This window comes from Crossiella sp. CA198 (assembly GCF_052078295.1).
Classification (GTDB): Bacteria; Actinomycetota; Actinomycetes; order Mycobacteriales; family Pseudonocardiaceae; genus Crossiella.
The window spans coordinates 1-53,615 of sequence record NZ_JBQJIM010000026.1; the positions used below are offsets into that span (position 1 = coordinate 1).

The following is a 53,615-nucleotide window of genomic DNA, read 5'->3' on the forward strand; positions in this document are numbered from 1 at the left end:
TGGCCAGGGTCTTTGCCAGCGGGGTCAGGATGGTGAGCAGCAGCCACACGAGGATGGCGGGCGCGCTCATCTTGTTGAGCCGTAGCATTTGGAGTCTCCTGAGTGATCATGAATCGGTTGGGAGACCCGGACCGGCGGAGTGTCTTGGCGGATGTGCCGCCGGTCTGGGGCGGTCAGAAATTTCGGGTGATCCGGCCGGAGACGCTGCGGGTGTGGGCCTGCACCGGCACCCCGTCATCGGCGCTCAGGCGGATGCGCCCGCTGACCGTGTTGGCCTCCACCGTGGAAGCGGCGACCGAGTGGACGTCAACGCGGCCGGAGGTCGACTGCACTCGGGCCGCACCGGTCAGCGCGCCGATGCTGATGTCCCCGGAGATAGTCCGCAGGGTGGCATCGGCGGTGCAGCGTACGTCCAGGTCACCGGAGGTGCTGGTGAGCAGCGCCGTGCAGGCCAGAGCAGCGGTGATGTCTCCGGAGATGGTGCGGGCTTCCACAGTGCCGGCATCCTGTGCGATCAGGTCGCCGGAGGTGGAGCGGAAGGCCAGCCGGTCCAGCTCGCCGACCGTGGTCAGGCGGGCGGTGAAGGTGGCCACCGACACCGAGGAGCCCTCGGGCAGGCGGACGTCGGCGCGGATGCCTCCGCCGCTGTCCAGGCCGGTCACGCGGTGGCCGCTGACCATGCGGCCGTTGACGATGGTGACCCCGGTCGTGATGTCGCCGTTGCCGCCGATGATCGCGCCGATCACCGTGGTACCGGCGGGGATCCTGGTGGCGGTGGTGCGGACGTGGATGGCCGGTTCCGGCGGGGACGGCACGGTCACGGTCCAGTCCTGCCCGTACCCGGTGACGGTGGCGCGGGTGATCAGGTCGGCGGCGGTGATGTCGCCGGGGTTGATCGGGGTGAGGGTGATCTCGGCGTGCTCGCGGTCTTCCACGCTCACCCGGATGTCGCCGTGGTCCAGGTTGAGGTTCAGCCCGATGACGCCGGGGTGGGCGGCGGTGAAGGTCTTGCCGTTCATGCTGCGGCTCCGATCTCGTTGGTGGTGAAGCAGGTCCAGCACTTGCCGTAGGAGGTCGGGAGGCGGTAGCCCACGTCGCGTTGGCATTGCGGGCAGAAGCGCAGCGCGGCGTTGGCCTTCTCCAGGGCGAACTGTTTGCGGGCGGTGAACGGCCGGACCGGCTTGGCCTCGGTGATCAGCCACAGTGGACAGACCTCTTCGCGGCGGAAGGGCTTGCGGTGCCGGAAGACCAGCAGTGCCACCGGGTCGGCTCCGTCGGGGCGCAGGCCCACGGCGCGGAGCTGGTTGCGGGTGGCCAGGCCGGGCGGGACCGCGCCGGGGCGGCCACGGAAGCCGAAGACCAGCAGACCGTCCATGCGGCCACGGCAGAACGCGGTCTGGCCGTTCCAGGGAAGGACCGTCTCGTACAGCGGGCGCTGGCGGGCCATCACGCAGCCACCGCCTTGACCAGCATCCGAGCTGCGGCGCGGATCTGCTGCACCGACACCGTGGCGGTGCCGTTGCGGAAGGCGGTACCGGCGGCACGCACGAGCTGGTCAGCAGCCTGGGGGCTGAAGTGGCTCCACACCCGGATGACCGCGGGCTGCCCGGTGGGGGTGCGCGTGGCCCAGTCGATGTGGACCTGGACGTAGGTGCCGTGGTCGCGAAGTCGGACCGTGGTGTTGAGCCTGCTGGCCCACTCCGCGATCAGGCTCGGGTCGCTGTTCGGGTCCCGCATCTGCATCTCGACCCTCGCGCCGAAGGCGATGGTGTCGTTCACCACGATCCCGAACACCGGCGGTGCGTCGGGGTGTGCGGTGAGGAGCTGGGCGGTCAGGGTCAGCAGCTCGGTGAGCAGGGCGTTGCGCTCCATCACGCACCCCCGACCAGCGCGGTCAGCAGCGCGGCCACGAACAACCAGGCCAGGTGCGCGGCTTGGTCCAGGTGGGGTGCGCCGCCGTTGTCGTAGTAGCCCAACTTGCCGCGGATACCGGCCCGGTCCAGCCAGGCGGAAACGGCGCGCAGGGTGTACCGGCGGTCAATAACCAGGTGGGTGACCGCGCTGACCAGCTGGCCGAGCAGGAAGCCCAGCGGCGTGATGTCCAGGCCGAAGGCGGCCCAGACGATGCCGACGAACGCGGCGGTGGCCGCGGTGTAGCTGGCCACGTGCCGGGCGGCGGCCAGCCAGCCGTGGGCGCCGGGGCAGCCCTTGTTCTCGACCTGGTGGGTGGTCTGAAGCCAGTAGTCGCCGACGTGGTGGGCGGCCCACAGAGCGGGTGCGATGGTGGCGAAGGTCAGCGCGGCGGTGTTCATGACTGCTCCTTGCCTGCGAGACGGGTGAGGATTTCGGCGGCCAGCCCGGTGGTGACCGGGTGGCCGTCCTGGTCGAGCGGTCCGGGGTAGCCGGTGGCGCGCTGGTCGAAGAAGCGGGTGTCAGCGGGGGTCTCCGACCGGCCGTCGACACGGCGAGAGGGGATGTGGCGGGCCATCACGCGGCCTCCGCCTCGGTCCGGCCGGTCACGGGGCCGTGGACGCGCAGGACGCGGACGGTCGCGCCCAGACGGCGCTGAACCGTGCGGCGCTCCCGCTGCGCGAGTGCTGAGCCGTCCAGCAGCGCCGTGGTCGGCTCCGGCGAGGGTTCAGCGGCCAGGTCGGTCCAGACCTCGGCCAGCAGGGCGTTGATGGCGTCCGGGGTGAGGCCGTCGGGGTAGAAGTCGGTCACGCCGCACCTGCCTGGGACTCGGTCCAGGCCGCATCAGCGCGGAGGTTGGCGTTGAACCACTGCTCATAGGCGAGGTGGGCGCGCTGCTGCGCGGTCAGGAAGTCCGCGCGGGCGCTCTCCCACGCGCTGCGGTAGTCGACCCGGGTGGGGTGCTGACGGACCAGCATGGCCAGGCCCGCAGTCCGCTTGGCCTCGTAGCCTGCGGCCCGGAACGCTTCCCGGTGCACACCGGCGGCCTGTTCGGCGGCCTGGTGCAGCGCGTGCAGCCGCCGCTTGATGAATGTGCTGTTCACAGCAGAAACCTCCAGAAAACGCGGAAAGGATGAGGTGTGGGGCTCGTGGGCCTCCCGCGAATCGCGCACCACCCCCGGGAAACGGAAGGTGGTGCGCGACCGGCAAGCCACGAACACGGAATGGGACTTGACAGCTTCTGAGTGCTGGCCAGCGAAAACTGGTCAGCGCCCGTGGACACGCCAACCACCACCGGGTGGTGGCGGTGAGCTGGGAAAACGTGCCCTTGAGCAGGGGGCGGAGTGCGCGGACGGAATGGGCTGCTGACCCACCGTGTGTGGGTGTTGATAAACGCTCGCTCATCTGATGTGAGGTCTTCGCGCTTTCGCGGACACGCATTCCGGAGCCGTGTTGCGCTCCCTGCTTGTTTCCACTGTGTGGCCGCCGGAAAGGCAGCGTTATCTCACGTGGCGAGTACGCATGCAAGACACGAAGTCGTGCGCACTGGTCTCCGACCGCCTGACGCCGCGTGAGCGGCGGTACTGCTGCGTGAGGGGTGGCTCCTTGTCGTCTCGCCCTGTGTCCCCAGTCACGCAAGGGGGGTTGCTGAGACGAACGATAGGGGGGTTGCGTTGCGCATGTCAACCCCCCTTGCGAAGATGGTGGCAAGACCCCTTGCGGAAGGCTGTGGTGCTGGATGGATGACCGAGTGAAGGTGGTTCAGGTGCTCCCTGAGCCGCTGGACCGAGCCAAGCGGGCGAGCAGCCTGCACGCCGAGTTTCAGGTTGCGATCAACGAGCTGTCTCGCATCCGCCGGGAGGCGCTAGACGAGCTGGTCGGGCAGGGTCGAACCCACGCGCAGATTGCTGAAGACCTCGGTATGACTAGGGCGCGAATCGGGCAGTTGCTCTCGTCGGGCCCGAAGATTGAACGCGCCTTCCTTGGTTCGGGGCCTGTCACGGTTGCCCTCGGTGGCAAGGTTGAGGCAAACAAGGAAAAGCCCGGTTCAGTTATCGCGCAAGAAGACTTTCAGGCTTATGAAGCGTTTCAGCAGTTGGCCCAAAGCGTAAGTTTGACTACTCAGTATGAAGTCATTCAGCCGCCCGGTATGCTTGACCTTAACCGCGACAATCTGACTGTTATCTGCGGCCCGCGCATTTCTCCGCTTATTGCTCAAGTCTTGGCGTCGGACGACAACGTCAAGTTTGATCGAGATGATTCGGGATGGCACTTGCTTGACAGGGTGGCGAAAACTGAATTCAGGTCGCCAATGGACTCAGGTGAGCCCAGTGACTTTGCTTACCTTGGTCGCCTGCCCAGGCTTGACGGAAAAGGAAACTTCCTGTATATCGCGGGAATTCATGCGGTGGGCGCGGCCGGAGTGGTTCACTACCTCGACAAGCATTTGTCTGAGCTTTACAAGGAAGTAAAGACGGGCAGGTTCTCCACGATCATCCAGTGCTCATTTGATCCTGATACTCGGAAGATTAGAAGCTCAAAACGAGTGTCCCCACTGTATCGCGCGGAGGCTGCATCCTAGTGCGCACTGAGATTGCAAGTGTCCCTGGCGGCGGAAAGCCGAACGAAGATTGGGTTGGCGTCACCATGCGCGCGGCAGTCCTTCTTGACGGGCTGACCGCACCGGGTGAACTGGGAACCGGCTGCATTCATGGCGTCCCGTGGTATGTGGATCAGCTTGGTGCCGCAATTGTCAGTCGGATGTCCAACGAACGGGTCAGTCTCGCCGAAGTTCTGGGACAGGCAATCGGGCATGTTGCCGGGTTGCACGAGGCAACCTGCGATCTGAGCAGCTCTGGTACGCCATCGGCGACAGTGTCGGCGGTCAGGATCGTGGCTGGCCAGCTCGAATGGCTCGCCTTGGCCGACTCGGTAATCCTGATTGATACCGAAACCGGCATTCAGGCCATTACTGATGGCAGAGTTAATGATGCGGCCACAGAACAACGTGACGCTGCACTGAGTCTCCCGGTCGGATCTCCCGAGCAGAGTCATGAGGTTTCTAGGCTAGTCAGTGCTCAGCGCGAGGTGAGAAACAAGCCGGGAGGTTACTGGATAGCCTCCGCCGACTCAGAAGCTGCCAGGGAAGCCCTGGTTGGACAGGTGCCATTGTCGACAGTTCGGCGGATCGTGTTGCTGAGTGATGGGGCCGCCAGACCTGTTGAATTCGGGTTGTCATCCTGGGATGAGCTGCTGGCGACGCTTGTTGAAGTTGGGCCAGCAGGATTGATTGAACGTGTGCGAAATATTGAGAATCAAGACCCTCAAGGCAAGCGGTGGCCTCGCTACAAGGCTAGCGATGACGCAACAGTGGCATTTATCAGATTCGCCTAGGTGGCAACAATGGTAAAGTGTGGGGCCGCGATCCTCGTATAGTTGAGGGTCGCGGCTAGTCTGGGAGCTTCAATGATCGTCACCCGGAAACACATCAATCACGTCCACAACGCGATCATTCTCCAGTGCTGGCTGCATCCAGTAACCGCCGCATCCGCGAGTGCAGGGATGTGCGATCTCGCGAAAGATGCCGTCCGGACACGGCTGCATCCAGCGGAAAAAACCGGTGTCGTAACACAGGTTGCACTTTCGATCACGCGGGGACGTCGCCGAGTCCGCTGCACCGGGGACAGGGGCCACGCCGTTCGTCGTCATCGGGGTCAAGTCCCGACCCAAAGCAGTTGGGGCACTTGTCGGCTGGCGGTCCACCATCACTACGTCTCCTCGCGGACGCTGGTGTCATAGGTACCAGCGTGCGCGCATGGCCCCGGTCCGGCAAGCACCGGGTGCCCTCGTGCGTTACGGGGCAGCCGTCCGAGTGACACGGACCCCAACGCTGTTCCAGTAGCCCCCGGGGCGGTTCCGGGTGTGGTCGCGGCCGACGCGGTCGAGCACCGGCCTGGAGACGGAGCGCCGGCGGTCGAGGGGGTGCCCCCGTTTCCAGGGTCCGTAACTGCCGTAGATGCCGTAACCGCGCTGGTCAGACGGTTACGGATAGGGGGCTGGTTACGGCACACGTCCGTAACCAGCTACCCATCCCACGTTTGGGTGGTTACGGCAGTCATCCGTAACCGGGGGTCTTGCCGTAACCGTCTGACCTGCATGGTTACGGCTTCAACGGCAGTTACGGACCTCAGAGATGGGTGCCCCGGGGCGGTTCCGGGTGTGGTCGCGGCCGACGCGGTCGAGCACCGGCCTGGAGACGGAGCACCGGCGGTCGAGGGGGTGCCCCCGTTTCCAGGGTCCGTAACTGCCGTAGATGCCGTAACCGCGCTGGTCAGACGGTTACGGATAGGGGGCTGGTTACGGCACACGTCCGTAACCAGCTACCCATCCCACGTTTGGGTGGTTACGGCAGTCATCCGTAACCGGGGGTCTTGCCGTAACCGTCTGACCTGCATGGTTACGGCTTCAACGGCAGTTACGGACCTCAGAGATGGGTGCCCCGGGGCGGTTCCGGGTGTGGTCGCGGCCGACGCGGTCGAGCACCGGCCCGGAGACGGAGCACCGGCCCCCCCCGGGTACAGCCGCTCTCCGGCAAGGCAGGTAGCGGCGACTAAAGGTACTGTCGCCATGCAGCCGCAAGCCCGACCTGTGTCTTGGTCGGATAAGTGACGTACCCTTTCGTGGCCGATTCGCCGATTTTGAACGTAACGGGTTGTACGCCGTGACGTGCAAGCTCCCTTGAGAGTCGCCGAGAATCGAGTGAGGCACCCGGGGAAACTTCATTCTTCTCAAGTTCTCTCAGGATGTCCTTGGTGGCCATACGGTCGGTTTGAAACTTGTCGAACAAGCTCTTCAACTGGGAGAGGATCTGCGTGTCGCCGCGCTCCAGCTCTGCCGCACGCTGTTCAAGAGCCTTTGATGCTCGGTCGAGCGCGAAATTCCAAGCGTCCTCGCTGGCAGGCGGCGTATGCGTCTGCATGTTCCGTACGATCTGTGCCGCTTCTCGCCAGATGGCGATTGCTGCGTTCGTCATGACCCAACGTTACCGAGGTTACCGGGGTTACCGCAACCTAGGTGTGTCTGCTTTGGGGAGCCCTACGCCGCGACAGCGCCCTCCGGCTACGGCCGCTCACCGACGTGACACGCTGCCGAACCGCTAGGCTCTGTCCTCATGGCGAGTCCGGTAGAGATCGAACGCAAGGTCCGGCAGCTCGACAACGACGTGCAGTCGGTCTATGAGCTGCTGGCCACGATCGAGGCCACGCAGAAGCGGCAGGGCAACCGGCTGAACGAGATCGCGGCGACCCAGGCAGAGCACGGGGAGAAGCTGGACGCGATCCTGGAGCTGTTGCGCGGCAAGCAGCCTGAGTAGGCGCAGCGTCCGGGAGGTTTGCTCTCAACGCGTCCTGAGATGGCCGTAGGGGCGCTGAACGACGTCGGGTGGTGTGATAGGTACCGGCTGAGCGCTGGAACACCCTCAGCGTCTGTCCACAGTGGACGTGGCGTGGTCCGCCCATGGTCTCAGTTCTGGTCTCAGTTGCCCTCGATTCGGCACCGTCCGTCGCCGTTCGGCACCGTTCGTCCTCCCTGCGATTATCGCTCTGACCAGCATGGATGGACTCGACTGGTGGTTGTCGAACGGCCGTTCGCAGACCTCGAAAGCGTGTGAGGGTGCAAGCCCTCCGTGGGTTCAAATCCCACCGCCACCGCTCCGCGAGGGCCGGTTCCCCAGAGGGACCGGCCCTCGCTTTATGTCCGGGCTGCCGCATGCGGATGACCTGCGGCAATCGTTAGGCGAACGCCTACCAAAGTTCACCCGTTCAGGGAAAGATTCCTCCTCCCGACCCCGACCGGGAGGACAAGAGCTTCGGATGAGCTACCGCCGCCGAGTCTTATTTCCGCTGCTGGCCGCCTCGTGCGTGGCCGCGGCGCTGCCCGTGGGCGCCCTTGCCGCGCCCGCACCCGATGTGCTGATCGCCGAGGTCTACGGCGGGGGTGGCAACACCGGGGCCGTCCTGACCCACGACTTCATCGAGCTGGCCAACCCCGCCACCGCGCCGGTCGAGTTGACCGGCTGGAGCGTGCAGTACCTGACCGCCACGCCCTCGCCTGCCTCCCGCTGGCAGGCGACCCCGTTGACCGGGTCGATCGCCGCCGGCAAGCGATACCTGGTGGCCCAGGCCAAGGGCGCGGGCGGGACCACCGCGCTGCCCGCCGCCGATGCCACCGGCACCCTGGCGCTGGGCGGAGCCGCAGGCACGGTCGCGCTGGTGCGCGGCATCGAGGCGCTGACCTGCCTGACCGCGGCCGACTGCGCCGCGGACGCCCGGATCCGGGACCTGGTCGGCTACGGCAGCGCCGTGGTCAGGGAGAACAGCCCGGCCGCCGCCACCGCGAACGCCACCTCGGCCGCCAGGACCGCGCTGACCGACACCGACGACAACGCCGCGGACTTCGCCGTCGGCGAGCCGACGCCGGTCAACAGCAAGGGCGAGGGCCCTGGCGGTGGTGAGCCCGGTCCGCAGCCGCAGGCCGCGCGGATCCACCAGGTGCAGGGCAGCACCAGGGTCTCGCCGTTGCGGGACAAGCCGGTGCAGGTGCCGGGTGTGGTCACCGCGGTGCGCTCGTTCGGTTCCGCGCGTGGGTTCTGGGTGCAGGACCCGAGTCCGGACGGCGATCCGCGCACCAGCGAGGGCCTGTTCGTGCACAACGGCTCGATCACCCCGGTGCTGGCCGTCGGCGATGACGTGCTGGTCACCGGCACCGTCACCGAGTTCTACCCGACCGCGGGCGGCGAGGACCCGCGCAGCACGCCGAACCAGTCGGTCACCCAGCTCACCAAGGCCAGCTGGACCGTGCGCGGCAGCGGGAAACCGTTGCCGGAAGCCGAAATCCTCCGGCCGGACACCGTGCCCGCCGCGTTGACCGCCACCCCCGGTGGCAGCATCGAGGCACTGCCGCTGGAGCCGGCCAGGTACGCGCTGGACTTCCTGGAATCCCGCGAGGGCATGCGGCTGCGGGTGCAGGACGCCAGGGTGGTCGGCGCCACCGACGGCTTCAACGCGTTGTGGGTCACCAGCAAGCCCGCGCAGAACACCACCGTGCGCGGCGGCACCGTGTACCCCTCCTACACCGACGCCAACACCGGCCGGATCAAGGTCGAGTCGCTGCTGCCCTTCGCACAGCGGCCCTTCCCCAAGGCCAATGTGGGCGACCAGCTCAAGGGCGTCACCGAGGGACCGCTGGACTACAGCCGGTTCGGCGGTTACGTGCTGCAGGCCAGCGCACTCGGTGAGCACCTCGCCGGGAACCTGCCTCGCGAGGTGACCCGCAAGCAGCGCGAGCACGAGCTGGCGGTGGCCACCTACAACGTGGAGAACCTCTCGCCAGCCGACCCGCAGGCCAAGTTCGAGGCGCTGGCCAACGGCGTTGTCCGGCACCTGGCCAGCCCGGATGTCGTTGTGCTGGAAGAGATCCAGGACGACAACGGCCCGGCCAACGATGCCGTGGTCTCGGCCGAGGCCACGCTGAAGAAGTTCACCGAGGTGATCGCCGCGGCCGGTGGGCCGAAGTACGAGTGGCGGCAGATCAACCCCAATGACGACCAGGACGGCGGCCAGCCCGGTGGCAACATCCGGGTCGGCTTCCTGTTCAACCCGGCCCGGGTGTCCTTTGTGGACCGTCCGGGTGGGGACGCGAACACGCCGGTCAAGGTGGTCAAACAGCACGGCAGGGCGGCGCTGTCGATCTCGCCCGGCCGGATCGAACCGGCTGACGAGGCGTGGGCGAACAGCCGCAAGCCGCTGGCAGGCGAGTTCCGCTTCCCGGCCCGAGGACCGTTGGCGCGCACCGTGTTCGTGGTGGCCAACCACTTCGCCTCCAAGGGCGGGGACCAGCCGCTGCACGGCCGGATCCAGGAGCCGAACCGGAGTTCGGAGCAGCAGCGGGTCAAGCAGGCCGTGCTGCTGCGTGGTTTCGTCGACTCGCTGCGCGCGGTGGAGAAGGACGCCAACCTGGTCGTCGCGGGCGACCTCAACGACTTCCTGTTCTCCCCGACGCTGACCACCCTGCTCAACGGCCCGGCCCTGCACGCGCCCATGAACGACCTGCCGCCCGGCGAGCGCTACAGCTACGTCTTCGACGGCAACTCGCAGACGCTGGACCACATCCTGGTCAACCGCAAGCTGGACCGGCGGGCGGACTACGACGTGGTGCACATCAACGCCGAGTTCCACGAGCAGGCCAGCGACCACGATCCGCAGCTGGTCCGGTTCCGCCCGCGCACCGGCCTGCCACTGGTCGACGCGCTGGAGGACCTGATCGATTGTCTGCAACCGAAGAAGTGAGCGGGGAGGGAATCGGATGCGGGTGCGGGCTCAGCTCGGCGTCGCCGGACTGCTGGTCCTGCTGGGGGTGCTGGTCATCGCGGCGCCGCTGGACGGACCCATGGTGGTCGAGGGCACGCTGATCGAGTTCGGTCCGCACCGTCCCATCCCGACCATGATCGACCTGGCCGGGCTCGCGGTGTGCGCCGCGGGCCTGGCCTGGTTGCTGGTGCTGCTGATCCGCTACCTGCCCGCGATCCGTCGCTGCCTGGGTGAACGCACCGTGTTCAGCGCGGGTCTGGTCGCAGGCTTCGGCTTCGGCCTGCTGCTGTGCGCGACCGCGACCGGCCTGCCCGGCTGGTGGATCGTGGGCGGCGCCCTGGTCGGCACCGTGCTGGTGGTGCTCTCGATCAGTCTTGCGCTGCGGGCCCCGGACTGACCCCGGGCAGCCGGGTGTACTTGGTCAGCTCACTGCGCCCCTTGACCAGTTCCACCGGGTACCGGGCCGCGTTCACCGCGCCCTTCTCCCGCATCGCCGCCACCAGGTCCACCTCCAGCACGGTGGCCAGCCGCAGCAGGTAGGAGAGCACGTCGGCCATTTCGTGCCGGACCCGCTCGGCCTGCTCCTCCCGGCTCATCACCTGCCACGCCTCGTCCTCGGTGAGCCACTGGAAGATCTCCGCCAGCTCGCCCACCTCGCCGACCAGCGCCATGACCAGGTTCTTCGGTGTGTGGAACCGATCCCAGTCCCGCTCGGCCACGAACCGGGCCACCATCGCCTGCAACTCGCTGATCTCCACCGCCGGAGTCTAGAACCGGCCCGTCCGCGACCCGCTGACCTGCCGTTTTGGCTGGTCAAACCTGGCTGGAGTAAGGTTCTCGACGGAGGATTCGCATAGTGGCCTAGTGCGCACGATTGGAAATCGTGTTGGGATAAAACCCTCGGGGGTTCAAATCCCCCATCCTCCGCTCAGGTCAGCGGCCCCGGACGTCACGAACGTCCGGGGCCGCTGCCGTTGGCCGGTCGGGGCAGGACATCGGCCACTCGCCGACATGGGGAGAACACCCCATTGCCCTTACGCCCGATGGGGTGATCGACTGCATCCGTCCGGATGACTGGGGTCAGGCAGGAGGAGTGCCCGGGTTGCGCACCGAACAGGTTGAGGACTGGTTGTCCCGGCTGGCTTCGGCCGGGCCCGCGCCCGGTGGGGGTGCGGCGGCCGCGATGCACGCGGCGATGGCGGCGGCGCTGGTGGAGATGGTCTGCAACTTCACCGTGGGGCGACCGAACTACGCCGAACACGAGTCGCTGGTCCGGCGGGTGTGCGAGGAGGCGACGGAGCTGCGGCGGCAGGCGGTGGAGCTGGCCGACGCGGACGCGCGGGCCTTCACCTCGGTGACCGAGGCGTACAAGCTGCCCAAGGACTCCGAGCACGACCGGATGACGCGCAGCGCGGCCATCCAGGGCGCGCTGGTGATGGCCGCGGCGGTGCCGGTGCGCACCGCGGAGGTGGCCTCCCGGGTGCTGGAGCTGGTCGAGCGGATCATCGGGCGGTCCAACGCCACAGTGCTCTCCGACCTGGCCGTGTCCGCCTCCTCGGCGGGGGCGGCGCTGGCCTCGGCCTCGGTGCACGTGGAGGTCAACCGGGCCTCGATCAACTCACCCGAGGTGGCCGACCGGCTCGGGGACGCGGTGGCCAGGATCGAGAAGGCCATCGAGTCCGCGCACCGGATCTCCACCGACGTGCGGGTGCGGATCAGCCGGGCAACCCCAGTGGCTCGGTGATCCGCAGCGACCAGTCCAGCAACCGCGCCAGCTCCCCGGCCCGCGCCGGCGGCGCCCAGCCCCCCACCAGGGACAGGAACCCGGTCAGGTCGTGCTGTACCGCCCGCAGCATCGCGGGCAGCTCGGCCGCGGGCAGATCGATGCGGACCGGGACCGGGTCGCTGTCGCGGTGCACCTGGACCACGCCGTCGCGCAGCTCGGCCCAGGTCTCCGGCGAGTGCCCGAAGTGGTGGCGCCCGCCGCCGAGCACCTGGGCCCAGCCCGTCCAGTCCTCGAGTCCGCCGCAGCAGCCCGGCTCGATCACCGTGCCGGTGGCCGGATCGGTGACCAGCAGGCCACCGGGCACGATGATCAGGTCGGTGTCCAGCAACGCGGTCAGCGGATCGGTCTCGTCGTCGAGGTAGCCGCCCATCCGGGTGAGCACCTGGTCCAGCTCGGCCGGGGTCAGGCTGCCGGAGATCGGCAGGAAGCTCAGGTCGTCGAGTTCGATCACCGGCCGCAGCACCCGGCCAGTCTGCGCCGGTTCACTCCTTCGGGCACTCCAATTGCCGGTCCCCGACACCGGGGGGAAGCTGCGCGCATGGCGAACTGTGACGTGTGTGGCAACGACTACTGGATGTCCTTCGAGGTCCGCACGGTCGGCGGCGGCGTGCACACCTTCGACTCGTTCGAGTGCGCCATCCAGCGGCTGGCGCCCCACTGCGAGCACTGCGGCTGCCGGGTGATCGGGCACGGGGTGGAGGTCGAGGGCCGGTTCTTCTGCTGCGCGCACTGCGCCCGAAGTGGGGCTTCGGGCCTGGGCGCCCAGATTCGGGACACCGTGGGCGCGCGGCCCAACTGAACCCGCTACACTGAACGTGGACCTCATGCGGCGTCCATCCTGTGAACCTCCCCAGAGCCGGAAGGCAGCAAGGATAAGCGGGCTCTGGCGGGTGCGTGAGGTCCCCTTTTTGTCTGCTCGGCCTTTGGCCTTCGCGGTTTCCTTCCGCTCACCCGGGGGCCGAGCCCCCGGACCCCCACGGTGCGGTTGGTGCCGAACCAGCGTGGCCGTGGGGGTGCCGAACCAGCGTGGCCGCCGCGGTGGGGGTGTCGGTGGGGGCCGGTAAGGTCTCGACTCGTGGCACTCGCCCTTTACCGCAAGTACCGTCCGGCGACCTTCGCCGAGGTTGTCGGGCAGGAGCATGTCACCGAGCCGCTGCGCACCGCGCTGGCCGCCGGCCGGATCAACCACGCGTACCTGTTCTCCGGTCCGCGTGGCTGTGGCAAGACCTCCTCCGCCCGGATCCTGGCCCGCTCGCTGAACTGCGAGCGCGGGCCGACACCTGATCCGTGCGGGGTGTGCAACTCCTGCGTCAACCTCGCGCCGGAGGGGTCCGGCAGCGTGGACGTGGTCGAGCTGGACGCGGCCAGTCACGGTGGTGTGGACGACACCCGTGAGCTGCGCGACCGGGCCTTCTACGCGCCAGCCGAATCGCGCTACCGGGTGTTCATCATCGATGAGGCGCACATGGTCACCACGCAGGGCTTCAACGCCCTGCTGAAGATCGTGGAGGAGCCGCCGGAACACCTGATCTTCATCTTCGCCACCACCGAGCCGGAGAAGGTGCTCGGCACCATCCGCTCCCGCACGCACCACTACCCGTTCCGGCTGATCCCGCCGGGGGCGATGCGCGCGCTGATCGAGCGCAACTGCGTCGCCGAGGGCGTCTCGGTGGAGCCCGCGGTGTTCCCGCTGGTCATCAGGGCCGGTGGCGGGTCGGCTCGGGACACCCAGTCGGTGCTGGACCAGTTGCTGGCCGGGGCCGGGCCTGGTGGGGTCACCTACGACCGGGCGATCTCGCTGCTCGGGGTCACCGATGTGGCGCTGATCGACGACGCGGTGGACGCGCTGGCCGCCGGGGACGGGGCCGAGGTGTTCGGCGTCATCGACCGGCTGGTCGAGGCCGGGCACGATCCGCGCCGCTTCGCCGCCGACCTGCTGGACCGGCTGCGGGACCTGGTGCTGCTGGCCGCGGTGCCCGAGGCCGCCCAGCGCGGGCTGATCGACGTGCCCGAGGAACAGCTCACCCGGATGTCGGCGCAGGTCGAGCGGCTCGGGCCGGGCACATTGACCCGGTTCGCCGAGATCGTGCACACCGGGCTGACCGAGATGCGCGGGGCCACCGCACCCCGGCTGGTGCTGGAACTGCTCTGCGCGCGGATGCTGCTGCCCTCGGTCTCCGACACCGAATCCGCGCTGCTGCAACGACTTGAGCGGCTGGAACGCCGGGCCACGGTCGCCGTGCCGGTCTCGGGGGCGGAGGCCGGACTGTCGGCCGCGGTCGTCCAGTCGCCGGTGGCGCAGGCACCGGCTGTGCCAGCTCCGGCGGGACCGGCCGCGGATGCGCAGGGGCCAGCGGGGGACCGGCCGACCTTCCAGCGGCGCTCGCGGCAGCCGGAGGCCCCGGCTGCCGAGCCGGCCGCCCAGCAGCGCCCGGCTCAGCCGCCAGCCGCCGCTGCGCCCAGCGCGCCGCAGCCGGAGGCACCCGCCCAGCGGCCCGCCGCTCCGGCCGAACCGCCCGCTGCTTCCTGGCCCGCAACGCATTCCGCGGAAACGCAGGCCAGTGCCCCGCCCGCGGCCCAGCCCAGTCCGCAGGCCCAGCCTGGTGTGCCCGCCGCGGCGCCGACGGTGGCCGCCGGTGGGCTGGACGCCGCCGCGCTCCGGCGGGTCTGGTCCGAGCTGCTCGCCGCCGTGCGCGGCAAGAGCCGCAGCACCGAGGCGATGCTGACCAACGCCACCGTGCAGTCGGTGGACGGTGAGACCGTGGTGCTCACCCACACCGCCGAACCGTTGGCCCGCAGGCTCTCCGACAGCCGCAACGCCGAGGTCATCGCCGAGGCGCTGACCAGCGTGGTCGGCGGTCGCTGGCGGGTCACCTGCGTGCACGGCGACGCCGCGCCCGCCGCGCCCAGCGGTGGCAACGGCGCCGCCCGCCCGGCCCAGCCCAAGCAGCCGCTGACCCGGCCCAGCCAGGGCAACCGGCCGGTTGCCGAGCCGGCACCGGCACCCGCGCCCGCCCCGGCTCCGTTGCCGGAGCCGGACATCCCGTTGCCGCCGGAGCCCGATGAGCCGGAGGACACCGAGACGATGATCGCCGAGTCCACCGCGCTGGACGAGTCCGTGGTGATCCGCAACAACCACGAGGAAAGCACCATCGCGCTGGTCACCCAGCACCTCGGAGCGCGGCGGATCGAGAAGGGCTAAGCCAGGTACCGCAGCAGGCCCTCGGCGATCGCGCCGGCGTACTTCTGCCTGCCCTCGGGGCTGGCGGCCAGTGCGGCCTCGGTGGCGTCGCGCATGTTCGCGCACTCGACCATGATCGCCGGGCGGGTGGACAGGTTCAGGCCCGCGATGTCGTCGCGGCCGTTGAGCCCGGCCTTGCCGGTGTAGTTGGACAGCGGGATGCCGCCGTCCCGCATCGCGTCCCGGACCGCGCCCGCCAGCTTCGCCGACGGCGTGCCCTGGGCCGGGTTCAGCGGCGGGTTCGAGTAGATGATGTGGAAGCCGTGGTGGCCCGCGGTGGTGGAGCCGTCGGAGTGGATGGAGACCACCGCGTCCGCGTTCGCCCGGTTGCCGATCTCGGCCCGTTCGTTCACGCACGGGCCAACGCCGGTGTCGCTGGGGCGGGTCAGCTCCACCCGCACGCCCTTGGCGGTCAGCATGTTCTTGACCCGGTTGGCCACGTCCCAGGTGAAGGCGTGCTCGGTGTAGCCGGCGTTGGTCTGGGTGCCGGTGGTGTTGCACGGCTTTCCCTTGCCCCGCCCGGCAGGCACCGGCTTGTTGATCACCGCCGGATTCTTGCTGTTGCCGCCGTTGTGGCCGGGGTCGAGCACCACGACCTTGCCCTTGGCCGGTGGTGGCGGCTGCTCGCTGGAGGAACTCGGCGGCGGCGGCGCGCTGCTCGACGGGGCGGCCGGGGTGCTGGATTCCGGTGGAGTGGTGGCCTCCGTGCTCGTGGCGGGAGTGGTGCCGGAGGTGGCGGCTGGTTCGCCGTTGCCGCAGGCGACCAGGGCGGTCACGGCCAGCGCCAGGGCCAGCGGAGTCATCAGGGAGGCACGGTGCACACCCCCCAAGGTGCCAGAGACCGCGCGGCTACCCTGGTCACCACGCCAGGAAGGGCGCGGGTGACGGCCCGCGCAGCGAGAGGAGCCCCCGTGCTACCCGGCCAGCCGAACATGCAGCAGATCATGGAGCAGGCGCAGCGCATGCAGGAGCAGCTCATGACTGCCCAGCAGGAGCTTGCCGAGGCCGAGGTGACCGGCACCGCCGGTGGTGGCCTGGTCCAGGCCACCGTCGCGGGCACCGGCGAGCTGAAGGCGCTCACCATCGACCCGAAGGTGGTCGACCCCGAGGACACCGAGACCCTGGCCGACCTGGTGGTGGCCGCGGTGCGCGATGCCAACCGCGCGGTGGCCGAGCTGACCGCGCAGAAGATGGGCCCGCTGGCCGGCGGGCTCGGCGGCGGACTGGACCTGGGCGGCCTCGGCCTGCCCGGCGGTCTGTAGCCGGAACAGGACGGCTGTGTACGAAGGACCGGTACAGGACCTGATCGACGAACTCGGGCGGCTGCCAGGGGTCGGGCCGAAGAGCGCCCAGCGGATCGCCTTCCACCTGCTCGCCGCCGAGCCCGCGGACATCTCGCGGTTGCAGGAGGTGCTGCAGAAGGTCAAGGAGGGCGTGCAGTTCTGCGAGATCTGCGGCAACGTCTCCGAAGAGACGACCTGCCGGATCTGCAAGGACAGCAGGCGCGACGTCAGCCTGGTGTGCGTGGTCGAGGAGCCCAAGGACGTGCTCGCGGTGGAGCGCACCCGGGAGTTCAAGGGCCGCTACCACGTGCTCGGCGGCGCGCTGGACCCGTTGTCCGGCATCGGTCCGGACCAGCTGCGCATCCGGGAGCTGCTGCGCCGGATCGGCGGCGACGAGGGCGGGGTGCAGGTCGCCGAGGTGATCATCGCGACCGACCCGAACACCGAGGGCGAGGCCACCGCCACCTACCTGGTGCGGATGCTGCGTGATTTCCCCGGTCTCACCGTCACCCGGCTCGCCTCCGGGTTGCCGATGGGCGGTGACCTGGAGTTCGCCGACGAGCTGACCCTGGGCCGCGCGCTCTCCGGCCGCCGCGCGATGTAGTGCACGGAGCGGAAATCGAGCAGGCAGCCGGGCTGCTGCTGGCCGCGCCACCGCGGCTGGGGGCGGTCCGGCTGCTCGCCATCGACGGTCCCTCCGGCTCCGGCAAGTCCACCCTGGCCGACGCGCTGGCCGTCGAGCTGCGCGGGCGCGGGCACGACACCGCGCTGGTCCGCTCCGACGAGTTCGCCACCTGGGACGATCCGGTCGCCTGGTGGCCGCGGCTGGCCGAGGGCGTGCTGGAACCGTTGCGTCGCGGCGAATCCGGCCGCTACCAGCGCACCACGTGGACCGGCGGCCGGCCGCACCCCGGCGAGTGGATCACCCTGCCGGTGCCGGAGATCCTGTTGCTGGAGGGCGTCTCCACCGGCCGCCGCAGCGCCGCCCCGCTGTTGTCCGCGCTGGTCTGGGTCGAGCTGACCGATCCCGGCCACCGACTGGAACGCGCGGTGACCAGAGATGGCGACATGTGCCGTAACCCACTGCTCCGCTGGCAGCGCTTCGAACGGGGGTGGTTCGGTGTGGACGACACGCGCGAACGCGCGGATCTCCGGGTGAACGCGGACGGTCACCGCAAGATCGGGTGAAACCCTCGTAAAACTCCGTAGAATTCACCCGACCTGATGACGGCTGACGTGGCCGTATCGTGACCTTCGCATTGTCGGTAGGGCCACATGGACGGGTTAGTGTCGGCGACCACACCATGTGACATCGGACCCATGAGGTGCGCGAAATGCCCAAGATTGACATGACACGGGGGTCGACGCTGCGCAAGCTGACCATTGTCGGCGTCGCCAGTATCACCGCCCTGTCCCTGGCTGCGTGCGCGCAGTCCCAGCGCGACCCGGGCAACCAGGGGGGCAAGACCGGCGGGACCATGACTTTCGGCGCCGAAGGCAAGCCGAAGCTGTTCGACCCGTTCTACGCCACCGACGGTGCCACGTTCCGTATTTCCCGGCAGGTCTTCGAAGGCCTGGTCGGCTTCAAGCTGGGCTCGGCCGAAGCCGGACCCGAGCTGGCCACCAAGTGGGAGTCCAGCCCGGACGGCAAGTCCTGGACCTTCACCCTCAAGCAGGGCGTGAAGTTCCACGACGGCACCGACTTCAACGCCGAGGCGGCCTGCTTCAACTTCAACCGCTGGTACAACCAGAAGGGCGCCGGGCAGTCCAGCTCGGTCTCCGAGTACTGGGTGGACAACTTCGGCGGTTTCGCCGACGGCGCCAAGCCCTCGCTGTTCAAGTCCTGCACCGTCAAGGACGCGCAGAACATCGTGGTCGAGCTGACCGGCGCGTCCTCGAAGTTCCCTGACGTGCTCGGCCTGCCGTCCTTCTCCATGCAGAGCCCGACCGCGATGAAGAAGTACAACGCGGACAACGTGGTCGCGCAGGGTGAGAGCTTCGTCTTCCCCGAGTACGCGCTGAAGCAGCCGACCGGCACCGGCCCGTTCAAGTTCGTCAACTACGACACGACGAACAACCTCATCGAGCTGGGCCGCTTCGACGGCTACCACGGTGACAAGGCCAAGCTGGACAAGCTGAACTTCAAGGTCATCGCCGACGAGACCGCGCGCAAGCAGGCACTGCAGAGCGGCGACATCGACGGCTACGACTACCCGGCGCCCGCTGACTGGGCCAAGCTGAAGAGCGACGGCTTCCAGGTCGTGCCGCGGGACGCGTTCAACGTCATGTACCTGGGCATCACGCAGAAGAACAACGCGAAGCTGCAGGACTTCCGGGTGCGCAAGGCCATCTCGATGGCGATCAACCGGGAGCAGCTGGTCAAGTCGCAGCTGCCGGAGACCGCCACGGTCGCCACCCAGTTCATGCCCAAGATCGTCCAGGGCTACAACCCGAACGTGAAGCCGATCGAGTACAGCCCCGACAAGGCCAAGGCACTGCTGGCCGAGGCGGGCGCGAGCAACCTCGAGGTCAACTTCTGGTGGCCCAGCGAGGTCACCCGGCCGTACATGCCGAACCCGCAGGACATCTTCGGCGCGATCGCGGCTGACCTGCGCAACGTGGGCATCAAGCTGAACGTGGTCACCAAGCCGTGGAACGGCGGTTACCTGACCGAGGTCGACCAGGCCAAGGCGGACCTGTTCCTGCTCGGCTGGACCGGCGACCAGAGCGCCGCGGCGAACTGGATCGGCACCTTCTTCGGCAACGCGGAGAACCGCTTCTACACCAAGTCCTCCCCGTGGGGCGAGGACCTGGCCAAGCGGCTGGACGCGGCGGACGTGACCCCGGACAAGGCCGAGCGCGAGAAGCTCTACCAGGAGCTGAACCGCCAGATCGTGGAGGAGTACCTGCCCGCGGTCCCGCTCTCGCACTCCCCGCCCGCGTTCGTGCTCAAGAAGGACATCAAGAACCTGACGCCCAGCCCGCTGACCGCCGAGGAGTTCAGCCCCACTACCAAGGGCTGAGCTGCTACTCCCACCACGAAACAGGATCTGACAGGTGCTCCGCTACACCGTGCGGCGGCTCCTCCAGCTCGTCCTCGTCGTCGGTGTGCTCTCGCTGCTGCTCTTCGCCTGGCTGCGTTCACTTCCAGGAGGGCCGGTCTCGGCCCTCCTGGGGGAGCGCGGCACCGAGGAGTCGCGGCGGGAGCTCACCGCGTTGCTGGGGCTGGACCAGCCGATCTACGTGCAGTACTTCAAGTTCCTCGGTCGCGCCCTCTCGGGTGACTTCGGCACCTCGCTCGGCGTGCAGCCGGGCACCACGGCCGTCGACCTCTTCCTGGAACGCTTCCCGGCCACGCTGGAGCTGAGCTTCTGCGCGATCGTGCTCGCGATCGCGGCAGGCATCCCGCTCGGCTACCTCGCGGCCCGGCGGCGCGGCCGCTGGTTCGACAACGTCGGCGTCATCGGCTCGCTCATCGGCGTGGCCGTGCCGGTCTTCTTCCTCGCGTTCGTGCTCAAGCACATCTTCGCGGTCGAGCTGCAGTGGCTGCCCTCGGCCGGGCGGCAGGACGACATCAGCGCCACCCGGGTCACCGGGTTCTACGTCTTCGACGGGATCATCACCGGTGAGTGGGACGCGGTCTGGAACTCACTAGAGCACCTGATCCTGCCCTCACTGGCGCTGGCCACCATCCCGTTCGCGGTGATCTTCCGGATCACCAGGGCGGCGGTGCTGGACGTGCTCGACGAGGACTACGTGCGGACCGCCGAGTCCAAGGGCCTGACCACGCAGGTGGTGCGGCGCAGGCACGTGCTGCGCAACGCGATGCTGCCGGTGGTCACCACGATCGGCCTGCAGACCGGCGCGTTGCTGGCGGGGGCGGTGCTGACCGAGAAGGTCTTCTCCTTCCCCGGCCTCGGCGAGGCGCTGGCACTGGGCTTCGAGCGCCGGGACTACCCGGTGCTCCAGGTGCTGATCATCGTGGCCGCCATGGTCTACGTGTTCGTCAACCTGCTCGTCGACCTCTCGTACGCGCTGATCGACCCGCGCGTGCGGACCCGCTGAGAGGAGGGGACATGCCAAGCAAGACCAAGATCGACGATCTGGCGTCCTCCACCGCGGAGACGCAGGTGGACACTGGCGTCAGCCTGGCCGCCAGCGCTTGGCGGCGGCTGCGCCGCAATCCGGTCTTCCTGACCGGCGCCGTGATCATCCTGCTGTTCGTGCTGATCGCGTTGCTGGCTCCGCTGCTCGCCCCGCACGACCCGGCCGCGCGGCTGCTGGCCGATCAGGTCATCAAGGCGCGCAACGAGATCCCGCCTGCCCAGCCCGGCCACCTGCTGGGCGGTGACCTGCAGGGCCGGGACTTCTTCTCCCGGTTGCTGGTCGGTTCCCAGCAGACCCTGCTGGTCGGCGTGCTGGCCACGGTGATCGGCCTGATCGGCGGCCTGATCATGGGCACGCTGGCCGGTGCGCTGGGCGGCTGGGTGGACTCGCTGGTCATGCGCGCGGTGGACGTCATGCTGTCCATCCCCAGCCTGCTGCTGGCGGTCTCCATCGGCCTGTTGTTCACCCAGGCCAACCAGTTCACCGTGATCCTCGCGGTGGCGATCGTGCAGATACCCATCTTCGCCCGATTGCTGCGCGGCTCGATGCTGGCGCAACGGCACAGCGACCACGTGCTGGCCGCGCGGGCGCTGGGCGTGAAACCGGCCGCCATCGTGTTCCGGCACATGCTGCCCAACTCGCTCGGCCCGGTGATCGTGCAGTCCACCCTGGTGCTGGCGGTGGCCATCATCGACGCGGCCGCGCTGTCCTTCCTCGGCCTCGGCAACCCCGATGACAACATCCCGGAGTGGGGCCAGATGCTCGGCGGCTCCCAGACGGTGATCGACAGTCACCCGGGGCTGGCGTTCTGGCCTGCCGGCTGCATCGTCGTGGTCGCGCTCGGCTTCACCCTGATGGGCGAGTCGCTGCGCGATGCCCTCGATCCCAAGAACAGGCGGTGAATCCCCATGGCGCTGCTTGAGGTTCGTGACCTCAGCGTGGTCTTCCAGCGACACGGCGAGGAACCGTTCGCCGCGGTCGACGGGGTCAGTTTCGACGTGGCGCCCGGCCAGACGGTCGGGCTGGTCGGCGAGTCCGGCTGCGGCAAGTCGGTGACCTCGCTGGCCATCATGGGCCTGCTGCCCAAGCGCGGGGCCAAGGTCGGCGGTTCGGTGAAGTTCGAGGACACCGAGCTGTTGTCGTTGTCCGACAAGCAGATGCGGGACCGGCGCGGCCGGGACCTCGGCATGGTCTTCCAGGACCCGCTGTCCTCGCTGAACCCGGTGATCCCGATCGGCATCCAGGTCACCGAGGTGCTGGAGCGGCACCGCGGCATGCCGCGCAAGCAGGCCATGGTCGAGGCCAAGGACCTGCTGGACAAGGTCGGCATCCCGGACCCGACCCGGCGGCTGACCGAGTACCCGCACCAGCTCTCCGGCGGCATGCGGCAGCGCGCGCTGATCGCGATGGCGCTGGCCTGCCGTCCCCGGCTGCTGATCGCGGACGAGCCGACCACCGCGCTGGATGTCACCATCCAGGCGCAGATCCTGGCCCTGCTCAAGGAACTCGTGCAGGACACCGAGACCGCGCTGATCATGATCACGCACGATCTCGGCGTGGTGGCCGGGCTGTGCGATGAGGTCAACGTGCTCTACGGCGGCCGGGTGGTCGAGCGCGGGCGGCGGCACGAGCTGTTCGCCACGCCCAAGCACCCGTACACGCACGGACTGCTGGCCTCGATCCCGCGACTGGACGCCCCACGCGGGGAGAAGCTGGTGCCGATCCGCGGTTCGGTGGCCGACAACATCCCGTGGACGCACGCGTGCGCCTTCGCGCCGCGCTGCCCGAACGCGCTGGACACCTGCGTCGAGGTGACCCCGGCGATGGAGTCCAAGGCGGATCGGTTGCTGCGCTGCCACAATCCGGTCCAGCAGGAGGTACCGGCATGACCGCCCCGGCAGAGACCGCCACCGGAGTGTCCACTGTGGACGACGCGCTGATCACGGTGGAGGGCCTCAAGGTCCACTTCCCGATCAAGCGCGGGGTGATCCTGGACCGCACGGTCGGCTACGTCTACGCGGTGGACGGCATCGACCTGTCGGTGCGCCGCGGCGAGACCTACGGCCTGGTCGGCGAGTCCGGCTGCGGCAAGTCCACCTTCGGGCGGGCGCTGCTCAAGCTCACCCCGCCCACCGCGGGCAAGGTGGTCTTCGACGGCGTGGACCTGTCCTCGCTCAACGGCGAGCCGCTGCGGAAGATGCGCCGCCGGATCCAGATGATCTTCCAGGACCCGCTGTCCTCGCTGGACCCGCGCCAGTCGGTGGAGTCCATCCTGGTGGAGGGCCTGCGCGCGCACGATCTGGACAAGGGCAAGGCGGAGACCGGCAAGCGCCTGCGGGAGCTGCTGACCTCGGTCGGCCTGCCCAGCACGGCACTGCGCAAGTACCCGCACGAGTTCTCCGGCGGCCAGCGGCAGCGCATCGGCATCGCCCGCGCGCTGACCGTGGAGCCGGACCTGATCGTGGCCGACGAGCCGGTGTCCGCACTGGACGTCTCGGTGCAGGCCCAGGTGGTCAACCTGCTGGAGGACCTGCAGGAACAGCTCGGCCTGACCTACCTGGTGATCGCGCACGACTTGGCCGTGGTCCGGCACATCTCCGACCGGGTCGGCGTGATGTACCTGGGCGGACTGGTCGAGGAGGCCGGTTCGGACACCCTGTACGCGGATCCACTGCACCCCTACACCCGGGCGCTGCTGTCCGCGGTGCCGGTGCCGGACCCGCTGCTGGAGGACCGCCGCGAGCGCATCCTGCTGGCAGGCGACCTGCCCTCACCGGCCAACCCGCCCACCGGCTGCCGGTTCCACACCCGGTGCCCGTGGCGGCAGGCCAAGCGCTGCGACACCGAACGGCCGGTACTGCGCGAGATCGCGCCGGGACACCGGGTGGCCTGCCACTACGCCGAGGACATCAAGGCGGGGCGGATCCGGCCGCACGAGGTCGAGCCGATCCTGGTGCAGGCCGATGACGGCATCTCGCCGGACACCGCGCTGACCGGGCCTGCCTCGGTCACCGAGGTGCTCGGGCCCTAAGTTCTGTCACCCTGGTCCTGTGCGATATCAGGCGCAGCGCGAGGCAGTCGTGACGACGTGCCGGCGACTGGTCGAACAACGACTGGTCGTCGGCACGGCAGGCAACGTCAGCCTGCGCGTGGACGATCTTGTCCTGGTGACCCCCAGCGGGGTCGACTACGACCAGCTCACCCCCGAACAGGTCGGCCTGCACCGCCTCGATGGCAGGGCGGTCGAGGCGGAACTGGCCCCGACCAGCGAACTCCCCATGCACCAGGCGATCTACGCGGCCGGCGCCGCGCGGGCGATCGTGCACACCCACTCGGTGGCCGCGACCGCGCTGAGCTGCCTGGTCGAGGAGATCCCGCCGATCCACTACTACCTGGGCATCTTCGGCGGCGCGGTGCGGGTGGCGCCGTACGCGCCCTACGGCAGCCCGGAACTGGCCGCGGCCACGGTGACCGCGCTCGGCGGATCCTCGGCCTGCCTGCTGGGCAACCACGGCGCGGTGACGGTGGCAGGCACCCTGGCACACGCCTTCCGCCGGGCCGCCTACCTGGAGTGGCTGTGCGAGGTCGCGCTGCGGGTGCTGGGCACCGGGAGCACCGCACGCACGCTCTTCGCCGCGGAGCTGGCCGAGGTGACGCCGCGGATCCAGCAGTACGGGCAGCACCCCGGCGATGAGATCTGAGTCTTTCGGGCCACGCTGAAAAGCATGTCCGGGCACTGGGAGCCGCTCCCACACTCCGGACATGACCAACCCCCTGCGCACCACCTTGGTCGCCCTGCTCGCGACCGCATTCACCCTGGGCCCGGGCCTGCCCGCCCAGGCCGAACCCGGCAACCACGCCATGGGCTCGCAGATCGCCAGACACGAGGGCCGCGCCGCCCGGCCTGCCACCTTCGACGCCGCGGCCACGGTGCCCGGCATGGACGTCAGCAGCTGGCAGGGCAACGTCGACTGGGCCAGGGCCTGGGCGAACGGGGCCCGCTTCGCCTACGTCAAGGCCACCGAGAGCACCAGCTACCGCAACCCGTACTTCAACCAGCAATACGGCGGCTCGTATCAGGTGGGCATGATCCGCGGCGCGTACCACTTCGCCGCGCCCAACCTGGCCAGCGGCGCCACCCAGGCCAACTACTTCGTGGACAACGGCGGCGGCTGGTCACCGGATGGCCGGACGCTGCCGGGGGTGCTGGACATCGAGTACAACCCCTACGGCGGGGATACCTGCTACGGCATCGGCCAGCGCGCGATGGTCACCTGGATCAGCGATTTCGTGCACACCTACCGGTCCAGGACCGGGCGCTGGCCGGTGATCTACACGGCCACCAACTGGTGGAACCAGTGCACCGGCAACCTGGCCGACTACAGCCAGGTCAGCCCGCTGTTCATCGCCAACTACAGCGGTTCGCCGGGGCCGTTGCCGCAGCGCTGGCAGTACCACACGATCTGGCAGCACGCGGATTCCGGCGTTTTCCCTGGCGACCAGAACCTGTTCAACGGCGCCTATGACCGGCTGCAGGTGCTGGCCACCAACCGCGATTAGGCGAGCAGGGCTTCCAGCGCCTCGCGTTCGAGCCGTTCGGCCTCGTCCGCGCGGCGCTGGGCCCGGCGGACCAGCAGCGCCACCATCAGGCTGAGCACCGCGGCCAGCGCGATGGACACCAGCAGGCCGAGTACCGGGTCCGAGGTCAGCTTGCCGCCGGTGTAGCCCAGCAGCGAGGCGTAGGTGGCCCACAGCGCGGAGCCGATCACCGCGGCCACGGTGAACCGGCGCGGACCCATCCGGAAGGTGCCGGCCAGCATCGCGCCCGCGATCCCGCCGCCGGGCACGAACCTGGCCGCGACCAGCACCGGCTCGCCGTGCTGGGCCAGCCGGGCGCGCACCCAGCGCACCGCGGTGGGCGTGCCGCCCTTGCGCCGCTCGAAGCGGTCCAGCGCGGGCGGGCCGAACCGGTAGCCGATCCGGAAGTTGATCAGGTCCGAGATCAGGCAACCGGCCGCGGTGACCAGGATGACCACCGGCAGCGAGAGCTGTCCGTTGGCGGCGAGCAGTCCGGCGCTGATGACGAACGCCTCGGTTGGCGCCAGCGGAACGACCGCGACCAGGAAGGTCGCCAGCAGCAGCAGCTCAGGCACAGCGGTGAGGTTCACATCTCGCCCAACGTAGGGAACACGGTCGTGGGTCCGGTCTCGGCCGGTCCTTCAGTGACTCTTCAGCTCTGCTCAGCCCAGCTCCCGCCGGGCGCGGCGCAGCAGCCGCAGCACTGAGCGTTCGATGGTGTCGCGTGTTTCCGGCATGGTCAAATCGGTGCTTCCGACTCGCTGAACGGTCGCTCGGATGGTGAGACCCTCGTCGTAGGCGTTGATGACGTGTGGATCGAGGTAGGAACGGCGGCAGACCGCTGGGGTGTTGCCGATCTCCTCGGCCACCTCCCTGACCACCGCGGCCACCGCCCGCTTGCGCCCGGCCCGGCTCTCCGGGCGATCTTGTGCGGCCAGTCCGGTGGCGGCCAGCACGGTGGCGTTCCAGGTGCGCAGGTCCTTGGCTGAGAACCCGTCCCCGGCCAGCTCGCGCAGGTACTCGTTGACCTCCTCGGCGCGCACGTTCCGCCAGTCCCGCCCGGTGCGGTAGGCGAACAGCTCCGGGTTGTCGTCCCGGCGCCGCAACAATCCGCGTACCACGGAAAACGCCTGCTCATCGGCTATGGCGATCTCCCGTTCCTGCCCGCTCTTGGCCAGGTAGCAGACGTGGATCCGGCCCCGGCGCAGCGTCACGTGCGCACGCCGCAGGGTGGCCAGTCCGTAGCTGCCGTTCTCCTTGGCGTAGCTGTGCCCGCCGACCCGGAACGCACCCAGTTCCAGCAGCCGCAGCGCCGCCGCGAGCACCCGGTCCCGGCCGAGTCCGGTCGCCTCCAGAGCGCTGCCGATCCGCGCCCGCACCTTGGGCAGCCGGGCGGCCAGGCGCAGCACCCGGTCGAACTTCTCCGCGTCCCGGCGCCGGGTCCAGTCCGGGTGGTAGAGGTACTGCCGCCGCCCGGCCTCGTCCACGCCGAGTGCTTGGATGTGGCCGTTCAGGTGTGGGCAGATCCACACTTCCCGCCAGGCGGGCGGGATCACCAGGTCCTTGATCCGCCGGAGCGTGCCGGCGTCCCGGACCGGCTCGCCGCGCGCGTCCAGGTAGCGGAATCCCCGGCCGTGCCTGGCCCTGGTGAGTCCCGCGCCGCGCGGATCACTGCGCCGGAGCCTGGTCACCCGGGGCGGATACCCGCTCCACCCCGGGTGAACCCAGCGGACTCAGCGGTAGGCGCGGTTGATCGCGGAGACGATGGCCTTGAGCGAGGCGACCACGGTCGAACCGTCCACCCCGACGCCCCAGAGCACCCGGCCGCCCACGGCGCATTCCAGGTAGGAGGCGGCGCGGGCGTCGTCACCGGCGGAGAGCGCGTGCTCGGCGTAGTCCAGCACCCGCACGTCGTAGCCGATGGTGGTCAGCGCGTCCACGAAGGCCGCGATCGGGCCGTTGCCGCGGCCGCTGATCACCTGGGTGTCGCCGTCGACGATGACGGTGGCCTCGATGTCCTCGTTGCCTGAGCCGTCGTCGGTGAGCCGGTGCCGCAGCAGCGCCAGCGGGGCCTTCTTGTCCAGGTACTCGGTGGTGAAGACGTCCCAGATCTCCTTGGGCGAGACCTCGCCGCCTTCGGTGTCGGTGACCTCCTGGACGAGCCGGGAGAACTCGATCTGCAGCCGGCGCGGCAGGTCCAGGTGGTGCTCGGACTTCATCACGTAGGCCACGCCGCCCTTGCCGGACTGCGAGTTGACCCGGATGACCGCCTCGTAGCTGCGGCCCACGTCCTTCGGGTCGATCGGCAGATAGGGGACCTCCCAGCGGAACTGGTCCACCTCGACACCGGCGGCAGAGGCGTCGGCCTCCATCGCCTCGAAGCCCTTCTTGATCGCGTCCTGGTGGCTGCCGGAGAACGCGGTGTAGACCAGGTCGCCGCCGTAGGGGTGCCGCTCGGGCACCGGCAGCTGGTTGCAGTACTCGACCGTGCGCCGGATCTCGTCGATGTCGGAGAAGTCGATCTGCGGGTCGATGCCCTGGCCGAACAGGTTCATGCCCAGGGTCACCAGGCACACGTTGCCGGTGCGCTCGCCGTTGCCGAACAGGCAGCCCTCGATCCGATCCGCGCCTGCCTGGTAGCCCAGTTCGGCGGCGGCCACCGCGGTGCCGCGGTCGTTGTGCGGGTGCAGGGACAGCAGCACCGAGTCCCGGCGGGTCAGGTTGCGGTGCATCCACTCGATCGAGTCGGCGTAGACGTTGGGCGTGGCCATCTCGACCGTGGCGGGCAGGTTGATGATCGCCGGACGGTCCGGGGTGGGCTGCCAGATGTCGGTGACCGCGTTGCAGACCTCGACCGCGTAGGCCAGTTCGGTGCCGGTGTAGGACTCGGGGGAGTACTCGAACCGGAACTCGGTGTCGGTGTTCTTCTCCGCGTAGGCCAGCACCAGCTCGGCGCCGTCGGTGGCGATCTTCTTGATCCCGGCTCGCTCCTGCCGGAACACCACCCGGCGCTGCAGCACCGAGGTCGAGTTGTAGATGTGCACGATCGCCTTGGGCGCGCCCTCCAGGCTGGCGAAGGTGCGCTCGATCAGCTCGGGGCGGCACTGGGTCAGCACCTGGATGGAGACATCAGCCGGGATCGCCCCGTCCTCGATGATCTCCCGCACGAAGTCGAAGTCGGTCTGACTGGCGGCCGGGAAGCCGACCTCGATCTCCTTGTAGCCCATGCGCACCAGCAGGTCGAACATCCGCCGCTTGCGGGCAGGCGACATCGGGTCGATCAGCGCCTGGTTGCCGTCCCGCAGGTCGACCGCGCACCACAGCGGGGCGGTCTCGATGCGCTGGTCCGGCCAGGTGCGGTCGGGCAGCGTGACCGGCTCGACGAACTCGTGGAAGGGCTTGTACCGGTGGATCGGCATCGAGCTGCCGAGCTGGGAGTTCCACGAGGGCTGACCGGCGGGCGCGGGTCGCGCGGGCGGCCGGATCCGGCTGGCGGCGGAGATGAACGCGTCAGAGTTGGTGCTCATGGGATGTGGTGGCTCCTGCTAACCGGGGGGAGAGACCGGCGCGAACAACGCAGCCAGAACTCCGCGACGGGGGGCCGGTCTGGTCAGACCCCGTCGCGGCAGCGAAGGAGCAGACCGCGTGCCACGGGAGAACCCTAGCCCGCCGCCAGGCCCGATGAGAAAACTGTCCCGGATCGTGGGAGTGTCGGGCACCCTACTCGCGGGTAGCCCGACCTGGCCCGACCTGCCAGACTGCGGCACATGGCCGAACACTCCGAGCGCCGCCGCCACCGCGTGAATTCGGCCCTGACCAGGGCCAGGATCGTCACCGCGGTGGCGGCGACACTGCGCTGGACCGGCACGATCATCGCGGTGGTGCTGGTGGCCCACGTGGTGCTCACCGTGGGCGGCGCCAACCCGGCCAACGCCATCACCCGGTTCGTGGCGAGCTGGGCCGACCCACTGGCGCTGGGCTTCCGCGACCTGTTCATGCCCGAGGACCCCAAAGCTCGGATCCTGGTCAACTACGGCCTGGCCGCGCTGTTCTGGCTGATCGTCACCTCGCTGGTGGTCAAGATCATTCGTCGGCTCGGCTGACCGCCCGGATCAGCGCAGCGAGCGGAACGCGGCCCTGATCTCCCGGCTGAACAGCTCCGGCTGCTCCCAGGCGGCGAAGTGCCCGCCCTTGGCCACCTCGCTGAAGTGGATGAGCTTGCGATAGGCGCGGTCGGCCCAGCTGCGCGGCGCCTGGTAGATCTCGCCGGGGAAGACCGTGATCGCCGCCGGGATGGCGATGTCCACCGCGTTGAAGTTGTTCGCGTTGTTCTCCCAGTACAGCTGGGCTGAGGAGATCGCGGTGTTGGTCAGCCAGTAGAGCGTGATGTCGTCGAGCATCTCGTCCCTGGTCAGCGCGCGCTCGGGCACGCCGCCGCTGTCGGTCCACTGGGCGAACTTGTCGTACATCCACGCGGCCAGGCCGACCGGGGAGTCCGACAGCCCGAATCCCACCGTCTGCGGCCGGGTGACCATCATCGCGGAGTAGCCGGTGTTCTTGCGGTAGAAGACATCCAGCTGATCGAAGGCCCGCCGCTCGGCCGGGGAGAGCCCGGCGGGGGCGGGTTCGCCGTTGGTGAGGATGCGGGCGATCTCCGGGGGCACGGTGGCCGGCATGTTGACGTGGATGCCGAGCAGTCCGGGCGGGGCCAGCGCGGCGAGTTTGTCCGAGATCACCGCGCCCCAGTCGCCGCCCTGGGAGACGTAGCGCTGGTAGCCAAGGCGGCGCATGAGCTGGTGCCAGGCCTTGGCGATCCGGTCCGGGCCCCAGCCGGTCGTGCTGGGCTGGGCGGAGAAGCCGTAGCCGGGCATCGAGGGCAGCACCAGGTGGAAGGCGTCCTCGGCCCGGCCGCCGTGCCTGGTCGGGTCGGTGAGCGGCCCGATGACCTTGAGCAGCTCCAGGATCGAGCCGGGCCAGCCGTGCGTGATGATCAGCGGCAGCGCGTCCGGGTGGCGGGAGCGGATGTGCAGGAAGTGGATGTCCAGGCCGTCGATCTCGGTCAGGTACTGCGGCAGCGCGTTGAGCCTTGCCTCGACCTTGCGCCAGTCGTAACCGGTGCGCCAGTACTCGACCAGCTTGCGCAGCGTCGCGGTCGGCACGCCCTGGGAGTCGTCGGTAACCGTCTCCTTGGCGGGCCAGCGGGTGGCCTGCAACCTGCGCCGCAGGTCGAGGAGTTGCCGCTGTGGGATGTGCACCTGGAAGGGGCGGATCGCCGCGCCGGTCCCGGCGGCCGCTGCCGAGGGGGTGGTGAGCAGGTTGAGCGGACCGGCCGCGGCCGCGCCGGCGGCCAGTGCCGCCGTGCTGCCGAGAAAGGTGCGCCGGGGGAGTGCGGACATGGGGGTGGCTCCTTCGCCTGCGAAGAACTCCGTGTCCCCAACGAATCACCGGCTTGCGAACAACTCGTGCACGTCCGGTCTACGTCAGACCGCGACCACGGTGACCATGTCGCCCAACCCGGCGAAGTCGGCCACGTTGCGGGTGTAGAGCGGCAGGTCCCTGGCGGAGGCGATGGCGGCGATCATCAGATCCAGCCTGCGCGGCCTGGGACTCCGGTTGGCCTCCAGGGTCAGCGCGACCAGCGTGCCGTAGCGGGCGGCGGCCGCGCGGTCGAAGGGCAGCGGCTCGAACTCCACGATGGCCGCGCCGAGCTTCTCGGCCCGCGCCGCCCTGGTGGCCGCGTTCCTGGCCATGGCAACGCCCTGATGCAACTCGGCCAGGGTGATTGAGGTGATCTCCGGGAACGAGGGCAGGACGGCCAGGTCGAGCTGATCGAGGTCGATGAACGCGCAGGTGTCCAGGACCCCTGCCTCGGGACGGTCAGCCACCGGCACGCGTCCACGGGTCATCGTCGTCGATCCGGCCCTCGGTGCCGAAGAACTCGTCGGCCTCCTGCAGCAGCTGCCGGGAGTCCACCCTGGGCAGCTTCCGGTGCCGCTCCACCAGTTCCTCGGCGCTGAGTCTGCGCCGACGGGACAGCGGGCGCAGTTCCGCCACCGGCACGCCGTTGCGGGTGATGTGGTAGGTCTCGCCCGCCTCCACCGCGTCCATGACGGAGGCGGAGTTGTTGCGGAATTCCCGCTGGGTGAGGACCTTCATGAGTACCACTGTAGCACCGCGTAGCGCGCTGAGCTACGCGTCAGAACGCGGGCTCGCCCCACTCGCTGAACACCAGCTCGTCCAGTGCCTTGCGGGTGCGCGGCCGGGCGTCCCGCGCCAGCAGACCGGGATCCGCGGTGGCCGGATCGGCCAGCCTGCCCACCGAGATCACCACCACCGGGTCCAGCTGCTCCGGCAGCGAGAACACCGCCTTGGCGCCAGGACGGCTGAACCCGGCCATCTGGTGTGCGACCAGGCCCTCCGACGCCGCCTGCAGCACCAGGTTCTGCGCGGCCAGGCCAAGCCCGTACTCCGCGTAGGGCATCGGCTTGCCCTCCTCCAGCTCGGTCACCGCGATGCCCAGGATCAGCGCGGCGGAGGCGCTCGCCCAGCGCTTGTTGCCCTCGGTCAGAGTGTCGGTGATCTTGGCGAAGGTCTCGTCGCCGCGGCGGCCCAGCAGGAACCGGGCCGGCTGGGTGTTGCCCCAGGACGCGGCCCAGCGGGCAGCCTCGAACAGGGCGCGCAGCTGGGCGTCGGTGACCTCGGCGGCCGGGTCCAGGGCACGCGGGCTCCACCGGGTGGAGATCAGCTCGTGCACCGGGACGCTGGTGGTTGCCGTGGGGTGGGCCGCGGTCTCGGTCAAGGCAGGACCTCCGGAGGTCAGATCGCGTACGGCCAGGCGGTGATCGAGTAGGCGCCGAACCAGGAACCGAACAACAGCAGCAGGCCCAGTGCCACCACCATGGTGCCCGGACGTCTGCGGGCGAGCAGCACCGCGGCCGGGATCAGCAGGGCCACCGCAGGCACCAGCAGTCTGGCCTTGGAGTTCATCAGGCCGTTGGAGCCGATGCTGAGGAACATCACCCCGGCCGAGTACACCATCAGCGGCCAGGGCAGCCGCTGATGCAGACCCAGCGCGAACAGCACCAGGGTGAGCAGCAGGATCCACACCGTGGCCACCTCCAGCACCGAGCGGGCCGAGGAGAGCACGTCCAGGCTGAACCGCAGGGTGGCCAGACCGCCGTCGAACTGGGAGTCCCAGCCGCGGGCCTGCAGCGCCAGCCAGCCGTCCCAGCGGCCGGTGCGGGCGCCCACCCAGGTCAGGTAGCCGAGCAGCCCGGCAGGGGCCAGCGCCAGGGTCACCCAGGGCCGCCAGCCGTCCCGGCGGCGGATCACCGCGACCAGCGCGGCCAGCATCACCGCGGCGACCAGGGCGGCACTGGTCGGGCGGACCAGGCCCGCGGTGGCGCAGCCGAGTGCGGCCAGCAGCCACTCCCGGTCCACCAGCCACAACAGGGTCCACACCGCCAGCGCGGAGAACAGCGCCTCGGAGTAGGTCATGGACAGCACCACCGACATCGGCGAGGCCGCGAACAGGACCAGCAGCACCATCCCGCAGCGCCAGCTGCCGCCGATCCGCGCACCCAGCCGGACCAGGCCGTAGGCGCACACCAGCCCGGCGATCACGTTCACCGCGAAGGCTGCCGCGACCAGGCTGACGCCCGGCAGCTCGCCCGCCGCGCGGACCAGCATCGGGTACCCGGGGAAAAACGCCAGCGGGGTTTCCTCGCTGCGCCGCCCGAACGCGTCCACCAGCGAGAACGGCACCTTGTCGTAGCCGCTGGCGCTGATCGAGAGGTACCACTGCCCGTCCCAGGCGGTGAGCGCGCCGGTCACGCTGATCCGGTTACGCCCGGCCATCCACTGCACCACCAGCAGTCCGATCTCGCGGATGGCCAGGTAGAGCACGGCCGGGGCGAGCAGCCGGATCAGCCTGCTGTGCTCCCAGCGGGCGGGATCCCGCCACAGTGGACGGCGTCTCCGGCCAGATGTGACCGATCCCACCGGAGACGCCTCCGGCTCGGTTCCCACCTGCGCAGCCGACACAGAATCCCTCCGCCCCAGCGGTTCCGGGCAACTTCCTGACGACATTTTTGCCCTTATCTGACTACCGGACCCCTACTCGCGCGCGGGTAGGCTGCTCGCGAGTGTGGACCTGCGTCCTCGCAGGTTAGTGCCGGTGCGTGTGGCTTCGTGGGAGGTGCGGTTCGGTGGCGCTCGTCGTCCAGAAGTACGGCGGATCCTCGGTGGAGAACGCTGAGCGGATCAAACGGGTGGCCGAGCGCATCGTCGAGACCCGAAAAGCGGGCAACGACGTGGTCGTGGCCGTCTCCGCGATGGGGGACACCACCGACGACCTGCTGGACCTCGCCAGCCAGGTCGCCCCGGTGCCGCCGGCCCGCGAGATGGACATGCTGCTCACCTCGGGTGAGCGGATCTCGATGTCGCTGCTCGCGATGGCCATCCACGCCCTCGGCGCGGAGGCCCGCTCCTACACCGGTTCCCAGGCCGGGGTGATCACCACCTCGGCGCATGGCAAGGCGCGGATCATCGACGTCACGCCGGGCCGGATCCGGGAGGCGCTGGACCAGGGCGCGATCGCGATCGTGGCCGGGTTCCAGGGCGTGAGCCAGCACAGCAAGGAGATCACCACCCTCGGCCGGGGCGGCACCGACACCACCGCGGTGGCGCTGGCCGCCGCGCTCAACGCCGATGTGTGCGAGATCTACACCGACGTCGACGGCGTGTTCAGCGCGGACCCGCGGATCGTGCCGGACGCCAAGCACCTCGAGCAGATCACCTACGAGGAGATGCTCGAGATGGCCGCCTGTGGCGCCAAGGTGCTGCACCTGCGCTCGGTGGAGTACGCGCGGCGCAACGGGATGCCGATCCGAGTTCGCTCTTCGTTCAACAACAAGCCCGGCACCCTGGTGACCGGGTCGATGGAGGATCTTGCCGTGGAGCAGGCGTTGATCACCGGCGTCGCGCACGACCGGTCTGAAGCCAAGATCACCGTGACCGGTGTGCCCGACCACCCCGGCGTCGCCGCCCGGATCTTCCGGGTCATCGCCGACGCCGAGCTGGACATCGACATGGTGGTGCAGAACGTCTCCCGTGCGGTCAGCGGCCGCACCGACATCACCTTCACGCTGCCGCGCACCGGTGGCCCGATCGCGGTCGCCGCGCTGGACAAGGCCAAGCCGGAGATCGGCTTCGAGTCCGTCGCCTACGACGAGCACGTCGGCAAGGTCAGCCTGATCGGCGCGGGCATGCGCTCGCACCCCGGCGTGACCGCCACCTTCTGCGAGGCGCTGGCCAAGGTCGGGGTCAACATCGAGATCATCTCCACCTCGGAGATCCGGATCTCGGTGATCTGCCGGGACACCCAGCTCGATGACGCGGTCCGCGCGCTGCACGGGGCATTCGACCTCGGTGGCGACGAGGAGGCCGTGGTCTACGCCGGAACGGGGCGCTGAACATGAGTGACAACGGACCTGTGCTCGCCCTGGTCGGCGCGACCGGCGCGGTCGGCACCGTCATGATCGACATCATCAACGGCCGGGAATCCGTGCCGTGGGGCGAGATCCGGCTGATCGCCTCGGCCCGCTCGGCAGGCAAGAAGATCACCGTGCGGGGCGAGGACCTGACCGTCATCGCGCTGTCCCCGGAAGCCTTCGACGGCGTGCACGTCGCCATGTTCGACGTGCCGGACGAGGTCTCCGCGGAATGGGCGCCGATCGCGGCCGGGCGCGGCGCGGTCGCGGTGGACAACTCCGGCGCGTTCCGGATGGACCCGGAGGTGCCGCTGGTGGTGCCCGAGGTCAACGCCGAAGCCGTGCACAACCGGCCGCGCGGCATCATCTCCAACCCGAACTGCACCACCCTGTCCATGATGGCCGGACTCGGCGCGCTGCACCGGGAGTACCAGCTCACCGAACTGGTGGTGGCCAGCTACCAGGCCGTCTCCGGCGCTGGCCAGTCCGGCGTGGACCGGCTCTACGCCGAGATCGCCGCGGTGGCCGGTAAGGCGGTCGGGGAGAAGGCGGGCGACGTTCGTGCCGCGCTGGAGGCGGCCGGGCTGGTGCAGTCCGAATCGCCGTTCCCGGCGCCGATGGCCTTCAACGTGGTGCCGTGGGCGGGTTCGCTCAAGGACGACGGCTGGTCCTCGGAGGAGCTGAAGGTCCGCAACGAGTCCCGCAAGATCCTGGGCATCCCGGACCTCAAGGTCTCCGCGACCTGCGTGCGGGTCCCGGTGGTCACCACGCACTCGATGGCCGTGCACGCCACCTTCGCCCGCGAGGTCACCGTGGAGCAGGCACGCAAGCTGCTCGGCGCGCAGCCCTCGATCGTGGTGGTGGACGACCCGGCCAACGGCGAGTACCCCACCCCGGCCGACGTGGTGGGCGGCGACCCGACCTACATCGGCCGGATCCGCCAGGCGCTGGACTTCCCGAACACCCTCGAACTGTTCGTGTGCGGGGACAACCTGCGCAAGGGCGCGGCGCTGAACACCTACGAGATCGCCGAGGTCATCGTCACCCAGGCGTGAACGCCTACCTCGCCCGGGTAGTTTCGGAACATGACCATGGGCGAGGGCGTGGTGCTCGGCATCGATCTCGGCACCACCGCGACCAAGGTGGTGGCCGCGGACCGGCGAGGGCGGGTCGCCGCCCTCGCCGAACGCGGCTACCCCATGCGCACCGATCAGCCAGGCCTGGCCGTGCACGACCCGGACCGGGTGCTGCGGGCGGCGCTGGACGCGGTGCGCGAATGCGTGCAGACCTGTGCCGCCCCGGTGCGGGCACTGGTCTTCACCGGGGCCATGCACACCCTGATCGGCCTGGACGCCGGGCACCGCCCGATCACCCCGTCGCTGAGCTGGGCGGACAACCGGGCCATCGACCAGGCCGCCCGGCTGCGCCGCGATCCCGCCGCGACTGAGCTGCACCGCGCCACCGGCACCCCGGTGCACCCGTTCGCGCCACTGGCCAAACTGGTCTGGTTCGCCGAGCAGGATCCGGACACCAAGCCCGCGTTCTGGTGCTCGCTCAAGGACTTCGTGCTGCACCACTTCACCGGCAGGCTGGCCACCGAGCACTCCTACGCCTCCGGCAGCGGCCTGATGAACATCCACCGGCTCGCCTGGCACCAGCCCTCGCTCGACCTCGCCGGCATCACCGCCGACCAGCTGCCCGAACTGCTCGCGCCGACCGGCACCCTGCCGCTGCGCGCCGAGGTCGCCGAGACCACCGGCCTGCCGCAAGGGCTGCCGGTGGTGGCCGGTGGCGGCGACGGACCGCTGGCCAACCTGGGCGTCGGCGCGATCCGCCCCGGCATGGCCGCGCTGTCCCTTGGCACCAGCGGCGCGCTGCGGGTGGTGCGCACCGAACCCGGCGTGGACGAACGCGGCCGCACCTTCTGCTACGGCATCGCCGAGGGCTACTGGGTGCTCGGCGGCGCGGTCAGCAACGGCGGCGTGGTCAGCCAGTGGGCCGCCGACCTGGTCGGCGAGGAGGACATGGGCGACCTGCTGACCGAGGCCGCCGCGGTGCCGCCCGGCGCGAACGGCCTGTTCGCCCTGCCCTACCTGCTCGGCGAACGCGCGCCCTGGTGGGACCCGGACCCGCGCGGCCTGCTGCTCGGCCTGCGCCGCGACCACGGCCGGGCCGAACTGACCCGGGCCATGGTCGAGGGTGTGGCCCAGCAGCTGGCCCTGGTCAGGGACGCGGTGCGGGACACCGGGGCCGCGGTCACCCCGGTGCGCGCCACCGGCGGCGCGTTCCGCTCGCCACTGTGGGGCCAGCTGATCGCGGCCGCCCTGGACACCGACCTGGAGATCACCGAGGACAGCGAGGGCTCCGGCCTTGGCGCCTGCCTGCTCGGCTGGCGGGCCCTGGACGTGCTGCCGTCCCTGGAGGCCGCCGCCGAGCTGATCACGCCCAGCGAGACCGTGCACCCGGACCCGGACCTGGCCGAGCACTTCGCCACCGCCCGGCCCCGGATTGAGCGGACCTACCTGGCCCTACGCGATCTCATGAGTTGAGCAGAGCGACCGAGACATCCCACAGCCGCTTGGCCGCCTCGGCATCCAGGGCGTAGGGGGCCACGCCGGCCCGCCGCTCACCCGGCACGTTCGGCAGCGCCTCGTTGCCGTCCTCGAAGTAGCGGCCGCTGACCCCGGCCACCAGCGGCGAGCCTGCCAGCAGCACCGAGGTCGCCGCGCCCTGCTCGGTGGTCTTCCACTGCATGCCCGAGCTGGCCACCATCTCTTGGAAGCCAGGGTCGCTCTCGACGTGCCGCTGCAGTCCAGTGCGGATGCCGCCCGGCATCAGCGCGTTGACCTCGATGCCGTCCGCGGCCCAGCGCCGCGCGCCCTCCACGGCGAAGAGGATGTTGGCCGTCTTGCTCTGCCCGTAGGCCACCCACGGGTCGTACGGGCGGCGCTCGAAGTGCAGGTCCTCGAAGTCGACCCCGCTCATCAGGTGCGCGGAGGAACTGACCGAGACCACCCTGGCGCCACCGGCCGCGGCGAGCGCGTGGTGCAGGCCAAGGGTGAGGCGGAAGTGGCCGAGGTGGTTGGTGCCGAACTGGAGTTCCCAGCCCTCCGGGGTGCGGGTCAGCGGCGAGGCCATCACCCCGGCGTTGTTGACCAGGATGTGCAGCGGGCCCTGCCAGTCCGCGGCGAAGGCGGCCACCGAGGCCCGGTCGGCCAGGTCCAGGTGCGCGGCCCGCGCGCCGACCTCGGCGGCGACCTTCCCGGCCGCCTCCAGGTTGCGGGCGGCGATGGTGACCTCGGCGCCGGAGCGCGCGAGTGCGCGCGCGGTCTCCACGCCGATGCCGGAGGCGCCGCCGGTGACGATGGCGCGCTTACCGGTCAGGTCCACGCCGGCGATGACCTCGGCGGCGGTGGACTCACGGGTGAACGGGGTGGTCAAGCGAGTGCCCATGACAGCGTCCTGTTCTGCGTCTAAGCTCTAACCGGAGGACCCTCCGGTGACTCCAAGTTAACCGGAGGAGCCTCCGTTTAACAGGTGATCTGGGTCACAGGAGTGGAGCAAGGCATGCGCGCGGACGCCCAGCGCAACCGGGAGAAGCTGCTGAAGAGCGCGGTCCGGCTGTTCTCCGAACGCGGTCCCGAGGTGGCCCTGGACGCGGTCGCCAAACAGGCCGGGGTCGGCATCGGCACGCTCTACCGGCACTTCCCGACCCGCGAGGCGCTGATCGAGGCGGCCTACCGCAACGAGCTGGCCGAGGTGTGCGAGGCGGCGCGGGAGCTGCTGGCCGAGCTGCCCGCCGATCAGGCCCTGCGGGCTTGGATGGACCGCTTCCTGGCCTACTGGACCACCAAGTCGGGCATGTCCGCCGCGCTCAACGCGGTGATCGCCACCGGCGCCAACCCGTACGAGCAGAGCCGGGACCTGCTGGACTCGGCCATCCGGCTGCTGCTGGCCCCGGCCGCGGAATCGGGCGCGCTGCGCACCGACGTGGCGCCGGAGGAGGTGCTCTTCGCGATCAGCGGGGTGGCACTGGCCACCGCCGCGATGGGCCGCGCCGCGATGGACCAGCGTGGGCTGGCAGGCCGCCAGCTCGACCTGATCATGGACGGCCTGCGCTACCGGCCCCAGGGCCTGTCCGCAAAGCCGCGCCCGCGATAGCCGCGTCGAGGCGGCCCCTGGCGGCACGGCCGGACCACCCGAATACGCCCGGTATGAGGGCGGCCCGTCCGCACCACCAGGAACCACCTCGATCACGACTCTCGCCCACGCGGCTCCGCGGACAGGCCCTAGCTCGCGGTTTCGGCCTTGGCCGCCGCCCGGTTGGCCGAGGCGCGGAACAACGTCCAGGCCACGATCGCCGACAGCAGTCCGGCCCCGCCCACCGCGACGAAGCCCCAGGGAGGTCCGGCCAGGTCGATGGCCAGTCCGGCCAGTGGCGCGCCCAGCGCGCTGCCCGCGGTCAGCGCGGAACCGTGCAGGCCCAGTGCCTCACCGCGCACCGACTCCGGGGTCAGCCTGCTGACCTCCTCGGAGGTGGCCGCGATGGTCGGCGCGCAGAGCAGTCCGGCCGGGATCAGCATCAGGCCGAGCAGCCACCACTGGTCGGCGAAGGCCACCGGGATGGTGCACAGGCCGAGCAGGCCCATCAGCACCAGCGACGGATAGGAGCGGCGCATCGCGCCGTAGACGAAACCGCCGATCAGCGAGGCCAGGCACCAGATCGGGATCACCGCGCTGGTCCAGGGCAGCTGACCGGCCTCACGCAGCACGCCCACGATGGCCAGATCGCTGCCGGAGAGCACCAGCACCGCGCCGGCGGAGGCGGCCAGCACCGCCAGCATCCGGGTGGTCAGCCAGCTCGACCGCGGCGGGCGCGGGCCGGTGGCCACCTCGCTGGTGCTGCTGCGGGTGGCCGGGTTGAGCAGGTACAGCCCGATCCCGGCGAGCACGATGCAGCTGCCAACGCCGATCATGGCCACCTGTCCGGACAGGCCGGTCACCACCACCACGCCCAGTGCGGGCCCGACCATGAACGCCGCCTCGACCACCATCGAGTCCAGCGAGAACGCGGTCCGCCGCTGCGCCTCTGGCACCAGCGCGGCCATCGCCTGCCGGGAGATCGAGTGCACCGGCAACGCGAACAGCCCGCCGAAGACCGCGGTGGCCAGCAGTCCGGTCAGGCCGAGCCAGGGGCTGGCGAACCAGAACACGCCCTCGACCACGGTGGTCATCAGGATCACCGGGCGCAGGCCGACCGAGTCCACCATCCGGCCCAGTAGCGGCGAGCCGACCGCGAGCCCGATGGTCACCGCCACCGAGACCACCGCCGCCCAGGTGTAGCTCTGCCCCAGGTCCTGCAGCACGTGCAGGTTCAACACCATTGGCCCTGCCGCGATCGGGGTCCGGGCCAGCAGGGTGACAACGACCAGGGGACGGACGCCGGGCAGCGCGAACAGGCGGCGGTAGGGCTCGATCGGCACCTGTGCATGGTGACTGGCGGCACCGACAGTCGTCCAAGAGGTTTCCCGCACCTTGGCAGGTCAGCCCCGGGCCTTTCTTGACTCATTCCAGAAAAAGTGGTGGAGTGATGCTGTCATGAACACCGAGACCACCCCGCTGCCACCCGCTGCCCGCGACCGGCTCCGCTCGGCCGGACTCCGGGTCACGCAGCCGAGGATCGCGGTGCTCGAGTGGCTCTCCGGTCACCCGCATTCGACCGCCGACCAGGTCGCCACGGCCACCAGGGCCCGGCTGGGCACGGTGTCCACCCAGGCCGTCTACGACGTGCTGGCCGCCTGTACCTCGGCCGGGTTGTTGCGCCGGATCGAACCGGCGGGCCACCCGGCCCGGTTCGAGACTCGGACCGGGGACAACCACCACCACCTGGTGTGCCGGATCTGCGGGCACACCGAGGACGTCGACTGCGTCCGCGGCCAGCGGCCCTGTCTCGACCCCTCCGACACCGCGGGTTTCGCGGTGGACGAGGCCGAGGTCGTGTTCTGGGGCCGGTGCCCGAACTGCCTGGCCGCCGGCGCGGAGGATCACCACCACGAGGAGTGAACAGCGTGACCCAGCAGCGGTACACCACGACCAACGCGGGTATCCCGGTCGCCAGTGACGAGCACTCGCTGACCGCGGGCGCCAACGGGCCGATCCTGCTCCAGGACCACTACGCCATCGAGAAGATGGCCCAGTTCAACCGCGAACGCGTGCCGGAACGGGTGGTGCACGCCAAGGGCGGCGGCGCCTTCGGGTTCCTGCAGATCACCGAGGACGTCAGCCAGTTCACCAAGGCCGCGCTGTTCCAGCCCGGCGTGCGCACCGACGCCCTGGTGCGCTTCTCCACCGTGGCCGGGGAACTGGGCTCGCCGGACACCTGGCGGGACCCGCGCGGTTTCGCGCTGAAGTTCTACACCCCAGAGGGCAACTACGACCTGGTCGGCAACAACACCCCGGTCTTCTTCATCCGCGACCCCAGCAAGTTCTCCGACTTCATCCACTCGCAGAAGCGCCGCGCGGACAACGGCCGCCGCGACCACGACATGCAGTGGGACTTCTGGTCGCTGTCCCCGGAGTCCGCGCACCAGGTCACCTGGCTGATGGGCGACCGCGGCATCCCGAAGAGCTGGCGGCACCAGAACGGCTACGGCTCGCACACCTACCTGTGGGTCAACGCCGGTGGCGCGAAGTTCTGGGTCAAGTACCACTTCAAGACCGACCAGGGCATCGAGTTCCTGACCTCGGCCGAGGCCGCGCAGATCGCCGGGGCGGACGCGGACTACCACATCGCCGACCTGTGGAACTCGATCTCCGGCGGCAACGCGCCGAGCTGGACGCTGTACGTGCAGGTCATGCCGTATGAGGACGCCGCGGACTACCGGTTCAACCCGTTCGACCTGACCAAGGTGTGGCCACACGGGGACTACCCGCTGACCAAGGTCGGCAAGCTGGTGCTGGACCGCAACCCGGACAACTACTTCGCCCAGATCGAGCAGGCCGCCTTCGAGCCGTCCAACCTGGTGCCCGGCATCGGCCCGTCCCCGGACAAGATGCTGCTCGGCAGGCTGTTCTCCTACCCGGACACCCACCGCCACCGGATCGGCCCGAACTACATGGACCTGCCGGTCAACCGCCCGCAGTCGCCTGTGCAGTCCTACTCGAAGGACGGCGCGATGCGGTATCAGAACATCAGCGACCCGGTGTACGCGCCGAACTCCTACGGCGGGCCCAAGGCCGACGGGCAGCGGTTCCCGGACGACGCGGACGGCTACGGCGTGACCGGGGAGATCGTGCGCTCGGCCTACGCGCTGCACCGCGAGGACGACGACTTCGGCCAGGCTGGCACCCTGGTGCGTCAGGTGATGGATGACGCGGCGCGGGCGCGGCTGGCCGACAACATCACCGGGCACCTGGGCAACGGGGTGTCCCGGCCCGTGCTGGAGCGGGCGCTGGCCTACTGGCGCAACGTGGACAAGACCCTGGGTGACAAGGTCGCGGAGCGGTTCACCGGCTGAGTGAACCGGCCTCACCGGATCGGGGGTTCTACTACCCTCGGTCCGGTGATGCTGCCAGGGCAGGACCCGTTGGAGGAGACCAAACGCGCGACCCAGACCGCGCTGGAACGCGCGGTCGGCGAGGGCAGGCTCACCCTGGAGGAGTTCACCGCCCGCGCGGACACGGTGTGGCGGGCGCAGGATCCGGCCGAGATCGCCCGCGCGGTGCAGGACCTGCCAGCGCCGGTCCTCCCGCCCGCGCCGGCGGCGGCCATGGCCAGGGTCAGCACCAAATCGATCTTCGACGACGTCCGCCGCAGCGGCCGGTTCACCCTGCGTTCGGGCACCACCATCAGCGCGATCTTCGGCGACGCCAAGGTGGACCTGCGGCAGGCGGTGATCAGCGAGCCGGTGGTGGAGCTGACCGTGTTCAGCTGCTTCGGCGATGTGGTGATCACCCTGCCCAAGGGGATCAACGCCGAGGTCAACGGCTCGGTGGTGTTCGGCTCGGAACGGGTGGAGTTGTCAGGGGAGCCCGCGCTGCCGGGCAGCCCGCTGCTCCGGATCAACGCGCGGTCGATCTTCGGCGACGTCAAGGTGCGCGACCAGAGCCTGACCGAGCGGGTCAGGAACTGGCTGGACCGGCTGTCCTAAAGGCCAGTTGACCTCCAGCTGGCTGGAGGTCGTACCGTGCTGGGCGGGTCGGCCGAAGGAAGGAACTACTCGTATGACGGTCACCGTGGTGGGCATCGGCGGATCGCTGCGCGCGGACTCCCAGTCCCAGCGCGCGCTCGACCTGGTGCTGGCCGGGGCCCGCGAGGCTGGCGCCAAGACGGTCGCCTTCACCGGGCCCGACCTGGTGCTGCCCTTCTACGACCCTGGCCTGCCGGAACGCCAGGAGAACGCGATCCGGATGGTCGAGGCGCTGCGCACCGCCGACGGCGTGGTGCTGGTCTCGCCCGGCTACCACGGCACGGTCTCCGGCCTGGTGAAGAACACCCTGGACTACATCGAGGACCTGCGCGGCGACGAGCGCCCGTACCTGGACGGCCGCGCGGTGGGCTGCGTGGCCACCGCGATGGGCTGGCAGGCCGCGGTCACCACGCTCACCGCGCTGCGCTCCATCGTGCACGCCCTGCGCGGCTGGCCCACCCCGCTGGGCGCGGCGCTCAACTCCCGCGAGGTCAGCTTCGACCTCGGCGGCGGCTGCACGGACACCCAGGTCGGCGACACCCTGCGGACCATCGGCCAGCAGGTGGCCGAGTTCGCCCTGCGTGGGCGGCATCAGCCTGAAGGCCGACCAGGGGCGCTACTTCGCGACGACGAACGCTGACGAAGTCCGTGGTTACCGTGGCCTGGTGACGCAGCCACCCTTGGAGTCGGCCCTCGACCTGGTCAAGACCCGGGCGCAGACCACGCTGGAACGCGCGGTCGGCGAGGGCAGGCTCACCCTGGACGAGTTCACCGACAAGGTCGACCTGGTCTTCCAGGCCACCGACGAAGCAGGCGTGCGGGCGGTGGTGGGCGCCCTGCCCGCCCCGCTCACCCCGGCCACCACCGTGGTCAGCCGACAGTCGATCTTCGACGACGTGGCCCGCGGCGGCCGCTTCGCGCTGCCCACCGGCGCCACCGTGTCCTCCTTCTTCGGCGACGTCGAACTGGACCTGCGGCAGGCGGTGATCACCGATCCGCTGGTGGAGGTGCGAACCTGGAGCTGGTTCGGCGACATCGAGGTCACCGTGCCGGAAGGGGTCGAGGTCGAGGTGCGCAGCGGCCTGGTCTTCGGCGACGAGGTGGTCGAGCTGGCCGACGTGCCGCCGGTGCCGGGCGCACCCAAGATCCGGATCAAGGCCTGGACCACCTTCGGCGACGTCCGGGTGGTTTCCGCGGCCTGATCAGGGGAAGACCTGCTCGTGTCCCCGGATGCGAGGAGGTTCGACGTGACGACCAGCCCGATCACCAGTCCACTCGGCCAGGCCGAACGTGACAGCACCGGCGCGGTGCTACAGGCCGCGCTGGTCGACCTGATCGACCTGTCCCTGGTCGCCAAGCAGGCGCACTGGAACGTGGTCGGCCGCCAGTTCCGCGATGTGCACCTCCAGCTCGACGAGCTGGTCACCGCCGCCCGCGGCTACTCCGACCAGGTCGCCGAACGCGCCGCCGCGATCGGCGTCTCCCCGGACGGCCGGGTCACCACGGTGGCCGAGACCACCGGCGTGCCGTCCTTCCCCGCGGACTGGAAGCAGGACACCGAGGTCATCGGCGCGATCGTGACCATGCTGGGCACCCTGGTGCAGCGGATGCGGGTCCGGATCGACGCCACCGACAAGACCGACCTGGTCACCCAGGACCTGATCATCGAGATCACCGGCAAGCTGGAGGAAGCACACTGGATGTGGCAGGCCCAGCTCGCCTGAGCCGGACCCGCCACCAGTGCGCGAGGTTCACCCGGTGGCGAGAACCCGCCGGGCGAAGTCGATCTCGGCCGCCGTCTGGCGCATCGTCTCGGCCACCACCAGCGAGCCGTGGCCCGCGTTGTACCGGTAGACCTCGTAGGCGGCGCCACGCTCGGCCAGCCGGTCCAGGTAGTTCTCGATCTGCCGGATCGGGCAGCGCGGGTCGTTCTCGCCGGCCAGCACCAGCACCGGCGTGGTCACCTTGTCCACGTAGGTGATCGGCGAGGACGCCTCGTACCGCTCCGGCAGCTCCGTCGGCGACCCACCGAACAGCGCCCGGTCGTAGGCCCGCAGCGGCTCCATCTCGTCCTCGTAGGCGGCCACGTAGTCGGCCACCGGCACGCTGGCCACCCCGGCCGCCCACAGCTCGGGCTGGGTGCCCACCGCCAGCAGGGTCAGGAACCCGCCCCAGGAGCCACCCGCGACCACGCACCTGGCCGGGTCGGCCAGGCCGGAGCCGACCGCCCAGGCGTGCACCGCGGCCACGTCCTCCAGCTCGGTCAGGCCGGGACGGCCCTCGATGGCGTCCCGCCACACCGAGCCGTAGCCGGTGGAGCCGCGGTAGTTGATGTGCACCACCGCGAACCCGGCGTCCACCCAGGCCGCGCGGTAGGCGGAGAACCGGTCCTCATCCGCCGAGTGCGGCCCGCCGTGCAGCTCGAACACGGTCGGGAACGGACCCTCGCCCGTCGGCCGGGTGACCAGCGCGTGCACCGTGCCGCCGGGACCGGCCACGAACGCGTCGTCCAGCGGCACGCTCTCCGGGGCCCGCTCGCCCTGCGGCTCCAGCAGCACCCGGTCCACCCCGTCCGGGCCGATCGCGCGCACCGCGGGTGGCTGGCCGGAGTAGGACCAGGAGTACTCCACGGTGCCGTCCGGGCGGACCTCGGCCGAGCTGACCACACCCCGCGCGGTGTCCACAGTGGACAGTTCGCCGGTGGTCAGGTCGTAGCGGTGCAGGGTGTTGCGGGCCTGGTAGGTGTGCGAGATCAGCAGCGCGCTGCCGTCGGGGTACCAGTCGCCGACGATCTCACCCGGCAGGTCGATGGTCAGCTCGACCTCGGTGTCGGCCGCCACATCCCAGAGCAGCAGCTCCTCCCGGCCACGGCGCTCGTGCAGGATCAGCACCCGCTGATCACCCGGCACCGGGCTGAAGGCCAGCGCGTCCAGGCCCTTGCCCTTGCCGTCCCACTTCTCCGCCACCGCGCCGCCGTCGGCGGTGCGCAGCACCCGCAGCGCCGGGTGCCGGGAGTCGCCGTGCTCGGAGTGCGAGATGACCAGGAACGTCTCGTCCTTGGCCAGCGAGCCGACCCCGCCGTCGTGCTCGTTCTGGTAGACGATCTCCGACGGCGCGCCGTCCCGGGAGATCCAGATGGTGGTGCCGTCGTCGGTGGCGGTGCCCAGGGCGACCACCCTGCTGCCCAGGGCCAGCCCGGCCGGGTAGGCGTCCGGGGTGCCCGGCAGCGCGGGCACCGGGTCAGCGCCGCCGCCGTAGGGCTCGCTGACCCAGTGCCCGAACTCGTCGCCGTCGGTGTCGGCGAACCACCAGATGTGCTCGCCGTCGGGGGTGAGCGTGGCGTGCGTGGTGCCGTTCTTGCGATCGGTCACCTGCCGGTGCGCGCCGGAGTCCCGGTCCCAGGTGTAGACCTCCCAGACCCCGCCGAGGTTGGAGATGTAGAGGCTGCGCTGCGGCGCGTCCTCGGCCCAGCCCGGTCGCGACACCCTGGGTGCCGCGAACCGGGCCCGCCACCTCGCCTCGGCGGCCGGATCGGCGAAGAGCTGGTCGGGAACCTGTGTGGTCGGATGCTGGCTCACACCCCGATCCTAGAGTCCGTTACTCGGCAATGATGTCCGTCGTCAGCCCGGGGGCCTTGCGGATCTCCGGCTGCGTGTACCGGCCAGGCACCCAGCCCTTGCGCACGTACAGCTCGGTCTGGTCGTAGTGGTGCGGCGAGGCCGGGTTGGCCGACTGCGAATAGGTGAGCACGGACTGCGAGCGCGGCCCGTTCTTGCCCAGCTGGGCGGCCATGATGAAGCTGGAGCCCATCTCGACCTTGCCGTAGCTGCCGTCCGCCTGGATCTTGGTCGTGCTCGGCTCGGTCACGTTGAAGCAGCCCTCGCTGCCCGCGCAGCCCTGGATCGGCAGCAGCTTGCGGGAGGGGGCGTCCCGCTGGGCCTTGCCGAGTTCCAGCTCCAGCGGCAGGTTGTTCCGCAGCAGCCGCTGCACACCGTCCGCGATGGCCGTCCTGACCTTGGGCTCGGCGGTGTTGAGCGTGTGCGGGGTGCGCACCGGGTCCTTCGGGTCGAAGGGCACCACGAACTTGTTCGGCAACGGCCGGATCCCGCCGTAGACCTCCCGCCACAGCACCGCGCCGGGACTGTCGATGTCCATCCGCCCATCCCACTTGGCCAGCACCGCGCCCGCCGTGCGCACGTCGATCTTCGCGCCGTCGGTGGCGGTCATCGCCGGGTTGGCCTCGATCAGACCGACCACCGCGTCCCGGAACAGCTCGCCGGTCAGCGTGCGGTTGCCCAGCATGGCCCGCTGCAGGTTCGGCAGGTCGAACCCTGGCGCGCCCAGCCCGTCACTGCCCGCGCGGCGCTGGTCCACCATCAGGTGGGACAGCCGGTCCCGCGGCGAGCGCGGGTCGGCCTGCGGGCCGTACATCCGCGGGTAGCCGGTCAGCGGGGCGGCGGCGTTGGTCAGCCAGGCCGACTCGTTGGCGTTCTGCACGTAATCGGCGCGCTGCTGCGCGGGCTGGTTCCCCGGCCCGAACACCCCGGGCGTCACCGCGTCCGGATCGCTGCCCCAGCCGCATTCCAGCCGCGAGCCGTTGAGGATCACCCGGCCAGGGTAGGAGGCCCGGCCTGCCGGGGTGTCCACGCAGCGCCGCGCGTGCGCGTCGGTCACATGCGGCACCACCGAGGCGTCGGCGTAGAAGCTCTGCCCCTTGGCGTCGGCGGCCACGGTGTTGGTGAAGGCCGACCCCTGCACCCGGTGCAGCGCGTCCCTGACCTCGGTCACGTCCTTGGCCCTGGCCACCGCCAGCTCCTGGTCCATCGCCCGCAGACTGTCCTCATTGGACCCGCGCACGGCGAAGGCCATGGTGTCGGTCCAGCCGTCGGCCAGCACCGGCCCGTACCGGGAGCGGTACAGCACACGCTCCACAGTGGACAGTGAACCGTCCGCGCCGCGCACCTGGACCCGCACGGCCTGCTTGCTCATCGGTTCGGTTTTCCCGTCCACCACATAGGAAGTCGGGTCACCGGGGGCCAGCTTCAGCTCGAACATGGTGAACCGGTGCGCACTGGAGACGGTGTGCGTCCAGGCCATCGACTCGTTGTGCCCGATCGCGATCGTCGGCAACCCGGCCAGCGCGGCGCCCAGCACGTTGAGCTTGCCCGGCACGGTCAGCTGCGCCTGGTAGAGCCGGTTCGGTCCGGCCCACGGGAAGTGCGGGTTGCCCAGCACCATGCCGCTGCCATCCCTGGTCGCCTCCCGGCCCAGCCCCCACGCGTTGCTGCCCACCGCCATCATCTCCGCCGCCGCCGGAATCGCCGGGATTCCCTTGCCCGTCGGCGGTTTCGCGTTGGCGATCAGCGAGGTGAACGAGGACACCCCGGTGAGCTGGCTGGAGTCGTGCAGGTTGCGCCACAGGTCCAGCTCGGTCAGCGGCCGCACCCAGGCCTTGCCCCGGCAGGTCGGATCCGGCAGCCGGTCCACCCCGGTGGTCCGCAGGTACCGGTTGAACCCGGCCACATACCCACGCAGGGTCTCCCGGATCTCCAGCGAGGGCCCGGACTTCTCCGCCAGCAACCGCTCCAGCCGCCCGGAGTCGTTGAACGCCCGGAAGTACAGGTCGCTCTCCAGGTTGGTGAAGGTGCCCGGCCCGTTGTTGAACCGCCCCTCCGGCCCGAAATGCCGGGATCGCTCACCGGCCAGCGTGGTCACGTGCTCAGCCAGCAGGCACAGGTTGTCCTGCGCGTAGGCATACCCGAACCCGTACCCGGCCGATCCCATGCTCGCCCCGGTGATGTGCGGCACCCCGTACTCGGTCCGCTGGATCACCGCCGAATAGGTCTGCCCGTCCCTGAGCGCCACCTCCGGCGCCGCCGCCGACGCGGGTGCCGCCAGCACACTCCCAGCCACCGCGGCCACCACCGCGCCCACCACAAGACTTCGCCCCATCTGGTGAATTCCCCCACGCCTAGAAGAGTCGGAACATCAAGTAGTCAACCCGACCCGATCCTGCGGCACCTCCGGAGAAACCCGGACAAGATGTGCCCTTTGGGCACGGACAACCACCTAAGTGGACTCAGGGGGACCCCGGAAACGACTTAAGGTCGCCACCGAACGTTCTCGGTGGCGACCTTAAGTGTGGTCGGGGTGACAGGATTTGAACCTGCGACCTCTTCGTCCCGAACAAGGTCCCGGCAGATTCCCGACCTGCGATCCGCCCGTAAAGCCCTGGTCAGAGCGTTGGTACCCGTCGGTCCGTGTGGGGCACCACGGGCCTCTGGGAGAGGTTCTTCTCCCAGATTTCTCCCAGCTCCCTGGGCTGGAACGTACGGCCGGTGGGTCGGGGCGCGCAGCGGAGCAGGAGCAGCGCGTGGGCCTGCATCTGCACTTACTACAACCAACTTCTCTCAGACTCGAAAACAAACCCGTAAACCCGGTTGATCATGTGTACATGTGCTCTGACCTGGGGAAACACGCGCCGGGTTTGGAGTCGGCACCAAACCCGGTGAAACCCGGCGCAAACCCGGAAACCCGGCTCCTGGGCCGCGGGAAGCACGTCAGGCCCTACTACCCCCGCGCGGGTAGTAGGGCCGCTCTTCGTGTGTCCGCGTTCCCTTCGACAGTCCCCACCAACGTCCGATCCACAGATAGGAGCTTGACCATGCGCGCCAACCAACCCAGCCCGCCGACCACAACGGCGACCCCGCAGACAGCCGGTGACCGCGGCTGGCGTGCCGCAGGGTTCGGCCATCTCGGTGTACCTGGCCAGGAACGTCCCACGAGGAGTGGACACGGCGGTCCGGGCTGCCACGATCGCCATGTGGCCCAGCAAGTTCTCACCCGGACCGCGTCGCTGCTCGGGGCGTGTGCAGCGCTGGTGCTGTGCACGGCGGCCAAGTGCGAGCCGAAGCCGCCCGCCCCGGGCCTGGTGAAAGCCTGCGGCGTGTCGATTGCGCGCCCGGAGGTCATGGGCAAGCGCGTAGTGGGCAGGGTTCGCCCGAGCTGCGACCAGCCCCCGGCCTCGCATCAGCTCCGCGCGACGCTGGAAGTCCAGGTCGGTGGCGAGTGGATGACCTGGGGCCGGGAACTGCTGACCCGGCGGATACCGGACCAGGCTGGGTTCGAGGTCATCGTGGGTGGCGAGTGCAGGGAGGGCGAGTACCGTGTTCGTGTCCGGGTGACCGGGACGGGGCCGGCGCCGAAGCAGTTGCCGTTCCAGCACACCGAGACTGGCCGGTCAGCCCAGATCACCAAACAGGATTGCGACGCGGGAAGGTGAGCACGATGCAACCGACGACTCGCTACCTCGGGTGGACGGTCCATGTCCGCGACTGGACCAGCCCACAGGCGCCGCTTCTGTATGGCCCAGGCCCCGCCAGCGACCTTTCTCCGCACCAGAACGAGCCCACGGACCAAGGCGTGGTCCAGGCCGTGGAAGTCGACGGCGAACAGGTGCTTCACCAGGTGCTCTTCACCAACGGCTCGACCTGGTACCTGGAATTGCCGCACCCCAGCGTGGAACTGTGTCAGCCGCCGCCCAGCCAGGTCCCCGCGGCTTGACCGCACCGCTGCCCGGCAGGTTTCTGCGAACCAGCCGGACCAGTCGTCTCAGTTGCCGAGCACCTTCGCTAGCATTTCTGCCGAAGTGACACAGCGGAAACCCGTGTCGTCATCACACATGGTCACGGCAGCGTCATTGAATGACGACGGGGTTGCCCGGCTGAAAGGGCTAGTCCAGGCTCCGCCCTTCAGTTCGCGCCTACCGGGTTTGGTCTCTGTTGTGCACCATTCCCAGACATTGCCGCACATGTCGTAAACACCATAAGGGCTGATGCCGCTCTGGTAGCAGTCACCCGATGTTGTGCTGCCGACGCCGTTCTCGCGCACGTTACACTTTGCCGGAGTGGGTTGGTCGCCCCAGGGGTAGACACTTCCGCGTGTGCCCCGGGCGGCCTTCTCCCATTGCTGACTGCTGGGTAGCTGCTTTCCTGCCCACTCCGCATAAGCGTTAGCGTCAAGCCAGGTGACGAAGATAACTGGGTGATCGGCAAGGCTTTCCGGGTAGTGCCCGTCAGTCCAATTTTGTGGCGCTGAATGCCCCGTTGCCGCAGCAAAACGCGCGTAGTCTGCGTTGCTAACCGGATGTACATCGATAAAGAACTCGGGAAGCCAAACTGGGTTATTGCTTGGGCCGGACAGAAATACGCTGCCATCCACCCTGACCATGGCGCTGCCATCCGCAGGGTGTCGAACCTGGCTGCCGCCGATGGGCTCAGCTAGCGCATCGGCCTGTGAGGGAACGAGGGAATCGCCGGTGAGGTACGCGAACCGCGCTTGCGTGTCCGGGTCGGACCGCGACAGGCATGTGTCCAGCGCGGCCTGGTTGACTGGCCGAGGGTGGATGTTCTCCCGGCCAGCCTCCCACTTCGAGATCATGCGTTCGCTGACGCCCAGATGGCTGGCGAACTCTCGGATGCTCATCCGCTTCGCCTCGCGGAGCGCCCGGACCTCCACGCCGGACCACCGTTGAACCGTCGTCACTGCTGCCCCCTGTGAGTATCTTCCACGGGCGAGCGTAGCTGGCTGGGACGCGTTCTTACACGAGTTCGGCCGGGATGTCCTCGTATAGCTCTCGCAACTCGGTCAGTACTGCATGGTCAGTGGGCCACTGCGTGTGGTCTACCGATGCGATCGGCCTGATTCCGGTGGCGGCATTGGTGGCAAATGCGGCGTCCATCTGAGGCAGGTCCGACAAGGTCAGCAGCTCGGTGGAGATTTGCTCATCGAGCGCCTGGTGGAGCAGTCGCATCGTGACGCCGTTGAGGTACTCCGACCTTGGCCAGACAATCTGTCCCTCACGGACGAACCCGATGTTCGAGGTTGCGATCTCGGAGATGGTGCCATCTGAGTTCAGGAGTAGAACATCATCGAACCCATCACGCTGGGCAAACCGCCGACGCTCAAGCACTCCGAACAATCCAATGTGCTTCACTGCCGGAATCTCGCGCCGGAAGGAAACGGCCTGCAACCGCAAAGGTGATACTTGGGCCTGGGGGGCAGCCCGGTTGGTCACAAGAACATGAGGTTCGGCATCCGACCCAATCGTGCCGAGATCAAGCGCTGGATCGTAGATGGTAACCCGAACCACGGTCGGTTGAGTGCCGCCAGACAGCACTTTTCGGATGCAGTGCCGAACGTGGTCGATATCGAGTTCCGCGTCAAAAAGATAGTGGCAGTCTCGCGCTAGCCGCTCCATATGGAGCGACAAGCCGCGCACCCGGTTACTCTCAACGCGCATTGAGGTGAAATGCCCGTAGTTGGTCAGCGCAAGGGACTTGATCTGCTTGAGGGTGGCCGCCGCACCGTTCAGTTCCATGGTGCTCAGCTTGGCACCTGACCGGCTGTTGCGATACCTAGGGGCCTGTCAAGTTCAGTGAAAGTTCAGTGGCTGCGGTTCAGCGAAAGTTCAGTGCTGAGGGGGTGTTGGGGCAGTTCTCGCCGGAGTCTTCTCGCGGTTTGCTTATGGCATGAACACGAACGGCGAACCGGAGCCACTGGGCAGGGGAGCCGACGAGACGGAGGAGAGTCCAATGGCGCGAAACTCGTTTCCTGGGATGAAGGCCGGCGGTGGCCTGGTGCCCAAGCTGGTCGGCACCCTGCTGCTGGTCGCAGTCCTGGTGCTCATCGTGAACCACCCGAGCGACTCCGCGGGCTGGGTGTCGGGCGTGGCAGGTGGCGTCGGCGATGTGGTGGACGGTGTCGCGACCTTCCTCCGCTCGCTTACTCGCTAGCTGGAGGCTGCTCAAGTGCAACAACGCGGTGGCGAAGGGCTTCAAGTTCTTCTCGGAGCTTGCGAACCTCTTGTGGAAGATCGGCATCGTTGATCTCCACCGGGAGCGAGTCCCGAACGAAGATCCCATGCCCTGGAACAGTTCTGATGTAGCCCTCAGCGACAAGCTCGTTCACCGCTCGCTGGGCCGTGGCGGGAGTGACACCGTAGTTCTTGGCCAGCTCACGGACAGGCCGCAACTGGTCGTTTGGCTTGAGCGCCCCCTCCCGGATGTCCTTCACGATCCGGTCGGCAAGAGCCCGGTACGGGTGCCCGGCACTGGGTGAGAGCTGCATGTTTGCAGGATACAGACCGTTCTAAGCCGTGTTAGATCACCCAATCGGAGTATCGACACCGCCGGTGCCGTGTAGCTAGCTTCGTATTAGCACAGCATTGAACGCCATAAGTCACCATGTAACGCCCGTCATTCGCTCCCGCTTCCAGTGATCTTGGTGGGGCAGCCCGTTCAAGCCGGGCCGGGAGCACGCAGTACCCGGTGAATCGCATATCCGCAGCACAACCGCATAGGCGGTGCGGTGGCGTGCGCCCAGATCCGGGTTGGTCTTTGAGAACTCAACAGCGTGCAACACCAAGCCAGAGGAACCGCATCGGTGGTTCGGGCCACGGGTTTGCAGTGCGCCCCATGCGACGTGATGAACGTGTGGGGCCTGCCAGCGAAGACCTCCCGCTGTGAAGCGGTGGCGAGCGCAAGCCAACGAGCCCGGCCATACGACTGCCCTCCGGCAAAGACACATCGCAACACCAAGGACACGTCCCACAAGCTCGCCGCCGCCCGCTCCCGGGTGGTGGTTGACGTGCCAGGCGAGGACC

Annotated in this window: 58 protein-coding genes, 2 tRNA genes and 1 other RNA gene; 35 read left to right on the top strand and 26 right to left on the bottom strand. The window is 69.3% G+C overall.

The annotated features are described in order from the left end of the window. Positions 1-173: 173 nt before the first annotated feature. Genes ACTOWY_RS34915 through ACTOWY_RS34945 form a run of 7 tightly spaced genes read right to left on the bottom strand, consistent with a single transcriptional unit; the run spans position 174 to position 3,014 of the window. Positions 174-1,019, bottom strand: coding sequence for a DUF4097 family beta strand repeat-containing protein (locus ACTOWY_RS34915; RefSeq protein WP_441313874.1), 846 nt, complete (start codon positions 1,017-1,019; stop codon positions 174-176). Then, on the bottom strand, positions 1,016-1,447 hold the full coding sequence (locus tag ACTOWY_RS34920; RefSeq protein WP_441313875.1) for an RRQRL motif-containing zinc-binding protein: 432 nt from the start codon (positions 1,445-1,447) through the stop codon (positions 1,016-1,018). The genes ACTOWY_RS34915 and ACTOWY_RS34920 overlap by 4 nt, the downstream gene beginning before the upstream one ends. Next, the gene (locus tag ACTOWY_RS34925; RefSeq protein WP_441313876.1) at positions 1,447-1,872 is read right to left on the bottom strand and encodes a hypothetical protein; all 426 of its coding nucleotides are present in this window, start codon (positions 1,870-1,872) and stop codon (positions 1,447-1,449) included. Before ACTOWY_RS34925 ends, ACTOWY_RS34920 begins: the two co-directional genes overlap by 1 nt. Then, complete coding sequence (locus ACTOWY_RS34930) at positions 1,872-2,312, bottom strand: transcriptional regulator (protein ID WP_441313877.1); 441 nt, start codon at positions 2,310-2,312, stop codon at positions 1,872-1,874. The genes ACTOWY_RS34925 and ACTOWY_RS34930 overlap by 1 nt, the downstream gene beginning before the upstream one ends. Further along, positions 2,309-2,488 (bottom strand): hypothetical protein, encoded by a 180-nt coding sequence (locus tag ACTOWY_RS34935; protein WP_441313878.1) that lies wholly within the window; start codon positions 2,486-2,488, stop codon positions 2,309-2,311. The genes ACTOWY_RS34930 and ACTOWY_RS34935 overlap by 4 nt, the downstream gene beginning before the upstream one ends. After that, on the bottom strand, positions 2,488-2,721 hold the full coding sequence (locus ACTOWY_RS34940; protein WP_441313879.1) for a hypothetical protein: 234 nt from the start codon (positions 2,719-2,721) through the stop codon (positions 2,488-2,490). The genes ACTOWY_RS34935 and ACTOWY_RS34940 overlap by 1 nt, the downstream gene beginning before the upstream one ends. Then, positions 2,718-3,014, bottom strand: a complete 297-nt coding sequence (locus ACTOWY_RS34945) for a hypothetical protein (RefSeq protein ID WP_441313880.1) — start codon at positions 3,012-3,014, stop codon at positions 2,718-2,720. The genes ACTOWY_RS34940 and ACTOWY_RS34945 overlap by 4 nt, the downstream gene beginning before the upstream one ends. Before the next feature lie 635 nt (positions 3,015-3,649). Between ACTOWY_RS34945 and ACTOWY_RS34950 the strand changes: the two genes are divergently transcribed. Beyond that, positions 3,650-4,492, top strand: coding sequence for a sigma-70 family RNA polymerase sigma factor (locus ACTOWY_RS34950; RefSeq protein WP_441313881.1), 843 nt, complete (start codon positions 3,650-3,652; stop codon positions 4,490-4,492). Further along, complete coding sequence (locus ACTOWY_RS34955; RefSeq protein WP_441313882.1) at positions 4,492-5,304, top strand: protein phosphatase 2C domain-containing protein; 813 nt, start codon at positions 4,492-4,494, stop codon at positions 5,302-5,304. Before ACTOWY_RS34950 ends, ACTOWY_RS34955 begins: the two co-directional genes overlap by 1 nt. Before the next feature lie 1,216 nt (positions 5,305-6,520). On the opposite strand, the gene ACTOWY_RS34960 is transcribed toward ACTOWY_RS34955, so the two are convergent. Continuing rightward, on the bottom strand, positions 6,521-6,943 hold the full coding sequence (locus tag ACTOWY_RS34960; RefSeq protein WP_441313883.1) for a DUF3631 domain-containing protein: 423 nt from the start codon (positions 6,941-6,943) through the stop codon (positions 6,521-6,523). 138 nt (positions 6,944-7,081) lie between these two features. On the opposite strand from ACTOWY_RS34960, the gene ACTOWY_RS34965 reads away from it, so the two are divergent. From ACTOWY_RS34965 to ACTOWY_RS34980, 4 genes are all read left to right on the top strand, one after another. Continuing rightward, positions 7,082-7,282, top strand: coding sequence for a hypothetical protein (locus ACTOWY_RS34965; RefSeq protein ID WP_441313884.1), 201 nt, complete (start codon positions 7,082-7,084; stop codon positions 7,280-7,282). Between the two features lie 254 nt (positions 7,283-7,536). Next, positions 7,537-7,619: transfer RNA gene (locus tag ACTOWY_RS34970), tRNA-Ser, on the top strand. 162 nt (positions 7,620-7,781) lie between these two features. Next, the gene (locus ACTOWY_RS34975) at positions 7,782-10,256 is read left to right on the top strand and encodes an endonuclease/exonuclease/phosphatase family protein (RefSeq protein ID WP_441313885.1); all 2,475 of its coding nucleotides are present in this window, start codon (positions 7,782-7,784) and stop codon (positions 10,254-10,256) included. A 16-nt stretch (positions 10,257-10,272) separates the two neighbouring features. Then, positions 10,273-10,674 carry a hypothetical protein gene (locus ACTOWY_RS34980; RefSeq protein ID WP_441313886.1) on the top strand — a complete coding sequence of 134 codons (402 nt, stop codon included), beginning with the start codon at positions 10,273-10,275 and terminating at the stop codon, positions 10,672-10,674. Here the strand turns inward: ACTOWY_RS34980 and ACTOWY_RS34985 are convergent. Further along, positions 10,646-11,035: a nucleotide pyrophosphohydrolase gene (locus ACTOWY_RS34985; RefSeq protein ID WP_441313887.1), complete on the bottom strand. Its 390-nt coding sequence runs from the start codon at positions 11,033-11,035 to the stop codon at positions 10,646-10,648. The genes ACTOWY_RS34980 and ACTOWY_RS34985 overlap by 29 nt on opposite strands. 84 nt (positions 11,036-11,119) lie before the next feature. Between ACTOWY_RS34985 and ACTOWY_RS34990 the strand changes: the two genes are divergently transcribed. Both ACTOWY_RS34990 and ACTOWY_RS34995 read left to right on the top strand, forming a co-directional pair. Then, positions 11,120-11,204: transfer RNA gene (locus tag ACTOWY_RS34990), tRNA-Ser, on the top strand. Positions 11,205-11,325: 121 nt separating this feature from the next. Then, positions 11,326-12,021 (top strand): cyclodeaminase/cyclohydrolase family protein, encoded by a 696-nt coding sequence (locus ACTOWY_RS34995; RefSeq protein WP_441313888.1) that lies wholly within the window; start codon positions 11,326-11,328, stop codon positions 12,019-12,021. Here the strand turns inward: ACTOWY_RS34995 and ACTOWY_RS35000 are convergent. Beyond that, positions 11,993-12,526 carry a hypothetical protein gene (locus tag ACTOWY_RS35000; RefSeq protein ID WP_441313889.1) on the bottom strand — a complete coding sequence of 178 codons (534 nt, stop codon included), beginning with the start codon at positions 12,524-12,526 and terminating at the stop codon, positions 11,993-11,995. The two genes, ACTOWY_RS34995 and ACTOWY_RS35000, sit on opposite strands and share 29 nt — an antisense overlap. 75 nt (positions 12,527-12,601) lie before the next feature. Between ACTOWY_RS35000 and ACTOWY_RS35005 the strand changes: the two genes are divergently transcribed. The 3 genes from ACTOWY_RS35005 (at position 12,602) to ACTOWY_RS35015 (ending at position 15,265) form a co-directional block, all read left to right on the top strand. Continuing rightward, on the top strand, positions 12,602-12,862 hold the full coding sequence (locus ACTOWY_RS35005; RefSeq protein WP_247761072.1) for a Prokaryotic metallothionein: 261 nt from the start codon (positions 12,602-12,604) through the stop codon (positions 12,860-12,862). A gap of 15 nt (positions 12,863-12,877) precedes the next feature. Continuing rightward, positions 12,878-12,972, top strand: an RNA gene (ffs, locus tag ACTOWY_RS35010) — signal recognition particle sRNA small type. A 166-nt stretch (positions 12,973-13,138) separates the two neighbouring features. Next, complete coding sequence (locus ACTOWY_RS35015) at positions 13,139-15,265, top strand: DNA polymerase III subunit gamma and tau (RefSeq protein ID WP_441313890.1); 2,127 nt, start codon at positions 13,139-13,141, stop codon at positions 15,263-15,265. On the opposite strand, the gene ACTOWY_RS35020 is transcribed toward ACTOWY_RS35015, so the two are convergent. Beyond that, entirely contained in the window at positions 15,262-16,107 is an 846-nt protein-coding gene (locus ACTOWY_RS35020) for an N-acetylmuramoyl-L-alanine amidase (protein WP_441314016.1), read from the bottom strand. The two genes, ACTOWY_RS35015 and ACTOWY_RS35020, sit on opposite strands and share 4 nt — an antisense overlap. A gap of 129 nt (positions 16,108-16,236) precedes the next feature. Here ACTOWY_RS35020 and ACTOWY_RS35025 point away from each other — a divergent pair, with 129 nt between their 5' ends. From ACTOWY_RS35025 to ACTOWY_RS35070, 10 genes are all read left to right on the top strand, one after another. Next, entirely contained in the window at positions 16,237-16,566 is a 330-nt protein-coding gene (locus ACTOWY_RS35025; protein WP_247761638.1) for a YbaB/EbfC family nucleoid-associated protein, read from the top strand. Between the two features lie 16 nt (positions 16,567-16,582). Continuing rightward, the gene (gene recR, locus ACTOWY_RS35030) at positions 16,583-17,191 is read left to right on the top strand and encodes a recombination mediator RecR (protein ID WP_247761074.1); all 609 of its coding nucleotides are present in this window, start codon (positions 16,583-16,585) and stop codon (positions 17,189-17,191) included. Next, complete coding sequence (locus ACTOWY_RS35035; RefSeq protein WP_441313891.1) at positions 17,191-17,775, top strand: uridine kinase family protein; 585 nt, start codon at positions 17,191-17,193, stop codon at positions 17,773-17,775. Before recR ends, ACTOWY_RS35035 begins: the two co-directional genes overlap by 1 nt. A gap of 146 nt (positions 17,776-17,921) precedes the next feature. Continuing rightward, positions 17,922-19,610 (top strand): ABC transporter substrate-binding protein, encoded by a 1,689-nt coding sequence (locus ACTOWY_RS35040; RefSeq protein WP_247761076.1) that lies wholly within the window; start codon positions 17,922-17,924, stop codon positions 19,608-19,610. A gap of 34 nt (positions 19,611-19,644) precedes the next feature. Next, a complete protein-coding gene (locus tag ACTOWY_RS35045) occupies positions 19,645-20,652 on the top strand; it encodes an ABC transporter permease (RefSeq protein ID WP_247761077.1) in 1,008 nt (335 codons plus the stop codon). Positions 20,653-20,663: 11 nt separating this feature from the next. Further along, positions 20,664-21,596 carry an ABC transporter permease gene (locus ACTOWY_RS35050; RefSeq protein ID WP_441313892.1) on the top strand — a complete coding sequence of 311 codons (933 nt, stop codon included), beginning with the start codon at positions 20,664-20,666 and terminating at the stop codon, positions 21,594-21,596. A gap of 6 nt (positions 21,597-21,602) precedes the next feature. Then, the gene (locus ACTOWY_RS35055) at positions 21,603-22,583 is read left to right on the top strand and encodes an ABC transporter ATP-binding protein (protein WP_441313893.1); all 981 of its coding nucleotides are present in this window, start codon (positions 21,603-21,605) and stop codon (positions 22,581-22,583) included. Next, complete coding sequence (locus tag ACTOWY_RS35060; protein ID WP_441313894.1) at positions 22,580-23,725, top strand: ABC transporter ATP-binding protein; 1,146 nt, start codon at positions 22,580-22,582, stop codon at positions 23,723-23,725. The genes ACTOWY_RS35055 and ACTOWY_RS35060 overlap by 4 nt, the downstream gene beginning before the upstream one ends. 19 nt (positions 23,726-23,744) lie before the next feature. Next, a complete protein-coding gene (locus ACTOWY_RS35065; protein ID WP_441313895.1) occupies positions 23,745-24,395 on the top strand; it encodes a class II aldolase/adducin family protein in 651 nt (216 codons plus the stop codon). 61 nt (positions 24,396-24,456) lie between these two features. Beyond that, a complete protein-coding gene (locus ACTOWY_RS35070) occupies positions 24,457-25,254 on the top strand; it encodes a lysozyme (RefSeq protein WP_441313896.1) in 798 nt (265 codons plus the stop codon). Here the strand turns inward: ACTOWY_RS35070 and ACTOWY_RS35075 are convergent. The 3 genes from ACTOWY_RS35075 to leuA all read right to left on the bottom strand — a co-directional run bounded on the left by ACTOWY_RS35075 (position 25,251) and on the right by leuA (position 28,799). Beyond that, positions 25,251-25,847, bottom strand: a complete 597-nt coding sequence (locus ACTOWY_RS35075; RefSeq protein WP_441313897.1) for a DedA family protein — start codon at positions 25,845-25,847, stop codon at positions 25,251-25,253. The two genes, ACTOWY_RS35070 and ACTOWY_RS35075, sit on opposite strands and share 4 nt — an antisense overlap. A gap of 87 nt (positions 25,848-25,934) precedes the next feature. Beyond that, positions 25,935-26,963: a DNA topoisomerase IB gene (locus ACTOWY_RS35080; protein ID WP_441313898.1), complete on the bottom strand. Its 1,029-nt coding sequence runs from the start codon at positions 26,961-26,963 to the stop codon at positions 25,935-25,937. 42 nt (positions 26,964-27,005) lie between these two features. Next, positions 27,006-28,799: a 2-isopropylmalate synthase gene (gene leuA, locus ACTOWY_RS35085; RefSeq protein ID WP_441313899.1), complete on the bottom strand. Its 1,794-nt coding sequence runs from the start codon at positions 28,797-28,799 to the stop codon at positions 27,006-27,008. A 240-nt stretch (positions 28,800-29,039) separates the two neighbouring features. Between leuA and ACTOWY_RS35090 the strand changes: the two genes are divergently transcribed. Beyond that, on the top strand, positions 29,040-29,375 hold the full coding sequence (locus tag ACTOWY_RS35090; protein ID WP_441313900.1) for a hypothetical protein: 336 nt from the start codon (positions 29,040-29,042) through the stop codon (positions 29,373-29,375). A 9-nt stretch (positions 29,376-29,384) separates the two neighbouring features. Here the strand turns inward: ACTOWY_RS35090 and ACTOWY_RS35095 are convergent, their stop codons facing one another. The 5 genes from ACTOWY_RS35095 to ACTOWY_RS35115 form a co-directional block, all read right to left on the bottom strand. Then, positions 29,385-30,668 (bottom strand): epoxide hydrolase family protein, encoded by a 1,284-nt coding sequence (locus tag ACTOWY_RS35095; protein WP_441313901.1) that lies wholly within the window; start codon positions 30,666-30,668, stop codon positions 29,385-29,387. Positions 30,669-30,752: 84 nt separating this feature from the next. Further along, positions 30,753-31,157, bottom strand: coding sequence for a type II toxin-antitoxin system VapC family toxin (locus ACTOWY_RS35100; protein WP_247761087.1), 405 nt, complete (start codon positions 31,155-31,157; stop codon positions 30,753-30,755). Beyond that, positions 31,150-31,428: a type II toxin-antitoxin system Phd/YefM family antitoxin gene (locus tag ACTOWY_RS35105; RefSeq protein WP_441313902.1), complete on the bottom strand. Its 279-nt coding sequence runs from the start codon at positions 31,426-31,428 to the stop codon at positions 31,150-31,152. Before ACTOWY_RS35105 ends, ACTOWY_RS35100 begins: the two co-directional genes overlap by 8 nt. 40 nt (positions 31,429-31,468) lie before the next feature. Further along, positions 31,469-32,071, bottom strand: a complete 603-nt coding sequence (locus ACTOWY_RS35110; protein ID WP_441313903.1) for a nitroreductase family protein — start codon at positions 32,069-32,071, stop codon at positions 31,469-31,471. A 17-nt stretch (positions 32,072-32,088) separates the two neighbouring features. Continuing rightward, positions 32,089-33,273 carry a hypothetical protein gene (locus ACTOWY_RS35115; protein WP_441313904.1) on the bottom strand — a complete coding sequence of 395 codons (1,185 nt, stop codon included), beginning with the start codon at positions 33,271-33,273 and terminating at the stop codon, positions 32,089-32,091. A 206-nt stretch (positions 33,274-33,479) separates the two neighbouring features. On the opposite strand from ACTOWY_RS35115, the gene ACTOWY_RS35120 reads away from it, so the two are divergent. The 3 genes from ACTOWY_RS35120 to ACTOWY_RS35130 are packed head-to-tail and all read left to right on the top strand — an operon-like array spanning position 33,480 to position 37,312. Next, the gene (locus ACTOWY_RS35120; RefSeq protein WP_441313905.1) at positions 33,480-34,745 is read left to right on the top strand and encodes an aspartate kinase; all 1,266 of its coding nucleotides are present in this window, start codon (positions 33,480-33,482) and stop codon (positions 34,743-34,745) included. A 2-nt stretch (positions 34,746-34,747) separates the two neighbouring features. Then, positions 34,748-35,818: an aspartate-semialdehyde dehydrogenase gene (locus tag ACTOWY_RS35125; protein WP_441313906.1), complete on the top strand. Its 1,071-nt coding sequence runs from the start codon at positions 34,748-34,750 to the stop codon at positions 35,816-35,818. 30 nt (positions 35,819-35,848) lie between these two features. Then, positions 35,849-37,312 carry a gluconokinase gene (locus ACTOWY_RS35130; protein WP_441313907.1) on the top strand — a complete coding sequence of 488 codons (1,464 nt, stop codon included), beginning with the start codon at positions 35,849-35,851 and terminating at the stop codon, positions 37,310-37,312. Here ACTOWY_RS35130 and ACTOWY_RS35135 read toward each other — a convergent pair. Then, positions 37,302-38,216 (bottom strand): SDR family NAD(P)-dependent oxidoreductase, encoded by a 915-nt coding sequence (locus tag ACTOWY_RS35135; RefSeq protein WP_441313908.1) that lies wholly within the window; start codon positions 38,214-38,216, stop codon positions 37,302-37,304. The genes ACTOWY_RS35130 and ACTOWY_RS35135 overlap by 11 nt on opposite strands. Positions 38,217-38,330: 114 nt before the next feature. Here ACTOWY_RS35135 and ACTOWY_RS35140 point away from each other — a divergent pair, with 114 nt between their 5' ends. Next, complete coding sequence (locus tag ACTOWY_RS35140) at positions 38,331-38,924, top strand: TetR/AcrR family transcriptional regulator (protein WP_441313909.1); 594 nt, start codon at positions 38,331-38,333, stop codon at positions 38,922-38,924. 128 nt (positions 38,925-39,052) lie between these two features. Here ACTOWY_RS35140 and ACTOWY_RS35145 read toward each other — a convergent pair whose 3' ends face one another. Further along, positions 39,053-40,246, bottom strand: a complete 1,194-nt coding sequence (locus tag ACTOWY_RS35145; RefSeq protein ID WP_441313910.1) for an MFS transporter — start codon at positions 40,244-40,246, stop codon at positions 39,053-39,055. A gap of 115 nt (positions 40,247-40,361) precedes the next feature. Here ACTOWY_RS35145 and ACTOWY_RS35150 point away from each other — a divergent pair, with 115 nt between their 5' ends. The 6 genes from ACTOWY_RS35150 to ACTOWY_RS35175 all read left to right on the top strand — a co-directional run bounded on the left by ACTOWY_RS35150 (position 40,362) and on the right by ACTOWY_RS35175 (position 44,676). Then, a complete protein-coding gene (locus ACTOWY_RS35150; RefSeq protein ID WP_441313911.1) occupies positions 40,362-40,826 on the top strand; it encodes a Fur family transcriptional regulator in 465 nt (154 codons plus the stop codon). 5 nt (positions 40,827-40,831) lie between these two features. Continuing rightward, positions 40,832-42,280 carry a catalase gene (locus tag ACTOWY_RS35155; RefSeq protein ID WP_441313912.1) on the top strand — a complete coding sequence of 483 codons (1,449 nt, stop codon included), beginning with the start codon at positions 40,832-40,834 and terminating at the stop codon, positions 42,278-42,280. A gap of 48 nt (positions 42,281-42,328) precedes the next feature. Then, entirely contained in the window at positions 42,329-42,913 is a 585-nt protein-coding gene (locus ACTOWY_RS35160; RefSeq protein WP_441314017.1) for a DUF1707 SHOCT-like domain-containing protein, read from the top strand. 73 nt (positions 42,914-42,986) lie between these two features. Next, complete coding sequence (locus tag ACTOWY_RS35165; protein ID WP_441313913.1) at positions 42,987-43,592, top strand: NADPH-dependent FMN reductase; 606 nt, start codon at positions 42,987-42,989, stop codon at positions 43,590-43,592. 25 nt (positions 43,593-43,617) lie between these two features. Beyond that, positions 43,618-44,154 carry a DUF1707 SHOCT-like domain-containing protein gene (locus ACTOWY_RS35170; RefSeq protein WP_441313914.1) on the top strand — a complete coding sequence of 179 codons (537 nt, stop codon included), beginning with the start codon at positions 43,618-43,620 and terminating at the stop codon, positions 44,152-44,154. Positions 44,155-44,199: 45 nt separating this feature from the next. Next, positions 44,200-44,676 (top strand): Dps family protein, encoded by a 477-nt coding sequence (locus ACTOWY_RS35175; RefSeq protein WP_441313915.1) that lies wholly within the window; start codon positions 44,200-44,202, stop codon positions 44,674-44,676. 27 nt (positions 44,677-44,703) lie between these two features. On the opposite strand, the gene ACTOWY_RS35180 is transcribed toward ACTOWY_RS35175, so the two are convergent. Both ACTOWY_RS35180 and ACTOWY_RS35185 read right to left on the bottom strand, forming a co-directional pair. Further along, positions 44,704-46,530: a prolyl oligopeptidase family serine peptidase gene (locus ACTOWY_RS35180; protein ID WP_441313916.1), complete on the bottom strand. Its 1,827-nt coding sequence runs from the start codon at positions 46,528-46,530 to the stop codon at positions 44,704-44,706. A 19-nt stretch (positions 46,531-46,549) separates the two neighbouring features. Then, a complete protein-coding gene (locus tag ACTOWY_RS35185) occupies positions 46,550-48,904 on the bottom strand; it encodes a penicillin acylase family protein (protein WP_441313917.1) in 2,355 nt (784 codons plus the stop codon). An 871-nt stretch (positions 48,905-49,775) separates the two neighbouring features. Between ACTOWY_RS35185 and ACTOWY_RS35190 the strand changes: the two genes are divergently transcribed. After that, positions 49,776-50,234 carry a hypothetical protein gene (locus ACTOWY_RS35190; protein ID WP_441313918.1) on the top strand — a complete coding sequence of 153 codons (459 nt, stop codon included), beginning with the start codon at positions 49,776-49,778 and terminating at the stop codon, positions 50,232-50,234. Positions 50,235-50,374: 140 nt separating this feature from the next. Then, positions 50,375-50,515, top strand: coding sequence for a hypothetical protein (locus tag ACTOWY_RS35195; RefSeq protein ID WP_441313919.1), 141 nt, complete (start codon positions 50,375-50,377; stop codon positions 50,513-50,515). Positions 50,516-50,563: 48 nt separating this feature from the next. On the opposite strand, the gene ACTOWY_RS35200 is transcribed toward ACTOWY_RS35195, so the two are convergent. Continuing rightward, positions 50,564-51,469, bottom strand: coding sequence for an SUMF1/EgtB/PvdO family nonheme iron enzyme (locus ACTOWY_RS35200; protein WP_441313920.1), 906 nt, complete (start codon positions 51,467-51,469; stop codon positions 50,564-50,566). An 82-nt stretch (positions 51,470-51,551) separates the two neighbouring features. Next, the gene (locus tag ACTOWY_RS35205) at positions 51,552-52,331 is read right to left on the bottom strand and encodes an aminotransferase class IV family protein (protein WP_441313921.1); all 780 of its coding nucleotides are present in this window, start codon (positions 52,329-52,331) and stop codon (positions 51,552-51,554) included. 214 nt (positions 52,332-52,545) lie between these two features. On the opposite strand from ACTOWY_RS35205, the gene ACTOWY_RS35210 reads away from it, so the two are divergent. Beyond that, on the top strand, positions 52,546-52,746 hold the full coding sequence (locus ACTOWY_RS35210; RefSeq protein WP_441313922.1) for a hypothetical protein: 201 nt from the start codon (positions 52,546-52,548) through the stop codon (positions 52,744-52,746). Here the strand turns inward: ACTOWY_RS35210 and ACTOWY_RS35215 are convergent. Further along, positions 52,736-53,080 carry a GntR family transcriptional regulator gene (locus ACTOWY_RS35215; protein ID WP_441313923.1) on the bottom strand — a complete coding sequence of 115 codons (345 nt, stop codon included), beginning with the start codon at positions 53,078-53,080 and terminating at the stop codon, positions 52,736-52,738. The genes ACTOWY_RS35210 and ACTOWY_RS35215 overlap by 11 nt on opposite strands. Positions 53,081-53,615: the final 535 nt, after the last annotated feature.

Excerpts from the sequence above, each read along its gene's own strand:
- ACTOWY_RS34915 (WP_441313874.1), bottom strand. The coding sequence starts at position 1,019 with ATGAACGGCAAGACCTTCACCGCCGCCCACCCCGGCGTCATCGGGCTG.
- ACTOWY_RS34920 (WP_441313875.1), bottom strand. The coding sequence starts at position 1,447 with ATGGCCCGCCAGCGCCCGCTGTACGAGACGGTCCTTCCCTGGAACGGC.
- ACTOWY_RS34925 (WP_441313876.1), bottom strand. The coding sequence starts at position 1,872 with ATGGAGCGCAACGCCCTGCTCACCGAGCTGCTGACCCTGACCGCCCAG.
- ACTOWY_RS34930 (WP_441313877.1), bottom strand. The coding sequence starts at position 2,312 with ATGAACACCGCCGCGCTGACCTTCGCCACCATCGCACCCGCTCTGTGG.
- ACTOWY_RS34935 (WP_441313878.1), bottom strand. The coding sequence starts at position 2,488 with ATGGCCCGCCACATCCCCTCTCGCCGTGTCGACGGCCGGTCGGAGACC.
- ACTOWY_RS34950 (WP_441313881.1), top strand. The coding sequence starts at position 3,650 with ATGGATGACCGAGTGAAGGTGGTTCAGGTGCTCCCTGAGCCGCTGGAC.
- ACTOWY_RS34960 (WP_441313883.1), bottom strand. The coding sequence starts at position 6,943 with ATGACGAACGCAGCAATCGCCATCTGGCGAGAAGCGGCACAGATCGTA.
- ACTOWY_RS34965 (WP_441313884.1), top strand. The coding sequence starts at position 7,082 with ATGGCGAGTCCGGTAGAGATCGAACGCAAGGTCCGGCAGCTCGACAAC.
- ACTOWY_RS34975 (WP_441313885.1), top strand. The coding sequence starts at position 7,782 with ATGAGCTACCGCCGCCGAGTCTTATTTCCGCTGCTGGCCGCCTCGTGC.
- ACTOWY_RS34980 (WP_441313886.1), top strand. The coding sequence starts at position 10,273 with ATGCGGGTGCGGGCTCAGCTCGGCGTCGCCGGACTGCTGGTCCTGCTG.
- ACTOWY_RS35005 (WP_247761072.1), top strand. The coding sequence starts at position 12,602 with ATGGCGAACTGTGACGTGTGTGGCAACGACTACTGGATGTCCTTCGAG.
- ACTOWY_RS35020 (WP_441314016.1), bottom strand. The coding sequence starts at position 16,107 with ATGACTCCGCTGGCCCTGGCGCTGGCCGTGACCGCCCTGGTCGCCTGC.
- ACTOWY_RS35025 (WP_247761638.1), top strand. The coding sequence starts at position 16,237 with ATGCAGCAGATCATGGAGCAGGCGCAGCGCATGCAGGAGCAGCTCATG.
- ACTOWY_RS35040 (WP_247761076.1), top strand. The coding sequence starts at position 17,922 with ATGCCCAAGATTGACATGACACGGGGGTCGACGCTGCGCAAGCTGACC.
- ACTOWY_RS35050 (WP_441313892.1), top strand. The coding sequence starts at position 20,664 with ATGCCAAGCAAGACCAAGATCGACGATCTGGCGTCCTCCACCGCGGAG.
- ACTOWY_RS35055 (WP_441313893.1), top strand. The coding sequence starts at position 21,603 with ATGGCGCTGCTTGAGGTTCGTGACCTCAGCGTGGTCTTCCAGCGACAC.
- ACTOWY_RS35060 (WP_441313894.1), top strand. The coding sequence starts at position 22,580 with ATGACCGCCCCGGCAGAGACCGCCACCGGAGTGTCCACTGTGGACGAC.
- ACTOWY_RS35070 (WP_441313896.1), top strand. The coding sequence starts at position 24,457 with ATGACCAACCCCCTGCGCACCACCTTGGTCGCCCTGCTCGCGACCGCA.
- leuA (WP_441313899.1), bottom strand. The coding sequence starts at position 28,799 with ATGAGCACCAACTCTGACGCGTTCATCTCCGCCGCCAGCCGGATCCGG.
- ACTOWY_RS35090 (WP_441313900.1), top strand. The coding sequence starts at position 29,040 with ATGGCCGAACACTCCGAGCGCCGCCGCCACCGCGTGAATTCGGCCCTG.
- ACTOWY_RS35095 (WP_441313901.1), bottom strand. The coding sequence starts at position 30,668 with ATGTCCGCACTCCCCCGGCGCACCTTTCTCGGCAGCACGGCGGCACTG.
- ACTOWY_RS35105 (WP_441313902.1), bottom strand. The coding sequence starts at position 31,428 with ATGAAGGTCCTCACCCAGCGGGAATTCCGCAACAACTCCGCCTCCGTC.
- ACTOWY_RS35125 (WP_441313906.1), top strand. The coding sequence starts at position 34,748 with ATGAGTGACAACGGACCTGTGCTCGCCCTGGTCGGCGCGACCGGCGCG.
- ACTOWY_RS35130 (WP_441313907.1), top strand. The coding sequence starts at position 35,849 with ATGACCATGGGCGAGGGCGTGGTGCTCGGCATCGATCTCGGCACCACC.
- ACTOWY_RS35135 (WP_441313908.1), bottom strand. The coding sequence starts at position 38,216 with ATGGGCACTCGCTTGACCACCCCGTTCACCCGTGAGTCCACCGCCGCC.
- ACTOWY_RS35140 (WP_441313909.1), top strand. The coding sequence starts at position 38,331 with ATGCGCGCGGACGCCCAGCGCAACCGGGAGAAGCTGCTGAAGAGCGCG.
- ACTOWY_RS35150 (WP_441313911.1), top strand. The coding sequence starts at position 40,362 with ATGAACACCGAGACCACCCCGCTGCCACCCGCTGCCCGCGACCGGCTC.
- ACTOWY_RS35160 (WP_441314017.1), top strand. The coding sequence starts at position 42,329 with ATGCTGCCAGGGCAGGACCCGTTGGAGGAGACCAAACGCGCGACCCAG.
- ACTOWY_RS35165 (WP_441313913.1), top strand. The coding sequence starts at position 42,987 with ATGACGGTCACCGTGGTGGGCATCGGCGGATCGCTGCGCGCGGACTCC.
- ACTOWY_RS35185 (WP_441313917.1), bottom strand. The coding sequence starts at position 48,904 with ATGGGGCGAAGTCTTGTGGTGGGCGCGGTGGTGGCCGCGGTGGCTGGG.
- ACTOWY_RS35205 (WP_441313921.1), bottom strand. The coding sequence starts at position 52,331 with ATGGAACTGAACGGTGCGGCGGCCACCCTCAAGCAGATCAAGTCCCTT.
- ACTOWY_RS35210 (WP_441313922.1), top strand. The coding sequence starts at position 52,546 with ATGGCGCGAAACTCGTTTCCTGGGATGAAGGCCGGCGGTGGCCTGGTG.
- ACTOWY_RS35215 (WP_441313923.1), bottom strand. The coding sequence starts at position 53,080 with ATGCAGCTCTCACCCAGTGCCGGGCACCCGTACCGGGCTCTTGCCGAC.